This window comes from Actinomadura sp. KC216 (genome assembly GCF_004348535.1).
Taxonomy (GTDB): Bacteria; Actinomycetota; Actinomycetes; order Streptosporangiales; family Streptosporangiaceae; genus Spirillospora.
Window position 1 is genome coordinate 1 of sequence record NZ_SMJX01000022.1, and the last position, 47,678, is coordinate 47,678.

43 protein-coding genes and 1 riboswitch are annotated in these 47,678 nt (G+C 72.9%); of the genes, 11 read left to right on the forward strand and 32 right to left on the reverse strand.

Annotated elements, in window-relative coordinates; translation table 11 throughout:
- Window positions 1-1,021, reverse strand: a 1,021-nt coding sequence (locus E1264_RS06240; RefSeq protein ID WP_207935749.1) for a PucR family transcriptional regulator ligand-binding domain-containing protein, incomplete at its 3' end; no start/stop codon positions are given.
- Between the two features lie 212 nt (window positions 1,022-1,233).
- Between E1264_RS06240 and E1264_RS06245 the strand changes: the two genes are divergently transcribed.
- Genes E1264_RS06245 through E1264_RS06265 form a run of 5 tightly spaced genes read left to right on the forward strand, consistent with a single transcriptional unit; the run spans window position 1,234 to window position 7,261 of the window.
- Window positions 1,234-2,199 (forward strand): DUF2877 domain-containing protein, encoded by a 966-nt coding sequence (locus tag E1264_RS06245; RefSeq protein WP_243710782.1) that lies wholly within the window; start codon window positions 1,234-1,236, stop codon window positions 2,197-2,199.
- Window positions 2,196-3,650 (forward strand): FdrA family protein, encoded by a 1,455-nt coding sequence (locus E1264_RS06250; RefSeq protein WP_132170498.1) that lies wholly within the window; start codon window positions 2,196-2,198, stop codon window positions 3,648-3,650. The genes E1264_RS06245 and E1264_RS06250 overlap by 4 nt, the downstream gene beginning before the upstream one ends.
- On the forward strand, window positions 3,647-5,059 hold the full coding sequence (locus E1264_RS06255) for a DUF1116 domain-containing protein (protein ID WP_132170500.1): 1,413 nt from the start codon (window positions 3,647-3,649) through the stop codon (window positions 5,057-5,059). The genes E1264_RS06250 and E1264_RS06255 overlap by 4 nt, the downstream gene beginning before the upstream one ends.
- Before the next feature lie 29 nt (window positions 5,060-5,088).
- The gene (locus E1264_RS06260; RefSeq protein WP_132170502.1) at window positions 5,089-5,997 is read left to right on the forward strand and encodes an aldose 1-epimerase family protein; all 909 of its coding nucleotides are present in this window, start codon (window positions 5,089-5,091) and stop codon (window positions 5,995-5,997) included.
- A gap of 46 nt (window positions 5,998-6,043) precedes the next feature.
- The gene (locus tag E1264_RS06265; protein ID WP_132170504.1) at window positions 6,044-7,261 is read left to right on the forward strand and encodes an aldolase; all 1,218 of its coding nucleotides are present in this window, start codon (window positions 6,044-6,046) and stop codon (window positions 7,259-7,261) included.
- A 25-nt stretch (window positions 7,262-7,286) separates the two neighbouring features.
- On the opposite strand, the gene E1264_RS06270 is transcribed toward E1264_RS06265, so the two are convergent.
- Genes E1264_RS06270 through E1264_RS06285 form a run of 4 tightly spaced genes read right to left on the reverse strand, consistent with a single transcriptional unit; the run spans window position 7,287 to window position 11,042 of the window.
- Complete coding sequence (locus tag E1264_RS06270; protein WP_132170506.1) at window positions 7,287-7,886, reverse strand: nucleotidyltransferase family protein; 600 nt, start codon at window positions 7,884-7,886, stop codon at window positions 7,287-7,289.
- A gap of 18 nt (window positions 7,887-7,904) precedes the next feature.
- Window positions 7,905-9,029 (reverse strand): XdhC family protein, encoded by a 1,125-nt coding sequence (locus tag E1264_RS06275; RefSeq protein WP_132170508.1) that lies wholly within the window; start codon window positions 9,027-9,029, stop codon window positions 7,905-7,907.
- Window positions 9,022-10,146, reverse strand: a complete 1,125-nt coding sequence (locus E1264_RS06280) for a VWA domain-containing protein (protein WP_347813365.1) — start codon at window positions 10,144-10,146, stop codon at window positions 9,022-9,024. Before E1264_RS06280 ends, E1264_RS06275 begins: the two co-directional genes overlap by 8 nt.
- Before the next feature lie 2 nt (window positions 10,147-10,148).
- Window positions 10,149-11,042: a MoxR family ATPase gene (locus tag E1264_RS06285; protein ID WP_132170510.1), complete on the reverse strand. Its 894-nt coding sequence runs from the start codon at window positions 11,040-11,042 to the stop codon at window positions 10,149-10,151.
- A 134-nt stretch (window positions 11,043-11,176) separates the two neighbouring features.
- Between E1264_RS06285 and E1264_RS06290 the strand changes: the two genes are divergently transcribed.
- The 3 genes from E1264_RS06290 to E1264_RS06300 are packed head-to-tail and all read left to right on the forward strand — an operon-like array spanning window position 11,177 to window position 14,512.
- Window positions 11,177-12,466: a sulfite oxidase gene (locus tag E1264_RS06290; RefSeq protein ID WP_132170512.1), complete on the forward strand. Its 1,290-nt coding sequence runs from the start codon at window positions 11,177-11,179 to the stop codon at window positions 12,464-12,466.
- Between the two features lie 10 nt (window positions 12,467-12,476).
- Window positions 12,477-13,877, forward strand: a complete 1,401-nt coding sequence (locus E1264_RS06295) for a selenium-binding protein SBP56-related protein (protein WP_132170514.1) — start codon at window positions 12,477-12,479, stop codon at window positions 13,875-13,877.
- The gene (locus E1264_RS06300) at window positions 13,874-14,512 is read left to right on the forward strand and encodes a hypothetical protein (RefSeq protein WP_132170516.1); all 639 of its coding nucleotides are present in this window, start codon (window positions 13,874-13,876) and stop codon (window positions 14,510-14,512) included. The genes E1264_RS06295 and E1264_RS06300 overlap by 4 nt, the downstream gene beginning before the upstream one ends.
- A gap of 3 nt (window positions 14,513-14,515) precedes the next feature.
- Here E1264_RS06300 and E1264_RS06305 read toward each other — a convergent pair whose 3' ends face one another.
- The 6 genes from E1264_RS06305 to E1264_RS06330 form a co-directional block, all read right to left on the reverse strand.
- The gene (locus E1264_RS06305; RefSeq protein WP_347813366.1) at window positions 14,516-14,962 is read right to left on the reverse strand and encodes a PH domain-containing protein; all 447 of its coding nucleotides are present in this window, start codon (window positions 14,960-14,962) and stop codon (window positions 14,516-14,518) included.
- Between the two features lies 1 nt (window position 14,963).
- Window positions 14,964-15,839, reverse strand: a complete 876-nt coding sequence (gene hisG / locus E1264_RS06310) for an ATP phosphoribosyltransferase (protein WP_132170518.1) — start codon at window positions 15,837-15,839, stop codon at window positions 14,964-14,966.
- 89 nt (window positions 15,840-15,928) lie between these two features.
- Window positions 15,929-16,435 (reverse strand): 6,7-dimethyl-8-ribityllumazine synthase, encoded by a 507-nt coding sequence (gene ribH, locus E1264_RS06315; protein WP_132170520.1) that lies wholly within the window; start codon window positions 16,433-16,435, stop codon window positions 15,929-15,931.
- On the reverse strand, window positions 16,435-17,661 hold the full coding sequence (locus E1264_RS06320) for a bifunctional 3,4-dihydroxy-2-butanone-4-phosphate synthase/GTP cyclohydrolase II (RefSeq protein WP_132170522.1): 1,227 nt from the start codon (window positions 17,659-17,661) through the stop codon (window positions 16,435-16,437). The genes ribH and E1264_RS06320 overlap by 1 nt, the downstream gene beginning before the upstream one ends.
- Window positions 17,658-18,311: a nicotinamide riboside transporter PnuC gene (pnuC, locus tag E1264_RS06325; RefSeq protein WP_132170524.1), complete on the reverse strand. Its 654-nt coding sequence runs from the start codon at window positions 18,309-18,311 to the stop codon at window positions 17,658-17,660. The genes E1264_RS06320 and pnuC overlap by 4 nt, the downstream gene beginning before the upstream one ends.
- Window positions 18,308-18,901 carry a riboflavin synthase gene (locus E1264_RS06330; protein WP_132170526.1) on the reverse strand — a complete coding sequence of 198 codons (594 nt, stop codon included), beginning with the start codon at window positions 18,899-18,901 and terminating at the stop codon, window positions 18,308-18,310. The genes pnuC and E1264_RS06330 overlap by 4 nt, the downstream gene beginning before the upstream one ends.
- 69 nt (window positions 18,902-18,970) lie before the next feature.
- Window positions 18,971-19,101: riboswitch (FMN riboswitch) on the reverse strand.
- A 162-nt stretch (window positions 19,102-19,263) separates the two neighbouring features.
- Between E1264_RS06330 and E1264_RS06335 the strand changes: the two genes are divergently transcribed.
- Entirely contained in the window at window positions 19,264-20,754 is a 1,491-nt protein-coding gene (locus tag E1264_RS06335; RefSeq protein WP_132170528.1) for a hypothetical protein, read from the forward strand.
- Window positions 20,755-20,761: 7 nt separating this feature from the next.
- On the opposite strand, the gene E1264_RS06340 is transcribed toward E1264_RS06335, so the two are convergent.
- The 8 genes from E1264_RS06340 to E1264_RS06375 all read right to left on the reverse strand — a co-directional run bounded on the left by E1264_RS06340 (window position 20,762) and on the right by E1264_RS06375 (window position 29,912).
- Window positions 20,762-21,400, reverse strand: a complete 639-nt coding sequence (locus E1264_RS06340; RefSeq protein ID WP_132170530.1) for an HAD-IA family hydrolase — start codon at window positions 21,398-21,400, stop codon at window positions 20,762-20,764.
- A complete protein-coding gene (gene rpe, locus E1264_RS06345; protein WP_132170532.1) occupies window positions 21,397-22,074 on the reverse strand; it encodes a ribulose-phosphate 3-epimerase in 678 nt (225 codons plus the stop codon). The genes E1264_RS06340 and rpe overlap by 4 nt, the downstream gene beginning before the upstream one ends.
- Window positions 22,075-22,086: 12 nt before the next feature.
- Window positions 22,087-23,025, reverse strand: a complete 939-nt coding sequence (locus E1264_RS06350; RefSeq protein ID WP_165964035.1) for a phosphatase PAP2 family protein — start codon at window positions 23,023-23,025, stop codon at window positions 22,087-22,089.
- A gap of 11 nt (window positions 23,026-23,036) precedes the next feature.
- Complete coding sequence (locus E1264_RS06355) at window positions 23,037-24,443, reverse strand: transcription antitermination factor NusB (protein WP_132170536.1); 1,407 nt, start codon at window positions 24,441-24,443, stop codon at window positions 23,037-23,039.
- Window positions 24,443-25,369: a methionyl-tRNA formyltransferase gene (gene fmt / locus E1264_RS06360; RefSeq protein ID WP_132170538.1), complete on the reverse strand. Its 927-nt coding sequence runs from the start codon at window positions 25,367-25,369 to the stop codon at window positions 24,443-24,445. Before fmt ends, E1264_RS06355 begins: the two co-directional genes overlap by 1 nt.
- A 1-nt stretch (window position 25,370) precedes the next feature.
- Window positions 25,371-25,916, reverse strand: a complete 546-nt coding sequence (gene def / locus E1264_RS06365) for a peptide deformylase (RefSeq protein ID WP_132170540.1) — start codon at window positions 25,914-25,916, stop codon at window positions 25,371-25,373.
- Between the two features lie 65 nt (window positions 25,917-25,981).
- A complete protein-coding gene (locus E1264_RS06370) occupies window positions 25,982-27,790 on the reverse strand; it encodes a hypothetical protein (RefSeq protein ID WP_132170542.1) in 1,809 nt (602 codons plus the stop codon).
- A 16-nt stretch (window positions 27,791-27,806) separates the two neighbouring features.
- Window positions 27,807-29,912 carry a primosomal protein N' gene (locus E1264_RS06375; protein ID WP_132170544.1) on the reverse strand — a complete coding sequence of 702 codons (2,106 nt, stop codon included), beginning with the start codon at window positions 29,910-29,912 and terminating at the stop codon, window positions 27,807-27,809.
- Between the two features lie 132 nt (window positions 29,913-30,044).
- Here E1264_RS06375 and E1264_RS06380 point away from each other — a divergent pair, with 132 nt between their 5' ends.
- Complete coding sequence (locus E1264_RS06380; protein WP_243710783.1) at window positions 30,045-31,712, forward strand: MFS transporter; 1,668 nt, start codon at window positions 30,045-30,047, stop codon at window positions 31,710-31,712.
- A 74-nt stretch (window positions 31,713-31,786) separates the two neighbouring features.
- Here E1264_RS06380 and metK read toward each other — a convergent pair whose 3' ends face one another.
- From metK to pyrR, 13 genes are all read right to left on the reverse strand, one after another.
- The gene (metK, locus tag E1264_RS06385) at window positions 31,787-32,992 is read right to left on the reverse strand and encodes a methionine adenosyltransferase (RefSeq protein ID WP_132170546.1); all 1,206 of its coding nucleotides are present in this window, start codon (window positions 32,990-32,992) and stop codon (window positions 31,787-31,789) included.
- 259 nt (window positions 32,993-33,251) lie between these two features.
- On the reverse strand, window positions 33,252-34,481 hold the full coding sequence (gene coaBC, locus E1264_RS06390; protein ID WP_132170548.1) for a bifunctional phosphopantothenoylcysteine decarboxylase/phosphopantothenate--cysteine ligase CoaBC: 1,230 nt from the start codon (window positions 34,479-34,481) through the stop codon (window positions 33,252-33,254).
- An 88-nt stretch (window positions 34,482-34,569) separates the two neighbouring features.
- On the reverse strand, window positions 34,570-34,824 hold the full coding sequence (gene rpoZ / locus E1264_RS06395) for a DNA-directed RNA polymerase subunit omega (RefSeq protein ID WP_026405772.1): 255 nt from the start codon (window positions 34,822-34,824) through the stop codon (window positions 34,570-34,572).
- Between the two features lie 25 nt (window positions 34,825-34,849).
- Entirely contained in the window at window positions 34,850-35,437 is a 588-nt protein-coding gene (gene gmk / locus E1264_RS06400; RefSeq protein WP_243710784.1) for a guanylate kinase, read from the reverse strand.
- A gap of 174 nt (window positions 35,438-35,611) precedes the next feature.
- Window positions 35,612-35,938: an integration host factor, actinobacterial type gene (gene mihF, locus E1264_RS06405; protein WP_026405770.1), complete on the reverse strand. Its 327-nt coding sequence runs from the start codon at window positions 35,936-35,938 to the stop codon at window positions 35,612-35,614.
- A gap of 804 nt (window positions 35,939-36,742) precedes the next feature.
- Window positions 36,743-37,429 (reverse strand): orotidine-5'-phosphate decarboxylase, encoded by a 687-nt coding sequence (gene pyrF / locus E1264_RS06410; RefSeq protein ID WP_132170552.1) that lies wholly within the window; start codon window positions 37,427-37,429, stop codon window positions 36,743-36,745.
- Entirely contained in the window at window positions 37,426-38,406 is a 981-nt protein-coding gene (locus E1264_RS06415; RefSeq protein WP_132170554.1) for a dihydroorotate dehydrogenase, read from the reverse strand. The genes pyrF and E1264_RS06415 overlap by 4 nt, the downstream gene beginning before the upstream one ends.
- A complete protein-coding gene (locus E1264_RS06420) occupies window positions 38,403-39,290 on the reverse strand; it encodes a dihydroorotate dehydrogenase electron transfer subunit (protein ID WP_132170556.1) in 888 nt (295 codons plus the stop codon). The genes E1264_RS06415 and E1264_RS06420 overlap by 4 nt, the downstream gene beginning before the upstream one ends.
- A gap of 81 nt (window positions 39,291-39,371) precedes the next feature.
- Window positions 39,372-42,764: a carbamoyl-phosphate synthase large subunit gene (carB, locus tag E1264_RS06425; RefSeq protein WP_243710785.1), complete on the reverse strand. Its 3,393-nt coding sequence runs from the start codon at window positions 42,762-42,764 to the stop codon at window positions 39,372-39,374.
- Window positions 42,764-43,897: a glutamine-hydrolyzing carbamoyl-phosphate synthase small subunit gene (gene carA / locus E1264_RS06430; protein WP_132170558.1), complete on the reverse strand. Its 1,134-nt coding sequence runs from the start codon at window positions 43,895-43,897 to the stop codon at window positions 42,764-42,766. Before carA ends, carB begins: the two co-directional genes overlap by 1 nt.
- The gene (locus tag E1264_RS06435; protein WP_132170560.1) at window positions 43,894-45,177 is read right to left on the reverse strand and encodes a dihydroorotase; all 1,284 of its coding nucleotides are present in this window, start codon (window positions 45,175-45,177) and stop codon (window positions 43,894-43,896) included. The genes carA and E1264_RS06435 overlap by 4 nt, the downstream gene beginning before the upstream one ends.
- Window positions 45,174-46,115 carry an aspartate carbamoyltransferase catalytic subunit gene (locus E1264_RS06440; protein WP_132170562.1) on the reverse strand — a complete coding sequence of 314 codons (942 nt, stop codon included), beginning with the start codon at window positions 46,113-46,115 and terminating at the stop codon, window positions 45,174-45,176. The genes E1264_RS06435 and E1264_RS06440 overlap by 4 nt, the downstream gene beginning before the upstream one ends.
- Window positions 46,112-46,744 (reverse strand): bifunctional pyr operon transcriptional regulator/uracil phosphoribosyltransferase PyrR, encoded by a 633-nt coding sequence (pyrR, locus tag E1264_RS06445; RefSeq protein WP_132170570.1) that lies wholly within the window; start codon window positions 46,742-46,744, stop codon window positions 46,112-46,114. Before pyrR ends, E1264_RS06440 begins: the two co-directional genes overlap by 4 nt.
- Window positions 46,745-47,146: 402 nt before the next feature.
- On the opposite strand from pyrR, the gene E1264_RS06450 reads away from it, so the two are divergent.
- A complete protein-coding gene (locus E1264_RS06450) occupies window positions 47,147-47,641 on the forward strand; it encodes a transcriptional regulator (RefSeq protein WP_021597992.1) in 495 nt (164 codons plus the stop codon).
- Window positions 47,642-47,678 lie beyond the last annotated feature (37 nt).

Below are 47,678 nucleotides of genomic sequence, written 5' to 3' on the forward strand. Positions count from 1 at the left end.
GGCGGCCGTCGAGCTCGGCGACGACCACCATCACGGGACGGTCGAGGTCCCAGCCGAAACCGGCGCAGTGCGCGATGACGCGGTCGTCGTCGCCCGCGCGCCCGGCGAGGATGTCGCGGAGGAAGTCGGCGCGGTACTTGCTCTCGACGGCGGCGACGGCCTGCTGTTTCGTCACCACGAGCGCCGCGACGGTCGCGGCGCGCTCCAGGATGCCGAGGTCGCTGCCGCGCAGCGTGCCGCCGGGGCTGAACGCGATGATCCGGCCGTGGTCGAAGCCGCCCGCCATCACGGGCACGACCAGGTGGTCGCCGGTGCCGTGCGCGCCGATGATGCCGCAGCCGCCGCGCCCGCAGGCCGCGTGCCGGCCCGCGTCGAACGCCCGCATGGCCTGGACGTGCTCGTCCGGGCCGGCGCCGGCGAGGACGCGCTGCTCGCCGTCCACGACGACGACGGCGACGTCCAGCAGCGTCGCGACCTCGTCGACGACCTCCTGGAGGCCGCCGCCGCACAGCACGATCTGCACGAGCGCGCGGTGCACCTCCTCGGTGCGGGCGAGGACGGACGCCTGCCGGTTCAGGATGTCGGTCAGGACCTGGTTCAGGATGTCGTCGAAGCCGACGTCGTTGGGGAGCAGGATCAGGGGGAAGCCGCGGCGGTCGGCCTGCGCGATCATTTCGGCGGGGAGCGAGTCCAGGTAGCGGCCGAGCTTGATGGCGAGGGCCGCGAGTCCGCGCTCGTCCAGGTCGGAGACCAGGTTGTCGAGCGACTGGGGAGTGTTGCGCAGGGGGTAGCCGGTGGTGAGGAGGAGCTCGTTCGGCTTCACCCACGACAGGATGTCGGGGACCTCCATCACGTTGAGACGCTGGACGATGCGTTCGAGACCGGCCCGGCCGGCGATGAGGCGGGCGCCGTTCAGGGTGCTGACGCCGAGGACCTCGCCGACCGACAGGCCGTAGGTCAGTGTTCCGGTGCTCGCGAGCCGCAGGGCCGGTGGGCCCGGGTCCGCTGTGGTGTAGCTCATGCCAGGGGTCACCTCGCTATTTGGTGCGTACATCGCCCGATTTGGCGTGATCGCTACCGGTTCCTGATCAACACTGACAACTAAGACGAACGATGACAAGCATCCTTGGCAGCTTTCTCCATACGTCCGGTGCGGGGCCCGTTCTACCGTCTCGGCAGAGGCCGGGCCGCCCGCAGGCCGGGCGGCGACCCACCCCGGCCTCGGGAGGATCCGTGACCGCTCTCGTCCGCGACCCGATCCCGCTTCCGGCCCGGCCGGGACGCCGGCCGCCCGCCGCCGGCGCCGCGAGCCTGGCGCTGCGGCCGCTGCTCGACCCGCCGCGCCGCGCGGCGCGGGTCCTCGCCGTGTTCCCGGCGGCGCTGTACCTGGAGATGCGCGGCGGCCCGGAGCCGCGGGTGCTCGCGGTCGTCACCTCCGACGCGCACCGGCTGCCGAACTCGGTGGTCGTCGTCGCGGCGCGCCGGGAGCAGCCGTTCCGGCCGATCCGGGAGGGCGGCGAGGCGTGGGTCGGCGACGGGCAGGTGGAGGCGGGCCCGCTGCACGTGCGCGTCCGCCGCTGGTGGGACCCGTCGCCGGTGCTCGGACCGGTGCAGGCGTCCGCGCTCGCCTACGGCGTCCGGATCCTGGAGGACGAGCTCGCCGGCGCCGGGGTGCTGACCGGCGCGGGGACGGCGGGCGGCGGCCTCGGCGACCATCCCGACCCGGCCGCGCTCGCCGAGTGCTGCGCCGCGGGCGACCTCGCGGGCGCGGTGGAGGCGGCGGAGCGGATCGTGGGCCTCGGCCCCGGCCTGACGCCCAGCGGCGACGACATCCTCTGCGGCCTGCTCGTGTCGCTGCGCGGGGTCGGCGACGCGCTCCGCAACGGCCGCACGGCCGTGTGGCTGGCCGACTGGCTCGGCGCGGCGGTCACCGCCGACGCGGGCACCCGGACGACGGCGCTGGCCGCGACGCTGCTGCACTGCGCGGCGGCGGGCGGCGCGGGCGCGGAGGTCGCGGCGGTGCTGCGCTGCGTCGCGGGCCACGAGCCGGCGGACCCCGCGGCGACGGGGCAGGCCGTCCGGCGCCTCCTGGCGGTGGGCCACACATCGGGTGCCGACCTGGCGCACGGAGTCCTCGCAGGCTGCCGCGCGGCCCTCGCGCTTACGGCGGTGCACTCCGCTTCGAGGGTGACTGCATGAGCGACTGGGTCGAGGTGCGCCGGGGAAGCTACCACGATTCGGTCACGCTGATGCGGGTGAGCCGTTCGCTGTCAGAGCGGCCGGACGTGGCCGCGGCGATGGTGGCGATGGGCACCGAACTGAACCGCGAGATGCTCGACCGGATGGGCTTCGCGGTGCCGCCGGACACCGGCCCGGACGACCTGGTGGTGGCCGTCCGGGCGGACGGCGAGGCGCTCGACGGGGCACGCGACGCGCTGGACGCCCTGCTCCGCGAGGCGTCCCGCCCGCCCGCCGGCACAGGAATCATGGGCGCGACGGCGCCGCCCCGGACGACCGCGTCCGCGGCGGCCCGCGCGGACGCGACGGTCGCGCTGCTGTCGGTGCCCGGCCCGCACGTGTTCCCCGAGGCGATGGACGCGCTCGACGCCGGCCTCAACGTCATGATCTTCAGCGACAACGTGCCGCTCGCCCAGGAGATCCTGCTGAAGGAGGCCGCGGCCCGGCGCGGGCTGATCGTGATGGGTCCCGACTGCGGGACGGCGGTGATCGGCGGCGCCGGGCTCGGGTTCGCGAACGCGGTCCGCCCGGGCCCGGTCGGGATCGTCGCGGCGTCCGGGACGGGCGCGCAGCAGCTGATGTGCCTGCTGGACGAGGCGGACGTCGGCGTCAGCCACGTCCTCGGCGTCGGCGGCCGGGACCTGTCCCCGGAGGTCAGCGGCCGGTCCGCGCTGTCGGCGCTGGCGGCGCTGGACGCCGACCCCGGCACCGAGCTGATCGTGGTGGTGTCCAAGCCGCCCGCGCCGCAGGTCGCGGACCTGATCCGGGAGGCGGCCCGGCGGCTGGACACCCCGGTCGTGTTCGCGCTGCCCGCCGCGGGCGAGGACGACCTGACGGCGGCGGCGGAGAAGACGCTGAAGGCGCTGCGCCGGGCGGTCCCCGCCTGGCCCCGCTGGAGGGCGTCGCGGCGTCCGGCACCGGCGGCCGGGAAGGCGCTGCGCGGGCTCTTCGCGGGCGGGACGCTCCGCGACGAGGCCGAGGCGATCGCGCGGGACGCGCTCGGCTGGGATCTGGAGGCCCGGGACCACCGGTTCACCGACTTCGGGGACGACGCCTACACCCGGGGCCGCGCCCACCCGATGATCGACCCCGCGCTGCGGCTGGAGGCCGTCCGGGCGGAGGCGGGCGATCCCGGCTGCGGCGTCCTGCTGCTGGACGTGGTGCTTGGCCACGGCGCGGAGCCCGACCCGGCCGCGTCCCTCGCCCCGGTGCTCGCGGACGTGGTGGTCGACCGTCCCGACCTGGGCGTCGTCGTGTCGCTGTGCGGGACACCCGCCGACCCGCAGGACCGCGACCGGCAGGCGGCGGCGCTGTGCGAGGCGGGCGCCGACGTGTTCGCGTCCAACGCGCAGGCGGCCCGGCACGCCCTGTCCATGGTCGAGGGCGCGCTCGCGGAAGGAAGGCCCGGATGAGCGACCGGCGGCACCGGCTCGGCGGGCTCCTCGCCCGCGACCCGAGGGTGGTCGCGGCGGGCGTGGAGGTCCTCGCGGACTCGCTCGCGGACCAGGCCGTCCCGGTCGACAGGGTCGACTGGCGGCCCCCGCCCGCCGGGACCGAACCGGCGCTCGCGGCGGTGCTCGGCGACCCCGGGCACGCGGACGCCAACGCGCGCGCCGTGCGGCGCATGGTGTCGTCCCGCCCGCATCTGGTGGACGTGCGCCCCGCCCGCGAGGTCCTCGGCCTGGACGAGGCGACGTTCCTGCACGCGGGCCCGCCGCTGGAGTGGGAGCGCGCGTCCGGGCCGATGCGCGGCGCGCTCATCGGCGCGATGCTCCTCGAAGGGCTCGCGGAGACGCCGCTCGGCGCCGAGCACGCCCTCGAACGCGGCGCGGCGACGCTCGAACCGTGCCACCACCACGCCACGGTCGGGCCGATGGCGGGGGTCGTCAGCCCGTCGATGTGGATGCTGGTCGTGGAGGACGCCGAGCACGGCGGCACCGCGTACTGCTCGCTCAACGAGGGCCTCGGGAAGGTCCTGCGGTACGGGGCGTACGGGCCGGAGGTGATCGACCGGCTGACCTGGATGGGCGAGGTCCTCGGGCCCGCGCTGCAGGCGGCCGTCCGCCACCACGGGCCGCTCGACCTGATGTCGGTCATCGCGCAGGCGCTGCAGATGGGCGACGAGCTGCACAACCGGAACCGGGCGGCGACGTCGCTGCTGCTGCGCGAGCTGGCGCCGAGCCTGCTCGCCGCCGAGGACGTCCCGCGCGGCCGGGCCGCCGAGGCGCTGCGGTTCGCGGCGGGCAACGACCATTTCTTCCTCAACGCGGGGATGGCCGCGGCGAAGGCGTGCGCGGACGCGGCGCGGAACGTTCCGGGGTCCAGCCTGGTCGTGGCGATGGCCCGCAACGGCACCGACTTCGGCATCCAGGTGTCGGGGACGGGCGACCGCTGGTTCACCGGGCCCGCGGGCGTCCCCGACGGCCTCTACCTGGGCGGCTACGGCCCGGACGACGCCAACCCCGACATCGGCGACTCGGCGATCACCGAGACGGCCGGGATGGGCGGGTTCGCGCTCGCCGCGGCGCCCGCGATCGTCCGGTTCGTCGGCGGCGAGGTCCCCGACGCGATCGCCGCGACGCAGCGGATGTACGAGATCACCCTCGCCGAGCATCCGGCGCTGCAGATCCCGCTCCTGTCGTTCCGCGGTACCCCCGTCGGCGTGGACGTCACCCGCGTCGTCCGGACCGGGATCCTGCCGGTCATCGACACCGGCATCGCGGGCCGCGAGGCGGGAACGGGCCAGGTCGGCGCCGGGCTCGTCGAACCGCCGCCGAACGTGTTCACCGACGCCCTGCACGCCCTCGCGGAGACCGCGTAGCGGCTGGTCACGGGGGTACGTCCCGGGCCATGAGCGAGCCGATCACCGGGGAGCAGCACGCGTTGAGCGCGGGCCCGTACCGGGCCGTCGTCACCGAGGCGGGCGCGGCCCTGCGCGAGCTGACGCACGAGGGACGGCCGCTGATCCTCTCGCACGGCGCCGACGAGCCCGCGCCCGCCGCGTTCGGGCAGCTGCTGGTCCCCTGGCCGAACCGTGTCGACCGGGGCCGCTACTCCTACGGCGGCGTGGCGCACCAGCTCGACGTGTCCGAGCCGGAGCGGGACTGCGCGATCCACGGGCTCGTCCGGTGGGCGCCGTGGCGGGCCGCCGTCCGGGAACCCGGCCGGGTGCGGCTGACGCACCGCCTCCTCGGCACGGCCGGTTACCCGTTCCGCCTCGACCTGGAGGCCGAGTACACCCTGAACGAGGCCGACGGCCTGCACGTCCGGATCACGGCGCGGAACGCGGGCACGGCGACGGCCCCGTACGGCCACGGCGCGCACCCCTACCTCACCACCGGGGAGCCGATCGACGCCTGCAAGGTCACGCTCGCCGCCGACCGCTACCTCCCGGTGGACGAGCGGATGATCCCGTCCGGGCCGCCCCTCGACGTCACCGGCACCGAATACGACCTGCGCGCGGCCCCGCTGCTCGGCGACCGGCGGATCGACAACGCCTTCACCGGCCTGAGCCGCGACGGCGACGGCCGCGCCTGGGTGGTCCTCGCCGGCACCGCCCGCACGGTGCGGCTCTGGGCGGACGAGGCGCACCCCTGGATGGAGGTCTACACCGCCGACAACACCCCGGACCCCCGCGCCGGGCTGGGCGTCGAACCGATGACGTGCCCGCCGAACGCGTTCGCCTCCGGCGAGGACCTTCTGCACCTGGAACCGGGCGCCGAGTTCACCGGCACCTGGGGAATCCAAGCGGCCGGGTGAGGCGTCCCGGTTCCCTCGGAGGCGCGGGGTGAGGGATCATATCGGAGTGAATCTCAGCGTCTCCTCGTACGACGATCTGTCCGCCCGTATCGCCGCCGTCCGCGACGAGCACGGCGAGCGCCGGCCCGGCGGCGCCGACGGCCGCCAGCCGGTGCACACGGTGTACGTGCCGGCCGACCGGTTCTCCCGCTCGACCCCCGCCGACTTCGGCGCCGAGGCGCTGCGGCTGCTGAACACCCACACGCCGGGCGCCGGGTCGTTCGGCGCGGCGTTCGGGCTCGATCCGGAGATCGCCGGGCTGGTGCGCGAGCGGGTCGCGGCGAAGCTGTCCGCCGAGCCGGTCGAGGACGTGCGGATCGACTTCGAGGACGGCTACGGCGTGCGTTCGGACGCCGAGGAGGACGCCGACATCGAGCAGGTCGTCGACGCCGTCGCCGCCGCGTACCAGGTCAAGGGCCTCCCCCACTACTGGGGCGTGCGGGTCAAGTCCTTCGCCGACGGCGGGCACGAGCGCTCGATGCGGACGCTCGACGGGTTCCTCACCGCGCTGCGCGACCGGCTCGGCCGGCTGCCCGGCGGGTTCACGATCACGTTCCCGAAGGTGGTCGCGGCCGAGCACGTCGCGCTGTTCGCCGAGTGGCTGGACCGGCTGGAGACCGCGCTCGGCCTGCCGTCCGGCATCCTGCGGTTCGAGGTGCAGATCGAGACGCCCGACGCGATCCTCGACGGCGAGGGCCGCACCGGTCTGCGCGCCATCGCCGACGCCGCCGCGGGCCGCCTCACCGCCGCGCACTTCGGCGTCTACGACTACACGGCCGCGCTGGGCCTGCCGCCGCACGAGCAGCGACTCGACCATCCCGCCTGCGACTTCGCCCGGCACGTCATGCAGGTGTCGTTCGCGGGCACCGGCGTGCGGCTGTCGGACGGCTCCACCAACACCATCCCGCGCAACGACGGGCCCGACGAGGTCAACGCGACGTGGGCGACGCACGCGGCGCACGTCAGGCATTCGCTGCGGCACGGCTTCTACCAGGGCTGGGACCTGCATCCCGCGCACCTGCCGAGCCGGTACGCGGCCGTGTACGCGTTCCATCTGAGCGGCGTCGACGACGTCATCGGGCGGGTCCGCGCCTGGCACGAGCAGGCGGGGGGCGAGTCCACCGGCGTGCTGGACGAGCCCGCCACCATCAAGGCGCTCACGTCCCGGCTCCGCCGCGCGGTCGACTGCGGCGCCCTGGACGAGAGCGTCCTCCCCGCGTCCTGAACCCGCCCGCCCACGGGCGCGCGGGTCAGCGGGGCTCGTGCCCGCGGCGCCTGAGCGCGGTCAGGTCATCCGGGGTGTCGATGTCGTCGGGCGCGGCGACGTCGTCGCACGGGACGGGCGTGATCAGGCCGGGGTGGGCGCGCAGGAAGCCGCGCGCGCCCGTGTCGCCGACCGCGGCCTCGGCCGCCGCGCCGAAGTGCGCCGCCCGCAGCAGGACGGGGTTGCGCCGCTCTCCCCCGTAGGTCGCGACGGCGATCTCCGCGCCCGCCTCGTAGGCGTCGATCAGCCGCCCGACCGCGGCCGAGGTGATCAGCGGCTGGTCGACGAGCGCGATCACGGCGGCGGGGCAGGCGGGCGGCAGCGCGGCGAGCCCGGCGCGCAGCGACGAGCCCATGCCCTCCCGCCACTCCGGGTTCGGGACGACGACCGCGCCGATGACCTCGACCGGCTCCGCCCCCACCACGACGATGGCCGGTGAGCAGCCCGCGTCCCGCAGCATCCGGACACCGCGGTCGACGAGGCGTTCGCCGTCGAGTTCGAGCGTCGCCTTGGGCCGTCCGAGCCGGCTCCCCTCCCCCGCCGCGAGGAGCAGGCCCGCGGGAGGTTCCGCACCGTGCAGAGTCATCCCGCGAGGGTAGTCCGGTCAGGGCGCGTCGGCGTGGATCCTGCCGGTGGTGTCGGTGAGCGGGCGTCCCGAGCCGCCCCAGCGGAGCTGGACGAGCTCCGCCGCGATCGACACCGCGGTCTCCTCCGGCGTGCGGGCGCCGAGGTCCAGCCCGATCGGCGAGCGCAGCCGCCCGAGCTCGGCCTCGGACAGGCCCGCCTCCCGGAGCCGGGCGAGCCGGTCGTCGTGGGTGCGGCGCGACCCCATCGCGCCGACGTACCCGGCGCCGGTGCGGAGCGCCACCTCCAGCAGCGGCACGTCGAACTTGGGGTCGTGGGTCAGGACGCAGATCGCCGTCCGCTCGTCGACGGAGCCGCCCACCTCCTGGAGGTACTTGTGCGGCCACTTCACGACGACCTCGTCCGCGTCCGGGAACCGCTTGGGCGTCGCGAACACCGGCCGCGCGTCGCACACGGTCACGTGGTAGCCGAGGAACTTGCCGATCCGGGCCACGGCGGCGGCGAAGTCGATCGCGCCGAACACCAGCAGGCGGGGCGGCGGCGCGAAGGAGTGCACGAAGACGGTCAGCTCGTCCAGCCGCCGCTCCCCCTCGCGGCCGTAGTGGCGCTGGCCGGTGAGGCCCTGCGCGAGCATGCCGCGCGCGTCGTCGTCGACGGCGGCGTCGAGGCGGGCGGCGTGCGGCGCGCCCGGCGCGAGCGACCCGGCGGCGCGGCCGGCCCAGATCACGCGGCGAGCGCCGATCCGCCCCGGCCCGGCGACGACGGTCGCGACGGCGACCGGCTCGCGCGCCCCGATGGACGCGGCGACCTCGCCGAACTCCGGGAACGTCGCCGGGCCGACCGGCTCCACCAGCACGTCGAGGATGCCGCCGCAGGTCAGGCCGACCGCGAACGCGTCGTCGTCGCTCACCCCGTACCGCTGGACGACGGGCTCGCCGCTCTCCATCACCGACTGCGCCAGCTCGTACACGGCGCCCTCGACGCAGCCGCCGGACACGCTGCCCGCCACCTCGCCATCGGCCGACACCGCCATCGCCGCGCCCGGCGGGCGCGGCGCGCTGCGGAAGGTGTTGACGACGGTCGCGAGCCCGAACGTCTCCCCGGACGCGTACCAGCGGGCGATGTCGTCCAGCACGTCACGCATGTGCGCTCCCCTTCCCCTGCCCGCCCGCGATGAGGCGGGCCAGCTCCTCCAGCGCCGCGAGGCTGTGCCCGGACGTGAAGTCGTCCACGTGCGGCAGCGCCGCCGCCATCCCGGCCGTCAGCGGCTCGTACCCGGGACGCGCCTTGTGCGGGTTGGCCCACACCACCCGGTGCGCGAGCCGGCGCAGCCGCGCCATCTGCTCGCCGAGCAGCGCGGCGTCGCCGCGCTCCCAGCCGTCCGAGGCGATCACCACGACCGCGCCGCGGGCCAGGCCGCGCTGCCCGAACCGGTCGAGGAACTCCTTCAGCTCCGCGCCGAGCCGGGTGCCGCCGCTCCAGTCCGGGATCGCCGCGGACGCCGCCGCCATCGCCGCGTCCGGGTCGCGGTGCCGCAGCTCGCGGGTGAGGCGGGTCAGGCGCGTCCCCGCGCTGAACACCTCGACGTCGCGCCCGCCGGAGCGGGCGGCGGCGTGCGCGAAGCGGAGCAGGGCGTCGGCGTAGGGGCTCATCGATCCGCTGACGTCCACGATCAGCACGGCGCGGCGGGGCCGGGTGCGGTGCGTCCGGCACTTCAGCAGGGACGTCTCGCCGCCGCGCCGCAGCGTCTCCCGGACGGTCCGCGCCGGGTCGAGCCGTCCGGTCGGGGCGGGCGCGAACCTGCGCGACCTGCGCCTCTCGGCGCCCGCGTCGAGCACCGCGATGAGGCGGGCGACCTCGGCGCGCTCGGCGGCGGTCAGCCGCGCCACGTCCCGGTCGCGGAGCACCTCGACGGCGCTGGCGGCGGCCTTCAGCCCCTCGCTCTCCTCGCCGCCGCCTGCGCCCGCGTCCGGGACGGGCATCGCCGACCGGCGGACGACCACGGGCGGCGGCGGCCTGCGCCCCGGGCGGGCGGTCGCGCCGGAGAAGTACGCGGCGAAGCACCGGTCGTAGCGGGCGAGGTCGTCGGGGTCGGCGCACAAGGTCAGGCGTCCCGCCCAGTACACGTCGGACGGGTCGAGGACGTCGAGATGGTCGAGCGCGGCCAGCATCGCCTGCACCCGCTCGGGGTCGGCGGCGCCGCCCGCCGCGCGCAGCGTCCGGGCGAACCCGACCATCGTCTCGGTGACGTCCCGCTCCACGCCTATCCCCCGCGGCTGCCGTTGAGCAGGGCCTCCAGGCCGCCGCCGAGCACGCGCTGCTGGTCCTCGCGGTACTTCAGGACGGCGCCGAGCGTCACCGCCGCGGACGCCGGGTCGAGGTCGCGGACGCCGAGCGCGACGAGCGCCTCCGTCCAGTCGAGGGTCTCCGCCACGCCGGGCGGCTTCAGCAGCCCGGTCTCGCGCATCCGCTGCGCGGCCCGCGCGACCTGCCCGGCGAGCCGCTCCGCCGCGCCCGGCAGCCGCCGCCTGATGATGGCGACCTCGCGGTCGAACGACGGGTGCTCCAGCCAGTGGTACAGGCAGCGCCGCTTCAGCGCGTCGTGCACCTCGCGGGTGCGGTTGGAGGTGACCACGACGACCGGCGGGCGCTCCGCCCTGATCGTGCCCAGCTCGGGGACGGTGATCGTGAAGTCGCTGAGGACCTCCAGGAGGAACGCCTCGAACTCGTCGTCGGCACGGTCCAATTCGTCCACGAGCAGAACGCAGGGCGAGGTCTCCAAAGCCTGGAGCAGCGGCCGGGCCAGCAGGAACCGCCGGTCGTACAGCTCGCCCTCCAGGTGCGCCACGTCGCGGGCGCCCGCGGCCTCGGCGGCGCGCAGGTGCAGGAGCTGGCGCGGGAAGTCCCAGTCGTAGAGGGCCTGGGACGCGTCCAGGCCCTCGTAGCACTGGAGCCGGATCAGCGGGGCGCCGAGCGCCCGGGCGAGCGTCTTGGCCAGCTCGGTCTTGCCGACGCCGGCCTCGCCCTCCAGGAACAGCGGGCGCCCCATGCGCAGCGCGAGGAAGCACGCGGTCGCGAGCCCGTCGTCGCACAGGTAGGCGTGCCGGTCGAGCAGGCCCGCGAGCTCCGCGGGCGATCCGGCCAGGTCCAGGGTCATCGCCGCCGTCTCCCCACGGATCTCAGGCTACTCAGCCGAAGCGGCGGCGCACATGCCCGGATGTCCGCGCATTTTTCCTATTTAATCGGTATGGAAAGTTGACTTCACCGTGGGCGTTGAGCAGCATCGAAGCCATGCGACCCGGTGACCGGACCGACCCCGACCTGACCGACGAAGCGACCTACGAACGCCTCCGATCCCCGTCCCGGCGCACCCTGCTGCGCCTCTCGGCCGGCGCGGGACTGAGCGCCGGGTTCGGCGGCGGCGCGTTCCTCGCCGCGCTCTCCGGCCCGCCCGCGTCCGCCGCGTCCGCCGCGTCCCCCGCGTCCGGCGGGATCGTCAAGCCGCTCCCGCCCGAGCTGCTCATCCCGCACGGGACCAACGCCGAGATGCGCTGGGAGGCCATGCGCGACCAGGGCCACCTGACGCCCGCCGACCGGTTCTTCGTCCGCAACCACACCGCCACGCCGCTCGTCGACGCGCGCACGTGGCGCCTGAAGCTGTGGGGCACCGGCCTTCGCGACCGCCCCACCGAGGACCGGCCCATCGAGCTCACCTACGAAGACCTCCTCGGCCTCCCCTCCGAGACCCTCACGGCGTCCGTCGAGTGCACGGGCAACGGGCGCGGGTTCTTCGCGTCCCAGCAGGGGCAGGAGGTCTCGGGCACCCCGTGGCGGCTGGGCGCGGTGGGCGTGGCGCGCTGGCACGGCGTCCGCCTGTCGACGGTGCTGAGGCGCGCAGGTATTACCCGTGAGGCCGTGGACATCATGCCGCGCGGGCTGGACGCTGACTACGTGGACAAGGGCGAGAACCTCGGCCGCGTGCGGCGTCCCCTCCCCGTCGCGAAGGCGATGAAGGACGTCCTGCTCGCCTACGGCATGAACGGCGAGCCCCTGCCTCCCGACCACGGCCATCCGGTCCGGCTGGTCGTGCCGTCGTGGGTCGGCATCGCGTCCATCAAGTGGCTCGGCGACATCCAGGTGGCGGACGAGCCACTGTCCTCGCCGTGGAACACCCGCTACTACCGGTTGTTCGGGCCCGACTACCCGCTGGAAGGATCCGACCCGCTGACCAGGATGAACGTCAAGTCCGCGTTCGAGCTGCCCTGGGAGGCGACGCTGCCCGCGGCGCGGCCGCTCGCGCTGCATGGCCGATCCTGGTCAGGCGGCGGCCGGATCCTGCGGGTCGAGGTCAGCGCGGACGGCGGCGCGACCTGGCGGCCCGCGCGCCTCCGCGACCGCGACCCCGACCCGCGCGGATGGGCGCGCTGGGAGTTCTCCTGGCATCCCCGCCGCCCCGGTCCCTACGAGCTGCTGGCCCGCGCCACCGACGAGGCCGGCGCGACCCAGCCCGCGACCGTCCCCTTCAACAGGCTCGGCTACCTCTTCGGCGCCGTCGTGCGGCACCCGGTCACCGTCATCTGAAAGGACGATCATGGCTTTGTGGACGCCAGACCCGACCTTCTACCCCTCCCCGCGCGACGCCGCGTCGGCGCCCGCGGAGAAGCTCGCCTACGTGGCCGCGTTCGACCGGTCCGCCGAGAAACCGGACGCGATCGCCGTGCTGGACGTCGACCCCGGCTCCGCCTCCTACGGCACCGTCGTCGGCTGGACCGACCTGCCGTTCCACGGCGACGAGCTGCACCACTTCGGGTGGAACGCGTGCAGCAGCGCGCTGTGCCCCGGGTCGCCGCATCCGCACGTGGAACGCCGGTACCTGATCGTCCCCGGGCTGCGCTCCTCGCGCGTGTACGTGATCGACACCAAGGAGGACCCGACCACCCCGAAGATCATCAAGGTCCTTGAGCCGGACGAGCTGGCCAAGCGCGCCGGATACTCGCGCCCGCACACCGTCCACTGCGGGCCCGAGGGCCTCTACCTGACGGCGCTCGGCGGCGCGAACGGCGAGGACGGCCCCGGCGGCATCGCCCTCCTCGACCACACCTCCTTCGACGTGCTCGGACGCTGGGAGGTCGACCGCGGCCCGCAGTACTTCGCCTACGACGCCTGGTGGCACATCGCGCACGACGTGCTCGTCACGTCCGAGTGGGGCACGCCGTCCATGGTGGAGGACGGCGTCGTCGGCGAACTGCTCCTCGGCCGCAAGTACGGGCACTCGCTGAACTTCTTCGACCTGCGCAAGCGCAAGCACGTCCAGACCGTGGACCTCGGCGACGAGCACCAGATGGTCCTGGAACTGCGTCCCGCGCACGACCCGACGAAGCTGTACGGGTTCGCGGGCGTGGTCGTCAGCGTCGAGGACCTGTCGGCGTCCGTGTGGGTCTGGCACCGCGACGGCGACTCCTGGGCGGCCAAGAAGGTCATCACCATTCCCGCCGAGCCCGCCGACGCATCTGCTCTCCCCCCGGTCATCCAGCCGTTCGGCGCGGTGCCGCCCCTCATCACCGACATCGACCTGTCCGTCGACGACCAGTGGCTGTACGTGTCGTGCTGGGGCACCGGCGAGCTGAAGCGCTACAACGTGAGCGACCCGTTCAACCCGGTGGAGGCTGGTTCCGTCCGCATCGGCGGCATCGTCAACCGCGAACCCCACCCCGCCGCACCCGACCAGCCCCTCGCAGGCGGCCCGCAAATGGTGGAGGTAAGCCGCGACGGAAAACGCGTCTACATCACCAATTCCCTCTACGGCTCCTGGGACGACCAGTTCTACCCCGACGGCGTAGGCGCCTGGATGGCCAAACTCGACTCCACCCCCGACGCCTTCACCTTCGACGAGCGCTTCTTCCCGAACGGCGACGCGTTCCGCGGCCTCCGCCCGCACCAGACGCGCCTGCAGGGCGGCGACGCCTCCTCCGATTCCTACTGCTATCCGTGACGGAGGGATCCCTCGCCGCCCTCGTGGCGCTCGGCGCGTTCCATGGCGTCAACCCCGCCATGGGCTGGCTGTTCGCCGTGGCCCGCGGCTTCCAGGAGCGCAGCCGCTCGCTCGTGCTGCAGTCGCTCCCGGCCATCGCCGCGGGCCACGCCGCGTCCGTCGGGGCGGTCGCGGTCCTCGTCGCGCTCACCCGCTCGGTCGTCGCGACGCAGGCGCTGGCGATCGGCGGCGGCGCCGTCCTGGTCGGCTTCGGCCTGTGGCGGCTGCTGTCGAAGCGCCATTTCCGCTGGGTCGGCATGCGGATCTCGCTGCGGCAGCTCGCCGGGTGGTCGTTCCTGATGTCGTCGGCGCACGGCGCGGGCCTGATGCTGCTGCCCGTGCTGACCGCGTCGGGGACGGCCCCGGCGGGCCACGACCACGGCCTGGCGTCGGCGTCCGGCAGCGCGGTCTCGACGGGCGTGTTCGTCACCGCCGTGCACACCCTGTCGATGCTCGCCGTCGCGGGCGCGATCGCCGTCGTCGTCTACGAGATCGTCGGCCTGACCGTCCTGCGCCGAGCCTGGTTCAACCTGGACCGCCTCTGGGCCGCCGCCCTCATAACCGCCGGCACCGTCACCCTCCTCAGCGCGTTCTGAGCGTCAGCGGGGGTCGGGGGCTTCGCCTCGGGTGTGGAGGAGGGACTGGAGTTCGGCGAGCTGGCGGGCGGCGAGGGTCTTCTCGGCGCCGTTGATGCCCATCGCGCCGATGGACGTGCCGTCCGCCAGGTCGAGGGTGGGCCAGGGGTCGCCGACCGTCATGGAGACGTCCACGACCTCGGGCCATTCGAGGCGGCGGGTGCGGAACGCGTTCACGACCGTGAGGCCCGACTCGTCGGCCGCGACGCGGCAGCGGGCCAGCATGTGCAGGATCCACGCCATGAAGGCGCCGAACCCGACGATCAGGACGCGGTCGAACGTCTTGAACTGGGGCGCCACCACCACGGCGAGCGCGATCAGGCCGAGCATGATCACGCCCGCCGTGAGGTAGGCGACGAGCCGGGTCGTGCGGGGACGCCACACGACCGGCAGCGCCGGAGGCTCGGTCAACTCAGTCAACGATCTTCGAGATGGGGATTTCGAGGATGTCGTGCGCGCCGGCCGCCTTCAGCGCCGGGATCAGCGTGTTCACGCCGCGCTTGGCGACCACCGACTCCACCGCGTTCGACTCCCCGCCCGCGAGGGAGGTGACGGTCGGCGACGACATCGACGGCATGATGTCCAGGACGTTCTGCAGGTCGGCCTGCGCGACGTTCAGCTTCAGCAGGACGTTGCCGCGCGCGCGGATCGCGCCCTGCAGGAGCAGGGAGATGTCCTCCATCGCGGCGCGCTTCTCGGCGTCCTCGTAGGCGTCGCGGTTGGCGACCAGCTCGGTGTAGCTGGTCAGGAGCGTGTCGAGGATGCGCAGGCCGTTCTTGCGCAGCGACGAGCCGGTCTCGGTGAGGTCGACGATCGCGTCCACGATGTCGGGGACCTTCGCCTCGGTCGCGCCGTAGGACGGGACGACCGTCGCCTTGACGCCGTGCTTCTCCAGGAACCGCCGCGTCATCGCCGGGAACTCGGTGGAGATCCGGACGCCCTCCGGCAGGTCGGACACCTTCCGCCAGGGCGCGCCGTCCGGCACCGCCATGATCACGCGGACGGGGTTGGACGTCGCCTTGGAGTACTTCAGCTCGCCGAGGCCGACCACGTCGGAGTCGGTCTCGGTGATCCAGTCGCGGCCGGTGATGCCGAGGTCGAACAGGCCCTGTTCGAGGTAGGTCGGGATCTCCTGCGGCCGCAGCACCCGGACGCGCTCGATCCGCGGGTCGTCGATGGACGCGCGGTAGTCGCGGTCCGACGACCGCTGGACGGTGAGGTCGGCGGCGTCGAACAGCTGCATGGTCGCCTTCTCCAGCGACCCCTTGGGCAGGACGAGTGACAGCACGGAATGAGCCTTTCAATGGGACGAGAATGGGAAACCCGGGACGATCAAGAGCCGAGACGAGTCGTTCAGGAGCGGAAGCCCCAAGACCCCTACATATGCTCCAGGCCGTGCCCGGCGTGACCGTGATGCCGCAGACCTCGCAGGGTCAGTGCCGTGTCGAGTGCGGCCACAGTCGCCTCCCATCCCTTGTCCTCGGGGCTGCCGGGCAGCCCGCTGCGTTCCATCGCCTGTTCAATGGTGTCACATGTGAGGACCCCGTTGCCCACCGGAGTCGACTCGTCGAGCGCGACGCGGGTCACACCGGCGGTCACCGACTCGCAGACGTAGTCGAAATGGGCCGTCGCGCCCCGGATGACCGCGCCGAGGCACACGACCGCGTCGTGGTCGCGGGCGAGCTGCTGCGCGATCACGGGCAGCTCCAGGGCCCCGGCGACGCGGGCGACGACGGGCTGGTCGACGCCGCACGCCTTCGCCGCCGCGAGCGCCCGCTCCAGGAGCCGGTCGGTGATCGGCTCGTGCCAGCGGGTGCAGACGATGCCGAGCGTGACGCCGGCGGCGTCGACGGCGGCGTCCTCGGGGCGTCCCGCTCCGCTCATCAGAGTCCCTCGATCTGGTGTCCGAGACGGTCCCGCTTGACCGTCAGGTAGCGCCGGTTGTGCTCGGTGACGACGACGGGCATGGACTCGCGCCCGCGCACGTCCACGCCGAACCCGTCCAGGCCCTTGAGCTTGTCCGGGTTGTTGGTGAGCACCCGGACCGAGCGTACGCCGAGGTCGCGCAGCATGTGGGCGGCGTTGGAGTACTCGCGCGCGTCGGCGGGGAGCCCCAGCTCCAGGTTGGCGTCGACGGTGTCGGACCCGTTGTCCTGCAGCGCGTACGCCTGCAGCTTGGCGAGCAGGCCGATGCCGCGCCCCTCGTGCCCGCGCAGGTACAGCACGACGCCGCGCCCCTCTTCGGCGATGCGCTCCATGGCGGCGTCGAGCTGGGTGCCGCAGTCGCAGCGGTCGGAGTGCAGGACGTCGCCGGTGAGGCATTCCGAATGGGCCCTGATCAGGACGTCCTCGCCGTCGCCAAGGTCGCCGAGCACCAGCGCGACGTGCTCGCCGCCGTCGATGGCGCTGGAGAACCCGACCGCGCGCCACGTCCCGTACCGGTTGGGCAGGCGCGTCTCGACGACGCGGGTGACCATCGCCTCGTGCCGCTTGCGGTATTCGGCGAGCTGTTCGATGGAGATGAGCTTGAGCCCGTGCTCCTTGGCGAAGACCTGGAGTTCCGGCAGGCGCGCCATGGTGCCGTCCTCGTTCACCACCTCTGCGAGGACGCCCGCCGGGGACAGCCCGGCCAGCCTGGCGAGGTCGACGGCGGCCTCGGTGTGGCCGCGCCTGCGGAGCACCCCGCCCTCGCGGTAGCGCAGCGGGAAGATGTGCCCCGGACGGACGAGGTCGCGCGGCTCCGACGCCGAGTCGCACAGCGTCTTGATCGTCCGGGCCCGGTCGGCGGCGGAGATGCCGGTGGTGATGCCGAGCCGGGCGTCCACGCTGATCGTGTACGCGGTCCGCATGCGCTCGGTGTTCTGCGCCGTCATCAGCGGGATCTGCAGCCGGTCGAGGTCGGCGCCCTCCATCGGGACGCAGATGACGCCGCTCGTGTGGCGGATCGTGAACGTCAGCAGCTCGGGCGTGGCCTTGGCCGCCGCGAAGATGATGTCGCCCTCGTTCTCGCGGTCCTCGTCGTCGACGACCACGACGGGACGTCCCGCCGCGATGTCGGCCACCGCCGACTCGATGGAGTCGAAGATCCCGTCCCCGTCATTACCGCTCATGATGCGGTCACCGCCCTCTCCCTGGGGCCCTGCGCCCCCTGCACGCCCCGGGACTCCCGGAGCCAGTTCCTGAACCCGACCAGCACCATCACGAAGAAGATCCCGTAGACGGCGCCGGAGACGTACAGCCCGGACTTGAACGCCAGCGGGACCCCGACCAGGTCGACCAGCACCCAGACCACCCAGAAGTCGACGAGCGCGCGGCTCTGCGCGAACGTCGCGACCGCGCTGCCGACGAAGATGTAGGCGTTCGCCCACGGCGACCAGGCGATCTTCAGCCACTCCAGGTGGATGAACAGCTGCGCGACCACCGCCGTGCCCACCAGCAGGGCGCCTGCCAGGACGGCGCGTTCCTTGAGCGTCGCCTGCCGGACGACGAGCCCGTGGGCCTCTCGCCGTCCGCGCGTCCACATGGCCCACCCGTAGAGCGCGAGCCCGCAGAAGAGCACCTGCTTGAGAGCGTTCCCCGGGACGTGCGCGTGCAGCGACGCGGCGAGCAGCAGTGCGGCGCCGGTGAGTTGCACGGGCCACGTCCAGAGGGTCTTGCGCATGGCGAGCCACACCACGGCGAGCGAGAGGACGTTGCCGGCGAGGTCGGTCCAGAGGATGTGCTCGCCGAACACGTCGAACCCGGCGCCGAGCCAGTTCATCGCCGGTCGCCCAACATGCGTTCGACGTATTTGGCGACGACGTCCACTTCGAGGTTCACCGGGTCGCCGGGCTTCTTGTGGCCGAGCGTGGTGAGCGCGAGCGTGGTCGGGATGAGCGCGACGCTGAACCGGTCTGGTCCGGCTTCCACGACAGTGAGGCTGATGCCGTCGACGGTGATCGAGCCCTTGTCGACGACATAGCGGGCCAGGCCGGGCGGCAGGGACACGGTGACGACGTCCCACCGCTCCCCCGGCTCCCGGGAGATGATCTCGCCGACGCCGTCCACGTGGCCCTGGACGAGATGCCCGCCGAGCCGGTCGGAGAGCCGGACGGGCCGTTCCAGGTTGACCTTGGAGCCGGGCGCGAGCGCCCCGAGGCTCGACCTGTCGAGGGTCTCCTTGATGACGTCGGCGGTGAAGGCCTCGTCCTTGACGTCCACGACGGTGAGACAGACGCCGTTGACGGCGATCGACGCGCCGTGCACGGCGTCCTGCGTGACGAGCGGGCCGCGGACCGTGAGCGCGACCGAGCCGTCCGAGGGCTCGACCGCCACGATCTCGCCGAGTTCCTCGACGATGCCTGTGAACATCTCCCGGGCCTCCTAGTTCAGGCTCCGGGGACGTCGATACATCGGCGCACGCCCCTGGACAGGGGCGTGCCGCGCGCTGCCTCCCATCCGGACTTTCACCGTCGGTCCTGGAGTTCCACCAGGTCAACCGGCCGATGGCTTCGGCCGGGTCGCGGACTGTCACCGCCGGTTCGGAATTTCACCGACCCCGGAGCACGCGTTCATGCTTGCCAACCAGTGTGCCACGCCGCGCATTCCCGCCCGATGTGACCATCGCCACGGCCGCGGCGGCGGGCCGCGCGGGGCGGGACGGCAGGGGTTGCCGGGAAGCGGCGGCCGGATGAAACTCGATGACGGAACTGCCGCGGATCCGGGGGTGGCCCATGGGCAAAGTGACCTTGTCGCCGAAGATTCTGGACGTTCTCGACTTCGGCACTCCGTCGGCCGAGCGGGACATCTCCCGGGGACTGGAGAAGTATTTCGTCGAGTCCGACGCCTACCAGCGGGTCCAGTCGGGGGCGAAGACGATCCTGATGGGGAATCGCGGGGCCGGGAAGAGCGCGATCTTCCAGGTGCTGGCCAAGCGGGAGCGGGCGGCGGGCAGCCATGTCATCGAGCTGAGCCCGGAGGACTACTCCTACGAGCTGCTCAGCTCCACGATGGAGGCCGAGGACGCCGGGTCGTGGGCGAAGCAGGGGGCCTATGCGGCGGCGTGGAAGTACCTCATCTACGTGCTCGTGATGAAGGCGCTGGCGCGGAAGGGAATGCGGCTGACCAAGGGCGGCGGCAGGGAGATTCACCATTACATCCGCGACAATCACGGCGCTCATCAGCTCGGGCCGCTGTCGCTGCTGGTCTCGTATCTGAAACGGCTTGAGGCCATCAAGCTCGGGCCGATCGAGGCCGGGCTGCGGACGCGGGAGCTGGACCGGCTCTACAAGCTCGAGGAGATCCACAATCTGCTGCCCGCGCTGGAGAAGGTGCTGGACGGCCAGCGGGTCATCGTGCTCGTCGACGAACTCGACCGCGGGTGGGACTCCTCCGAGGACGCCAAGGCGTTCGTCTCGGGACTCTTCCAGGCGTGCGTGTCGATCAACGGGCTGCACAAGAACCTGCGGGTGTACGTGTCGCTGCGGCAGGAGCTCTACGACGACATCCCCGCCCTGTACGACGACGCGCAGAAGCACCGGGACCTGCTGGAGAAGATCTACTGGTCGGAGGAGTCGCTGCTGGAGCTCATCGCCAAGCGGATCCGGTACTCGGCGCACGAGAAGGGCTTCGACGTGGAGGCGCTGGAGCGGGCCGGGGACCGGGCGTGCTGGTCGGCGGTGTTCGCCTCACCACCGGGCCAGGCACGGGACGCCGCGTTCCGCTACATGGTCGACCGGACCCTGTACCGGCCAAGGGAGATCATCCAGTTCTGTTCGGAGGCGCTGGCGCACGCCAGAAGCCGGACCTCCAAGCTGCCGGTGCCGTACTCGGCGATCGAGCGGTGCGAGTACGGCTACTCGGCCGAGCGGATCAGGGACATCGCCGCCGAGTACCGCTCCCAGTACCCGGGGCTGCTGAGCGTCTTCGAGGTCTTCCGCAGCCGCCCGCACACGTTCGACCGCGAGGAGCTGGAACTGCTCTGCCTCGAACTGGCCGTCGGTGAGATCCCCACACGCGGGACGGAGTCGTGGCTACCGCACTGCTACCCGAACGACCTCATCGAGGTCCTGTGGCGGTCGGGGCTGCTCACCGCCCAGGCCGACGAGGACGGCACGTTCCTGGGGAGCCACCAGGTGCAGCACCTGAACGTGGCGGCCGTCAAGCGTTTCCGGATCCACGAGATGTTCCGCTCGTCCCTGGGGATCGCCGCCGCGAAAGGGTGAGCGGTCGTCAGCCGTCCGCCAGCCGCAGGCCGGCCGGTGTCGGTGTGACGCGGGTGAGGTCCTGGATGATCCGGTGTGCTCCGGTGAGGACCGCCGGGTCGTGGCTGGTGGTCACGGCCAGGACGGTCGCACCGGCGGCGCGGCCCGCCGCTATGCCCGCGGGGGCGTCCTCGATGACGATGCAGGCGGACGGGTCCACGTCGAGGCTCCGAGCGGCCTTGAGGTAGCCGGACGGGTCCGGTTTGCCAGCCGGGACGTCTTCGGCGGTCACGACCACCTGTGGGGTCGGCACGCCGGCCACTTCTGTGCGGAGTTTCAGCTGGGGCCTGTCCATCGAGGTGACGAACGCGTAGGGCAGGCCGTTCATGTTCGCCAGGAGGTCGACGGCGCCCGGCAGGGCGGTGATGCCGTCGCTGCGGACGGACTCCAGCGCGTCCAGGCGTGCCGCGGCGTCGAGGACCTGATCGGGCGGGAGGAAGTCGGCGACACGGTCGGCGGTGCGGCGGCCGTGGGCGTCGGAGAGGAACTCGTCCGGGTCGATGCCGTACTCGGCGGCCCATTCCCGGGCGGCACGCTCTACGAGGGGCGTGGAGTCGACGAGGGTGCCGTCCACGTCGAACAGGACGGCCGCGCAGGGCAGGATCACCAGTTCGCCTTCGCCGTCGCCACCTCGGCCTGGCCGCGGAGCCTGCGGACGGCGTCGGCGGGGTCGTCCGCGCCGTAGACGGCGCTGCCCGCGACGAAGACGTCCGCTCCCGCCTCCGCGCAGCGTTCGATGGTCTCCGCGCTGACGCCGCCGTCCACCTGGAGCCAGACGGGGAGGTCGCGGCCCTTGATGAGCTCGCGGGCGCGGCGGACCTTCGGCAGGACGACGTCCAGGAACTTCTGGCCGCCGAACCCGGGCTCGACGGTCATCAGGAGGAGCATGTCGATCTCGCCGAGGAGGTCTTCAAAGCCGTCCACAGGGGTGGCCGGGTTCACGCCGAGGCCCGCGCGCGCGCCTGCGGCGCGGATGGCGCGCAGGGTGCGGATCGGCGCCTTGGCGGCCTCGGCGTGGATGGTGACGCTCTTCGCTCCGGCCTCGGCGTACTCCGGCGCCCAGCGGTCGGGGTCCTCGATCATCAGGTGGCAGTCGAGCGGCAGCGCGCTGTGCTTGAGCAGTGCCTGGACGACGGGCAGTCCCAGGGTGAGGTTCGGGACGAAATGGTTGTCCATGACGTCGACGTGGACCCAGTCGGCGGAGTCGGCGATGCGCTCGACGTCCTCGGCCAAGCGGGCGAAGTCGGCGGACAGGATGCTGGGTGCGATCTGAGGAGCCATGATGCCGCGAGTCTATTGGCGCAGTTCCGTCCGGTCGTCACCCGGCCGGGTGATGGCGGGGGCGGGGCGTCCCGCCAGGCGGAGGCGGACGAACGCCTCCGGCGCGCCCGCGGTGACCCAGAGGCCGAGCATCACCTGGACGGCGAACGCCTGGGCCAGGTGCGATCCGTCGAGGAGGGAGACGGCGACGCCGCCTGCGATGCCCACGGGGAGGCGTGCGAGGCGCTGCCAGAGCTTCCCGCCCGCATCGAACCAGCCGCGTGCCGCGAGCAGGGACAGGCCGGCCAGGGCTCCGCAGAATCCGCCTGTGGCCCTCGCCGATTCGACGAGGGTGACGGGTTCGGTCTGTCCTCCTGCCGCCTGGACGGCGCGGGCCCATGCGTCCGGCCAACGCCAGTTTTCGATCGGCTGTAGGGCGCCCCAGGCGGCTGCCAGCAGCAGCAGGGAGACGACGAGGGCGAAGGTCACCTGGACGGCAAGATGGCGGCGGGTCCACCAGGGGACGACGACGGGTTCCAGCCCGAGCGCCGCCACCAGGAGCGCCAGGCCGATGGCCCAGCCCGCCAGGACCTGGCCGATCGAGTGAACGCCGAGATAGACGCGGGACACACCGATCAGGGCGATGACGGCGGCAGCGGCGGCCCACAGTACCCATCGCCTGGTCTGGGCGGCGAAGAACCCCCAGGCGACCGGTGCGTTCTGCGCGTGGCCGGACGGCATGCCGAACGAGGTGTGGGACGCCTTGCCGTCGACGGTGGGGTCCGTCCAGTACGGGCGGGGGTCGTGGAAGACCAGCTTGAGGAGCGTGTTGAGGAACGCGCTGAACAGCAGGATGACCGTGGCCCGCGCCACCAGGCGCGGTGCCGCGCACCAGAACAGGACCACGAGCAGGGGGACGTAGAACGCCGCGCTCCCCAGGAACGACACGACATGCCAGAAGCCGGTCAGCACGGGTCCCCCGGTCAGGTGCGGCGTAGAAGGGCCAGGAACATCGCGTCCGTGTTGTGGCGATGGGGCCAGAACTGCGCGTACGGGCCGTCCCCCAGGCCGGTGAGGGACGGGGCGACGGACGCTAGGGCGGACGGGGCGTCGAGGCGTTCCGCGTTGGTGTGTTCGCGGAGGACGTCGTCCACGACCACCCGGGTCTCGGCCAGGTGCGGGGAGCACGTGACGTAGGCGACCACGCCGCCGGGCCGGACGGACTCCAGGGCCGTGGCCAGCAGTCTCCGCTGCAGGGGGCCGAGTTCCGCGACCGATCCGGGACCGCGGCGCCAGCGTGCTTCCGGGCGGCGGCGGAGCGCGCCCAGGCCGGTGCACGGCGCGTCCACCATGACGCGGTCGAACGACGCGGGCCGCCACGCGGGTGCGGTGCCGTCGGCGGCGATCACGCCGGTACGGGCGTCGACCGCGTCCCGGACGAGCCCGGCGCGGCGGGGCTGGACGTCGGAGGCCAGGAGCCGCGCGTCCCGCTGGGCGGCGAGGGCGGCGAGGAGGCCCGCCTTGCCCCCGGGGCCGGCGCACAGGTCGGCCCAGAGCGCGTCCTGTCCGTCCAAGGGAGCCTCGACCAGAGCCAGGGCGACCATCTGGCTGGCCTCGTCCTGGACGGCAGCGCGCCCATCGCGGACGGCGGCGATGGCTGCCGGGTCGCCCTCTGGCAGTAGGGCGCCGTAGGGCGAGTACGGAGCGGGTTCCGCGCCCGCGTCGTAGAGCTCTTGCACGGTGGCGCGGCCGGGACGGGCGACCAGGGCGACGCGGGGACGGGCGTTGTCGGCGGCGAGCAGTTCGTCGATCTCGCCGTTGCCGACGGCGTCCCGCAACGCGGACACGATCCACTTGGGGTGGCTGTGCCTGACCGAGAGGCGCGTGGTGGCGTCGGCGTCGGCGGGCGCCACGATCTCCAGCCAGGCGTCCATGTCGCGGGTGGCGACCTTGCGGAGGACCGCGTTGGCGAACTTGGCCTGCCCGGGGCCGGAGACCGAGCGAGCCAGCTCGACGGCGGTTCCCACGGCGGCGTGCGGCGGGATGCGCGTCGCGAGGATCTGGTGGGCGCCGAGGCGCAGGACGTCCAGGAGCGGCGCGTCGATGCGGCGCAGTTCGCGGTCGCTGCACAGCGCGAGCACCGCGTCGTAGGTGCCGCGCCCGCGGAGCGTGCCGTAGGTGAGCTCGGTGGCGAGGGCGGCGTCGCGGCCGGTGAGGCCGCGGTCGCGCAGGCGGCCGGGCAGCAGGAGGTTGGCGTAGGCGTCGCGGGTCTCGACGGCGCGGATCACGTCGAACGCGGTGCGGCGGACGAGGTCCTGCGGGCGGCCGGTCTTGCGCGGCCCGCCCGGCCTGCGGTTCTGGGCGTGTCGGCGGTTGCGGGCGGGCGGCATCAGTGCAGCGCGTCCTTGCCGATGAGGTTGAGACCGCGGGCCCAGTCGGCCGCGCCCATGGCCCGCTTGCCCTGCGGTTGCACTTCGCCCAGGGCGACCGGATGCGTGGCCGTCCCCACGAGCACCTCGTTCTTGCCGACACGCAGTTCGCCGGGCGAAAGCTTGTCCGCTTCTGGGACCGGACGGACCGGCCCGAGCTTGACGCGCGTGTCGCGGAAGTTCGTCCACGCGCCGGGGGCGGGCGTGCACGCGCGCACGAGGCGGTCGATGTGCAGCGCCGGGGACTTCCAGTCGACGTGGGCGTCCTCGGGACTCAGCTTGGCCGCGTGGGACACGCCCTCCGTCGCCTGCGGCCGCGGCTCCAGGACGCCCGCCTCGATGCCGTTCATCGTGTCCAGCAGCAGGCCCGCGCCCGCGACGGCCAGGCGGCCCAGCAGGTCACCGGTGGTGTCGGTCGGCAGGATCGGCTCGGTCAGGACGCCGTAGACCGGGCCCGTGTCCAGCCCCTCCTCGATCTCGAACGTGGCCGCGCCGGTCACGTCGTCGCCGTGCAGGATCGCGCGCTGGACAGGGGCGGCGCCGCGCCAGGCGGGCAGCAGCGAGAAATGCAGGTTCACCCAGCCGTGCCTGGGGATGTCGAGGGCCTCCCTGGGCAGCAGCGCCCCGTAGGCGACGACGGGGCAGCAGTCGGGCCCGATCTCGCGGAGCCGGTCGAGGAACTCGGGATCGCGGGCCTTCACGGGCTTGAGCACCTCCACGCCCGCCTCGGCGGCCAGCGACGCCACCGGGCTGGCGCTCAGATGGCGCCCACGGCCCGAACGCCCGTCCGGCCGGGTGACGACTGCCGCCACCTCGTGCGAGGACTTCAGGAGCGCTCTGAGGGCCGGGAGCGCGGTCTCGGGCGTCCCGGCGAAGACCAGCCGCATCTCAGATCGCCTTCCCGAGGGTGCGGTGCGGCGACTCCTTGACGACCGGGACCGGGTCGCCGAACCACTCGGCCTCCCGGATCGCCTTCATCGCGGCCTTGCGCTGCTCGGGGTCCATCCGGTCGATGAACAGCACGCCGTCGAGGTGGTCGGTCTCGTGCTGGACGCAGCGGGCCAGCAGATGCGTGCCCTCCAGCGTGATCGGCTCGCCGTGCATGTTGAAGCCCTTGGCCACGGCCCGGACGGCGCGCGGCGTGGGGAAGGCCAGGCCGGGCATGGACAGGCAGCCCTCGTCGTCGGTCTCCTGCTCGTCGGACAGGTCCAGGGTCGGGTTGACCACGTGCCCCAGCCGGTCGTCGACGTAGTAGGTGAACACCCGCAGGCCCACGCCGAGCTGCGGCGCGGCCAGGCCCGCGCCGGGAGCGTCGATCATCGTGTCGGTGAGGTCCTTGACGAGCTGGCGCAGCTCCTTGTCGAAGTCCTTCACCGGCTCCGCGGGCGTGCGCAGCACGGGGTCGCCGAAGAGGCGGATGGGCTTGACGGCCAACGGGGACTCCGTTTCGTGCGTGGCGGGGTTGCTCCGTCCAGTCTACGGAGCACCATGGTGACGTTTCACACGCCGCGGCGGGCGCCCTGGTGCGTGGATCGCGCCTTGTAGGCGGCGGTCCGGGCGGCCTTGGCGGTCGTCTTGTCGGGGTGGTGCGCGCCCAGGGCCTCCAGAACGTCGGCCACGGCCGGATGGTCGGTACGCCACAGGTCGTCGACCATGGCCGTCATCTCCGCTCCCGGCGGCGCGTCGATGAGGGCCGCCTCCACCGCCTCCTCGGGTTCGGCGGTCTCCAGCATCCCGGCGACGGTGTCGACGAACACCCACAGGTACTCCTCGCGGGCCAGCTCACGTCCGGCCGGGTCTCCCGCGGCGTTGAGCCAGAGCGCGGCGTAGGGCGAGACCAGCGGATGCTCCTGCGCGGCGCGGACCACGCCCGCCGCCTCGGGGCCGATGCGGTGCAGGACGGCGGCGGCGAGGTTGCGCGCGCCGGGGCCGCCCGTCCGCATGACGGCCAGGAGGTCGGCGGCGGCGTCCTTGGGGTCGTGGCGGGCGAGCCAGCCGTCGATCTCCTCGTCGGCGGCGTCGGGCCGGTACCAGGTGAGCCCTTCGATGAGCTCGGACGCGCGCGCCCCCGCCAGGTCGCCGACGACGGGCGCGCTGAACCCGTCCGCCAGCAGCAGTTCCCGGACGGCCCACACGCCCAGCGGTGTCAGCGCGGATCCCTTGCCCGACGTCTCGACGACGCCCCACTCCTCGAACGCGGCCAGTTCGAGGAAGAACGCGTCCGCCACGAGGGCGGGCATGGCCTCTGCGTCGGTGAGGTCGTAGGCCTCTGCCACGTGGTCGAGCAGGGCGTTGATGAGGATTTCCGGCTCGGTGGGCTCCTCCTGCTCGTACAGGTGGATGAGGACGCCCGTCATCTCGTTCTGGACGAGCTCCATCGCGTCCAGGCCGTCCGCGTAGTCGTGCCCTGGGACGACCATCGCCTCGAACAGCGGAAGCCATGCGGCCAGGAGCGTCGAGTCATCGCTGGAGTCGAGTCCGTCCAGGGCGGGACCTGGCCTGGCGGTGCCGGCCTCGGCGGTGATGACCTTCGCCTCTACGGCGGCCCACCAGAGGCGTTCCAGTTCGCCCGCGTCCTCCATCTGCCCGTGGCTGCGCGGAGCCTCCAGGCCGAGTGCGCCGGCCGCGGCCTGGAAGTCGGGGTCGGTGAGGGTGTCGTGCTCGGTGAGGGCGCGTTCGCCGGTCCAGCGGGCCAGGGCGAGGACGTTCTCGGTCAGGCGGGAGCGGCGCACGGCGTCGGCCACGTCCGCCTCGGAGGCGAGCCGCACGGGCGGGACGACCAGGTCCTCCACCTGCTGCAGGTAGCCCTCGGTGCGCGCGTACCGCTCCTCCTCCGGCAGCGCCTCGAAGTCGCGGATCCACGCCTCGACGGCCTCCTGGTCGTCCAGGGCGACCCCGTCGGCCCGCATCAGCCCGCCGATGACCTCCGCCGCCGCCTGCCGCTCCTCGGTGTCCAGCTCGGCGACGAGGTCGGCGAACGCGGGGCCGGTCCGGTCGATCTCGGCGTCCAGGTCGGCGGCGGCGGGCGCGGGCACGGCGCCGGTGTCGCGCAGGTAGGCCACGATGCGGCGGAGCGCGTCCAGGACGGTGGGGACGTCGTCGCCGCCCGCCACCACGGACTCCGGGAACACGCTCAGGAGCAGCTCGCGCAGCGACTCGGGGGTCAGCGCCGCGGGGCCCGCCAGGCCCATCTCGTCCTGCAGCAGTTCGAGCAGGATGCGCGCGCCCTGCTCGTCCAGCGCCTCGCCGCGCTCGTCCGCCCACCGCCGCAGGTCGCCCGCGGTGGTCTCCACCCAGTTCTCGGCCACCCGAGAACCCTATTGGTCAGATCAGCTCCAGTGGGTCGATCTGGACCCGGACGGTCTCCGCCGTCTTGCGCGCGCTGCGCACGCCCTGAGCCTCCTTCAGCGCGCGCGCCAGCGCATGCCCGGCGGCCCTGGGCACACGCACCAGCGCGCGCTCTTTCTCCTGCACGTCGGCCCCGGCGCCGGGCGCGGAAGGCACGGGCACAGGACCGAGCACTTCGGCCCCATCGGGCAGCCGGGCATCGGCCAGAAGGTCCCGTATGGCGGCGGGGGTCCCGGTCAGCGACGCCATCCGCGCGGCAGGCGGGAAGCCCACCTCCCTGCGCTCCGCCAGTTCCCGCTCCGCGTAGGTGACCGGGTCCCACCGGACGAGCGCCTGCACGGCCGGCAGCGCCCCCTCCGCCGCGACGACGACGGGCGCCTGCGGTCGGACGAGCGACGCCGCGTTCATCCAGCGCCGCAGCGTCTCCTCCCCGGCGCGCAGGTCGGGCCGTCCGAGCAGCACCCAGCCGTCCAGCAGCAGCGCGGCGCTGTATCCGCCGTCCGCCGGCGGCTCGGCCCCCGGCGTGGACACGACCAGCGCGCGCTCCGGGCCGAGCCGTTCGAGGATGGAGTCGCGCCCAGAGGTGCGGACCGGCACGCCCGGGAACGCCCTGCCCAGTTCCTCCGCCGTCCGCTTGGCACCGACCACCACGGCGCGCAGATGGACGAACGCGCATTCAGGGCACCGCCAGTCGCCCGCGATGCGTCCGCACCAGCGGCAGTAGGGCGCGGCATGGGACGACGGCAGCGACAGAGGGCCCTGGCAGGCCACACACTGCGCGGGTGTACGGCACCGTCCGCACGCGATGGCCGGGACGTATCCGCGCCTGGGAACCTGCACCAGGACGGGCCCCTCCTCCAGCGCCCGACGGGCGGCCTCGAACGCCAGATTCGGCAGGCGCGCGCTGCGCGCGGCGGCGTCACGCGCTAGCTGCGCGTCCTCCCCCACGTACCGGACGCGGGGCATCGCAGCCCGGACACGTTCCCGGTCGGACGCGAGCGAGTGCGCCCAGCCGGACTCGATGAGCTGAGTGGCGTCGGTGGTCCTGGTGAACCCCCCTATGAGCGCCCCTGCGTTCGCTCTGTGCGCGCGCAGGGCCAGGACGTCGCGCGCATGCGGGTACGGGGCGTGCGGCTCGGCGTGGACGTCGTCGCCGTCGTCCCACAGCACGACCAGCCCCAGGTCGGCGACGGGAGCGAACATGGCCGCGCGCGTCCCGACGACCGCCCGCGCGGTACCGCGCAGCACGGCCAGCCACCTTCGGTAGCGCTCCGCCGGGCCCAGCTCCGCCGTCAGCGCGACGTGGACGCCCTCCCCCAGTTCGGCCTTGAGCGCGGAGTCCACGCGAGCCACGTCGCGTCCGTCGGCCACGACCACCAGCGCGCCGCGTCCTGCGCGAAGGGTCACCGCGACGGCCTGCGCTATGGCCGCCGTCCAGCCGGGGCCGGGCAGCGCCGTCCAGACCGCTCGCGGGGCCCTGCCCTCGGTCAGCGCGCCGAGGAACGATGGACCGGCCGGGTAGTCGCTCCACGCACCCGCGCCTTCCGTGCCGGACGGTTCACCCACGGCGTCACCCGGTGCGTTCACAGGCTCCGCCTCCACCCGCGCATGGCGCGGTGGGACCGCCAGCCGCAGCACATCCGCGAACGTCCCGGCGTAGCGGTCGGCCACCTCCCGGATCAGCGCGGCGACCTCCGGCGTGAGGACCGGCTCGGACGAGGTGACCCGCTCCAGGAAGAGCAGCTTGCCCTCGTGGTCGCTCTCGGCGACCCGCTCCAGAACGAACCCGTCGACGAGCTGGCCCGCGAACCGCACCCGCACCCGGCACCCGGGGACCGTCTCGGCGTCCAGTTCCGCGGGCACCAGGTAGTCGAACGGGCGATCCAGGTGCGGCAGCGACATGTCGACCGCGATCCGCGCGACGGGCAGCTCCTCCGCCGGACGGCGCGCCCCCTTCTTCCGCGCCTTGCCCGGCTTGCCCGGTTTGGCCGCCTTCTCCGGCGGCGGCCGCTTCTCCGGGGACGGCCGCGGCAGCTCGTCCAGCCCCGGGATCAGGTCCGTTCCGCCGCCGTCCTTGGTCACGCCACCGTCCTACCAGATCAACCCGACACCCGATCGCGCACGCTAGGGTTGACCCGTTCGTACGGGGTGCGCGTCCGTTGGCCCATTGCCCGATCCCTTCCGCGCCCTCACCGCCGACGATCCGTGCAGGCGATGACCACAGCGCATACTCAAGAGCGGGCGGACGCCCATGCCCCGCGTGGGTCGTCGCGCCGTTCCCTAGGCACCTCGTCCCCCGCCTCCTGGAAGAAATGGGCGCGCCACCCGGTGGTCGCCGCCACGGTCGCGGCCGCCGTTCTCCACCTGGTGTGGGCGCTGCTACTGGCCAACGAGGGCGGCGACCTCGCCGCCCAGGCCGCCTGGACGGACTTCGCCTGGAAGCACCCGACCGCGGCCTACAGCTTCGCCTGGTACGGCGGCATGCACCCCGCGTCCTACAGCGTCATGTCGCCGTACCTGATGGCGCTGTTCGGCATACGCACGGTCGCCGTCGTGTCCGGCACGCTCTCCGCCGCCCTCACGGCGCACCTGCTGCGGCGCTTCAAGGCGCCCGTGGCCCTGCCCGCGTCGCTCTGGGCCGCGTTCGCCCTCTCGTGCAACTCCGCGTCCGGGCGGGTCACGTTCGGTCTCGGCCTCACGTTCGCGCTCATGGCGACGATCGCGGCGTTCACGCCCCGCGGCACGCCCGCCCTGCGCGCGGCCGGGGTGGTGGGCCTCGGCCTGCTGGCCACGCTCGCGAGCCCCGTCGCGGGCCTGTTCCTCATGGTGCTCGCCGCGGCGCTGTTCCTCACCGGGCGCCGCCGCGCCGGGATCTGCCTCGCCGCCGGCCCGCCCCTCGTGGTCGGGACCACCAGCCTGCTGTTCCCGTTCAGCGGCGAGCAGCCGATCTCGCTCGGCGCCATCGTGCTGCCCGCCGTGACCAGCGTCATCGCCATCGTGGCCTGCGCGCCGCGCGGCTGGAGGCTCGTCCGCGTCGGCGCCGGCGTGTACCTGGCCGGGATCGTGCTGACCTGGCTGATCCCGTCACCGGTCGGCAGCAACGTCGAACGGCTCTCGCTCCTGTTCGGCGGGATGTTCCTGCTGTCCGCCGTGGCGCGCGCGCACGGCCGCGTCCGCATCGCGGTCCTGTCCGTCGCGTTCATCGTCACCGCGTCCTGGCAGGTCGTGAAGCCCGTCGAGGACCTGATCCACACCGAGCCCGCGGCGACCGCCGCCGGGAACGCCAGCGGCCTCATCGCCGAGCTGAAGGCCGTCGGCGCGGACGACGTGCGCATCGAGGTCGTCCCGCTGCGGTCCCACTGGGAGTCGTCCGGGCTGAGCCGCCATTTCGTCCTCGCGCGGGGCTGGAACCGGCAGGTCGACGCGGAACGCCACGAGCTGTTCTACGAGGACGGCGCGCTGACGGCCGACTCCTACCGCGACTGGCTGCACGAGTGGGCGGTGCAGTACGTCGTCCTGCCGCTGCAGGAGACGGACTGGTCGGCCCAGAAGGAGGCCGCGCTCGTCGAAGCCGGCCAGCCGTACCTGACGGAGATATGGCGCGACGAGCACTGGCGCCTGTTCCGCGTCCTGCGCTCGACGCCCCTGGTCGACCGGCCCGCGTCGGTCAGCAGGCTGGACGCCGGGCAGCTCGTCATCGACATGCCGTCCCGCGGCTCTGTCCTGGTGCGCGTCTCCTGGTCGCCGTGGCTCAGGGTGTCGGGCGGGGACGCGTGCCTCGCGCGCGCGGGCGACTTCGTCCGGATGAACGCGGAGAAGCCCGGCCGCTACACCATCGCGGCCCGCTACAACCTCAGCCGCGGCGAACCCTGCGACCCCTGACCGCCGAACCCCGTCCGCGAACGAAAAGGCCCTGGGAACACACGGTTCCCAGGGCCTTCCGTATACGTGGAAGGTTACAGACCGGCGGCAGAGGCGAGGTCCTTGGCGCGGTCGGTCGACTCCCAGGTGAAGTCGGGCTCCTCCCGGCCGAAGTGCCCGTAGGCGGCCGTCTGCTGGTAGATCGGGCGGAGCAGGTCGAGGTCGCGGACGATCGCGGCCGGACGCAGGTCGAACACGTCCGCGATCGCCTTCTCGATCGCCTCGGGCGCGACCTTCTCGGTGCCGAACGTCTCCACGAACACGCCGACCGGGTGCGCCTTGCCGATCGCGTAGGCGACCTGGACCTCGGCGCGGTCGGCGAGCTCCGCCGCGACGATGTTCTTGGCGACCCACCGCATCGCGTACGCGGCGGACCGGTCGACCTTGGACGGGTCCTTGCCGGAGAACGCGCCGCCGCCGTGCCGGGCCATCCCGCCGTAGGTGTCCACGATGATCTTGCGGCCGGTGAGGCCGGCGTCGCCCATCGGGCCGCCGATCTCGAAGCGGCCGGTCGGGTTGACCAGCAGCCGGTACCCCTCGGTGTCGAGGTCGAAGCCGGCCAGCACCGGGTCGACGACGTGCTCCTTGACGTCCGGGGTCAGCAGCTCCTTCAGGTCGATGTCCGGGGCGTGCTGGCTGGACACGACGACGGTGTCGAGGCGGACGCCGCGGTCGCCGTCGTACTCGATCGTGACCTGCGTCTTGCCGTCGGGCCGCAGGTAGGGGACGTCGCCGTTCTTGCGGACCGCCGACAGCCGCTCCGCGAGCCGGTGCGCCAGCGTGATCGGCAGCGGCATCAGCTCGGGCGTCTCGTTGGTGGCGTAGCCGAACATCAGGCCCTGGTCGCCGGCGCCCTGCCGGTCCAGGTCGTCGCCCCGCCTGTCGCGGTCGTCGCCGTCGCGGGTCTCGTAGGCGTCGTCGACGCCCTGCGCGATGTCGGGCGACTGCGCGCCGATGGACACCGACACGCCGCAGGAGTGCCCGTCGAAGCCCTTCTTGGACGAGTCGTACCCGATCTCCAGGATCTTCTCCCGGATCACGCCCGGGATGTCCACATAGGTCTCGGTGGTGACCTCACCGGCCACATGCACCTGACCGGTCGTGATCATCGTCTCGACGGCGACCCGGCTCTTCGGATCGTCCTTCAGCATCGAGTCGAGGATCGCGTCGCTGATCTGGTCCGCGATCTTGTCCGGATGTCCTTCGGTGACGGACTCGGAGGTGAACAGGCGGCGTGACACGTACGCGCACTCCTTGCAGCGGCTGCTGACTGATGTCGCAGAACGGATATGTGTTCGGATTCGGTGGGGAAGGCCCCCTACCCCACAGGTTCTAGGGCCGAAGTCTAGCGGGATCGTCGCATGGCGGATTTGGAAACGTGCTCGTTAACGGCCGGACGCCCCTGGTGAAGCGGGCTGGACGCCTGGTCGGGCGCCCCGAACGGACGCCCTGAACGGATGCCCCGGACGGATGCCCCGGACGGCGCCCGGACGGGCGCGGTCAATCGGGCGACAGGGGTTCGAGGCGCGCCGCGACGAGATCCCACACGACCTCGGCGAGCGCCTCCTTGGCGCCCCGGGGCACCTCGGTCGCGGAGCCGTCCGCGCCGAGGACGACGGCCTCGTTGTCGGGCCGCCCGAAGGTCATCTCCTCGCCGACCTGGTTGACGACGAGCAGATCGCTGCGCTTGCGGGCGAGCTTGGCGCGCCCGTTGGCGAGCACGTCGTCGGTCTCGGCCGCGAAACCGACGATCACCTGGCCGGGCCGGCGGGTCTCGCCGAGCTCGGCCAGGATGTCGGGGTTCTTGGCGAGGCGGATCGGCTCGGGCTCCGCGCCCTCCGCCTTCTTGATCTTCGAGCCCCGGTAGCCGGCGGGCCGGAAGTCGGCGACGGCGGCGGCCATGACGACCGCGTCGGCGTCGGCGGCGGCGGACAGCACGGCCTTGCGCATGTCCTCGGCCGACCCGACGGCGACGATGTCGGCGCCCGCCGGGTCGGGCAGGGCGACGTTGGCGGCCACGAGCGTCACGCGCGCGCCGCGGGCCACGGCCGTCCTGGCGAGCGCGTAGCCCTGCAGCCCGGACGACCGGTTCCCGATGAAGCGGACGGGGTCGATCGCCTCCCGGGTGCCGCCGGCGGAGACGACGACGTGCCGCCCGGCGAGGTCGCGGCCCGCGGCGCCGCGGGCCAGGACGTGCCGGGCGACGTCGAACAGCTCGGCCGGGTCGGGCAGCCGGCCGGGGCCGGTGTCCTTGCCGGTGAGCCGCCCGGACGCCGGCTCGATCACCACGGCGCCGCGGGCCCGCAGCGTCGCGACGTTGGCGCGGGTCGCCGGGTGCTCCCACATCTCGGTGTGCATCGCGGGCGCGAACACGACCGGGCACCGCGCGGTGAGCAGGGTGGTGGTGAGCAGGTCGTCCGCCAGCCCCTGCGCGGCGCGGGCGAGCAGGTCGGCGGTGGCGGGCGCGACGAACACCAGGTCGGCGGCCTGCCCGAGCCGGACGTGCGGCACGCCGGCGACGCCGTCCCACACGCTGGTCGAGACCGGGTGGCCGGACAGCGCCGCCCAGGTCGGCTCGCCGACGAAGCGGAGCGCGTCCTCGGTCGGGACGACGGTGACGTCGTGGCCCGACTCGGTGAGCCGCCGGAGCAGCTCGCACACCTTGTAGGCGGCGATGCCGGCGCTCACGCCGAGGACGACGCGCGGTGCGGCGCTGTTCGGGGAGGTCATGCGTTCACTGTCGCATCAGGCGCCGGACGGGGGCGCGCCGGGGGCCGTGTACATCGGCCCGGCGGCCCGGCGGGCCGGTCGCGGGCGCTCAGCCCTCGATGGGCTCGGCGTTCAGGAGTCCTTCGCGCGTCTCCCGCAGGGCGATCGACAGCGGCTTCTCCTGGACCTGCGTCTCGACGAGCGGGCCGACGTACTCCAGCAGGCCCTCGCCCAGCTGGGCGTAGTAGGCGTTGATCTGCCGTGCGCGCTTGGCCGCGATGCTCACGAGGCCGTACTTGGTGTCGACGACTTCGAGGAGCTCGTCGATCGACGGGTTGGTGATGCCCTCACTGCTGGCTGCCACTCGGTGGCCTTCCGATAGGTCGCGACTATTCAACAGCCATCAAGGTTAGCAGCTCCTGGCACACGTCCCGGACGGACGTGTTGACGAGCGTGACGTCGAACTCCTTCTCGGCGGCGAGCTCGACGCGGGCGGCGTCGAGGCGCCGCTGGATCACCTCCGGGGGCTCGGTGCCGCGCCCGGTGAGGCGGCGGACGAGCTCCTCCCAGCTGGGCGGGGCGAGGAACACCAGGCGGGCCTCGGGCATGGACCGGCGGACCTGGCGGGCGCCCTGCAGGTCGATCTCCAGGAGCACCGGCTCGCCGCGGGCGAGCCGCTCCTCGACGGGCCGACGCGGGGTTCCGTAGCGGTTCCCAGCGAACTCGGCCCATTCGAGGAGCTCCCCTTCGGCGACGAGCCGGTCGAAACCGGCGTCGTCGACGAAGAAGTACTGCACACCGTGGGTCTCACCCGGCCGGGGGGACCGGGTTGTCACCGAGACCGACAGCCACACCCGGGGGTGCGATCGCCGGATCTCGGCGACGACCGTGCTCTTGCCGACGCCCGACGGCCCGGAGAGGACCGTCAGCCGCCGCGCGAGCGGGTCATGCGATTCGTGCGGTTCGGAGCTACCCAACGCTTCGCCGGCCGTTCTCATCCGGCCTGCCCGCGGAGGCGTGGCCTACGCGGGCCTGCCATGGACGGGAGGGGGCCGACGGGGGCGCTGGGATCGGACGAGATGGAGCCGGACCCGGGTCGCCCCGGCCCGGCCGCGGCGGTCTGCCCGCCGCGCCCGCCCGTGAGTCGTGCGTCAGCGGTTCGCACTTCCGCCGAACTCACGCTCCAGGGACGCGCGCTGGTTCGCACCGAGACCCCGCACACGGCGGGACTCGGCGATTCCCAGACGCTCCATGATCTGCTTCGCACGGACCTTGCCCACACCGGGCAGTGATTCAAGGAGGGCCGACACCTTCATCTTTCCGATGACGTCGTCGGACTGACCCTCTTTGAGAACCTCGGCGAGCGAGGTTCCCCCGTGCTTGAGCCGATTCTTAACCTCGGCCCGCTCCTTGCGAGCCTTGGCAGCCTTCTCCAAGGCTGCGGCGCGCTGTTCGGGGGTTAGGGGCGGAAGAGCCACGCCGGGTCACCTCAGGTTTCCACTCGACGGAGTCGGACGGGTTGGGAAACTAGCGAGTTCACCGCCCATTAGGCAACGTGAAGTGCCGTTTAGCCCGCCATAAATTCGCGAAAATCACTCATCGGAGTGTCCTGAATACAGAGTGTACACAACTCGGGCCCCTCGGCGGCGCATCCCCCCGCCTTGCTGGGACTTTCGCATGATCGTGAAAATCCCCCCTTTCTGACCCCATATGCGGCACTCGATCCCGTTTCTCCGGGGCCTTCCGGGCCCCGCCGGGGGCGTCTCCCCGCGCGTCGCCGGCCCGCCCGATACCCCGCCGCGCCCGGGCGCCGGGGGCTCCTGTGAGGTCCCCCACAAAAGATCCCGACCGAGTGACGCTCGTCACGCCGGGCCGCTCCGCACGTCGCGGCGGCCCCGCAACTGCCATCCTCGACAACGCCCCGCCCGCCAAGATCGTCCTCTTCTCCCGGAGGCGCACCGCCGCAGCAGCTCCCCCGCCCGCCGCCAGGGCAGCACCCGGACGCGGAACCACGCCCCGTCACACCGGAGACGTTCCCCGGGCATGAATCGTCGCTCCGCGTGAACGAAGTTGATCGTTCGGTACGTTCGGCAATGCCGAATCGTTCAGCTCCGTTCATTGTTTATTGCGGAGTTCTCCTCCATCGAACCTTCGCCTTCGCGCCGGGACGCGAACGCGGCGGTATTGGTGGCCGGGGGCTTGTGGGGGTGCCCGATGTTGTTGCGAACCCGGTGACGCCATTTGTGGTCATTGTGGTCATACGCGACCGGGCGGCTTACGGCTCATACACGCCTTAGCGCGGCGGCCATCGCGGCGGCCGCGGCGCCGGGGTCGGGGGCGCCGGTGATGGGCCGGCCGATGACCAGCAGGTCGGCGCCGGCGGCGAGGGCGTCCTCGGGGGTGGCGACGCGGGCCTGGTCCTGGTTGTCGGCCCCTGTGGGGCGGACCCCGGGCGTGATGAGCGTGATCCCGGGCCCGACCTCGGCGCGGACGGCGGCGGCCTCCTGCGGCGAGCAGACGAGGGCCTGAGCGCCCGCCTCGACGGCCAGGGCGGCCAGGCGGCGGACCGCGTCCGGGGCGGGGCCCGCGAGGCCGAGAGCGGTCAGATCGGCCTCGGAGAGCGACGTCAGCACCGTCACGGCGGCGATCTTCGTGGCCGGGACGGCCTCGACCGCGGCGCGGATCATGGCGGGCCCGCCGGCCGCGTGCACGGTCAGGTAGGACGGCTTGAGGCGGGCGACCGCGCGGGCGGCGCCGCGGACGGTGGCGGGGATGTCGTGCAGCTTGAGGTCCAGGAACACCTGGACGCCGCTGGCGCCCCGGACGCTGGCGACGACGTCCGGCCCGTACCGCAGGTAGAGCTCCAGGCCCACCTTGACGGTGGAGACGTGCGGGGTGACCAGGGTGGCCCAGCGCGCCGCCGTCTCCAGGTCGGGCGCGTCCAGCGCGACGGCGATGGGGGCGGTCACAGCGTCTCCTTCTCGGGCTCTTCCGGGCGCACCTGCGGCGGGACGTACCCGGCGGGCTTGTGCGCGAGGCCGACCGCGTCGGCGAGGCGGCCGATGCGGCGGGCCGCCAGGGCCTCCTCCAGCTCGCGCAGGACGCGCGGGCCGGCCGTGGGGTCGTGGAACACGGCGGTGCCGACGGCGACGGCGGAGGCGCCCGCGAGGATGAACTCCAGCGCGTCCAGGCCGGTGGCGACGCCGCCGACGCCGATGATCGGCGTGCCGGGCAGCGCGGCGTGCACCTGGTAGACGCAGCGGACCGCGACGGGCCGGACGGCGGGCCCCGACAGGCCGCCCGACACGCCGGTGAGGGCGGGCCGGAGCGTGCCGGGGTCGATCGCCATGGCCTCCATGGTGTTGATCAGGGTGAGGCCGTCGGCGCCCGCGTCGACGCAGGCCAGCGCGATGGTGACGATGTCGGTCACGTCGGGGGCGAGCTTGGCGAACACGGGCGTGCCGGGCCGGGCGTGGTCGCGGACGGCGCGGACGACGGACGCCGCGGCGGACGGGTGCCAGGCGAACATGCGGCCGCGGTCCTCGACGTTCGGGCAGGCGATGTTGACCTCGATCGCGGCGACGCCCGGGACGTTGCGGAGGCGGCGCGCGAGGTCGCCGTACTCGTCGACGCTGTTGCCCGCGACGGACACGATCGTCCGGACGTCCTGCTCGATGAGCCACGGAAGCTCGTGTTCGAGGAAAGTCTCCACACCGGGCCCGGGAAGGCCCATTGCGGTCAACAAACCGGAGGGGGTTTCGGTCACGCGTGGAGTGGGGCGTCCCGCGCGCGCCTGGGGCATCACGGAGGTGGTGACGAACGCCCCCAGGCGGGAGAGATCGAAGAACTGGGCGAGTTCGCGTCCCGTCCCGCCGCACCCGGAGGCCGTCATGATCGGGTTGGGGAGTTCCAGGGGCCCGAGTGCGGTCCTGACCCGCTCGCTCACTGGGAGCCCCCCTCGGAGACGCTCAGGACCCGCGGCGCGCCCAGCGCGTCGAACGGGATCGTGCCGAGGTCGCCCCAGCGGACGAGATCGCCGCGCAGCACGGGCCCGTCCGCGCAGGCGCGGATCATCCGGGTCACGCCGTCCTCGCCGTGGACGGGGAGCATGCACGTCATGCACACGCCTATGCCGCAGGCCCCCGTCCGCTGGAGGAACTCCTCGACCGACACCTGGGACGGGAGCCCGAAGTCGGTGGCGACCTGGGTCACCGAGCGGAGCAGGGCGGTGGGGCCGCAGCCGTAGACGACGTCCGTGCCCGTCTCCTCGATGACGCGGGGCAGGACGTCGCGGACGGTGCCCTTCTCCCCCATCGAGCCGTCGTCGGTGGCGACGGTCGCGGAGTCGCCGATGCGCTGCGCCATCCGGGACCCGAACACCTGCTTGGCGGACGGCCCGCCCAGCACGAAATGCACCTGGCAGCCGCGGCGCAGCAGCGAGTCGGCGAGCGCGAACACGGCCGCGCCGCCGGGGCCGCCGCCGACGAGCAGGCAGCTGACGGGATCGCGGGGCAGGCGGAACGGGCGGCCGAGCGGCCCGACGAGGTCGATCTGGTCGCGGGAGCGGCGCCCGGCGAGCCAGGCGGTGCCGGGCTCGGTGTCGGCGAACACCAGCTCGACGGTGCCGCCGTAGTCGGACTTGACCTCGTACACCCCGAAGCAGCGGCGGATCAGCCGGGACGTGTGCTCGCCGCCGACGGCGAGGGCCACGAACTGGCCGGGCCTGAACCGCTCGGCGATGGCCGGGGCCACCAGCGTCATCGCGTGGTAGTCCTGCACCTGGCGGACCGTCAGGACCGTCGCCGACGTCTGCACCGGCGTGTCGGACACCCGTCTCCCTCTCCTCGTCGCGTGCGGGGGGCGCGGGCGGCGGGCCCTCCCCAGGGCCGCCGCCCGGCCCGCCCGGCTCTGTCACCCGGGTCCCGGGTCTCCGTCCGCAACCGGCACGCCCGGCAGCTCGTCCTCCGCGCGCGCGCCGGTGCGCCCGTGGGCGCCGCTGAGCATCTCGGCGTGCTCCTGGAGGGAGCGGACGCCGACCTGCCCCCCGGCGACGGCCTCGATGCCCTGCACCGCCGCGGCCAGGCCCTGGACGGTCGTCACGCACGGTACGCCCCGCAGCACGGCCGCGGTACGGATCTCGTAGCCGTCGAGCCGGGGCCCGGACTGGCCGGGGCTGCCGAAGGGAGTGTTGACGATGAGATCGACCTCGCCGTCCAGGACGCGCCGCACGATCGTGGGCTCGCCGGACGGTCCCGGACCCGCGCTGTGCTTGCGCACGATCTTGGCACGCACGCCGTTGCGGCGCAGGATCTCCGCGGTCCCTTCCGTGGCAAGAATCTCAAAGCCCAGGTCAGCGAGCCGCTTGACGGGGAACACCATGTGCCGTTTGTCGCGGTTGGCGACGGACACGAAGACGCGCCCCTTGGTCGGGAGCGAGCCGCCGTAGGCGGCCTGCTGCGACTTGGCGAACGCGGTGCCGAACACCTCGTCGATGCCCATGACCTCGCCGGTGGAGCGCATCTCGGGGCCGAGGACGATGTCGACGCCCTGGCCGCTCTCGTTGCGGAACCGGTCGAACGGCAGGACGGCCTCCTTCACCGCGATGGGCGCGTCCAGCGGCAGGCTCCCGCCGTCGCCCGTCTCGGGCAGCATCCCCTCGGCGCGCAACTGCGCGATGGTGGCACCCATCATGACGCGCGCGGCGGCCTTGGCGAGCGGCACGGCCGTGGCCTTGGAGACGAACGGCACGGTGCGCGACGCCCGCGGGTTGGCCTCCAGGACGTACAGGACGCCCGCCGACAGCGCGTACTGGACGTTCATCAGCCCCCGCACCCCGACGCCGCGTGCGAGCGCCTCCGTCGCCTCCCGGATGCGGCGGATGTCGTCGTGCCCCAGCGTGATGGGCGGCAGGGCGCACGCCGAGTCGCCGGAGTGGATCCCGGCCTCCTCGATGTGCTCCATGACACCGCCGAGGTACAGGTCCTCGCCGTCGAACAGGGCGTCCACGTCGATCTCGATGGCCTCGTCCAGGAACCGGTCGACGAGGACGGGGTGCTCCGGGCTGGCCTCGGTGGCGCGGGCCATGTACGACTCCAGCGTGACGTCGTCGTACACGATCTCCATGCCGCGCCCGCCAAGCACGTAGGAGGGCCGCACGAGAACCGGGTATCCGATCTCGGCGGCTATCTCGCGGGCCTCCTGGTAGGACGTGGCCGTCCCGTGCTTGGGCGCGAGCAGACCGGCCCTGTGCAGGACGCGTCCGAACGCGCCGCGCTCCTCCGCGAGGTGGATGCTCTCCGGCGACGTGCCCACGATCGGGACACCGGCGTCCTTGAGCTTCTGCGCGAGCCCCAGGGGCGTCTGGCCGCCGAGCTGGACGATGACGCCCGCGACCTCACCGGACTGCTGTTCCGCATGGACGACCTCTAGGACGTCCTCCAGCGTCAGCGGCTCGAAGTAGAGCCGGTCGGAGGTGTCGTAGTCGGTGGAGACCGTCTCGGGGTTGCAGTTGACCATCACGGTCTCGTAGCCCGCCTGGGCCAGCGTGAACGAGGCGTGGACGCACGAGTAGTCGAACTCGACGCCCTGGCCGATGCGGTTGGGGCCGCTGCCGAGGATGAGCACCTTGGGCTTGGTGCCCGGCGGTACTTCCGTCTCCACGTCGTAGGACGAGTACAGATACGGGGTCTGCGCCTCGAACTCGGCGGCGCACGTGTCGACCGTCAGGTAGACGGGGCGGACGCCGAGCGCCCGCCGCACCTCCCTGACGACCTCCTCCGACAGGCCGCGCAGCTCGCCGATCTGCGCGTCGGAGAACCCGTGCCGCTTGGCGCGCAGCAGCTTCTCCTCGGTGAGCGCGTCGTCGGCGGTGCGGATCTCCTCGGCGACCTCGTTGATGGCGGCGATCTGGTCCAGGAACCAGGGGTCGATGCCGGTCGCCTTGTAGACCTCCTCGATGGTGGCCCCGGCCCAGAGCGCGCGCTGGACGGCCTTGAGCCGTCCGTCGTGCGGGCGCTTGGCCGCCTCCACCAGCTCGGCCGCGTCCGGCTCGCCCGTCCAGCTGAACGACGAGCCCTTCTGTTCGAGCGACCGCAGGGCCTTCTGCAACGCCTCGGTGAAGCAGCGTCCGATGGCCATGGCCTCGCCCACGGACTTCATGTGCGTGGTGAGCGTGCCGTCCGCGCCGGGGAACTTCTCGAACGCGAACCGCGGCACCTTCACCACGACGTAGTCGAGCGTGGGCTCGAACGACGCGGGCGTCTCGCGGGTGATGTCGTTCGGGATCTCGTCCAGCGTGTAGCCGATCGCCAGCTTCGCCGCGATCTTCGCGATCGGGAAGCCGGTGGCCTTGGACGCCAGCGCCGACGACCGCGACACCCGCGGGTTCATCTCGATGACGATCATCCGGCCGGTGCCGGGGTGCACGGCGAACTGGATGTTGCAGCCGCCGGTGTCGACGCCCACCTCGCGGATCACGGCGATCGCGACGTCGCGCATGTTCTGGTACTCGCGGTCGGTCAGCGTCAGCGCCGGGGCGACGGTGATCGAGTCGCCGGTGTGCACGCCCATCGGGTCGAGGTTCTCGATCGAGCACACGATCACCACGTTGTCGTGGCGGTCGCGCATGACCTCCAGCTCGTACTCCTTCCAGCCGAGGATCGACTCCTCCAGGAGCACCTCGGTGGTCGGGGACGCGTCGAGCCCGGCGCCGGCGATGCGGCGCAGGTCGTCCTCGTCGTGCGCGAACCCGGAGCCGGCGCCGCCCATGGTGAACGACGGCCGCACGACGACCGGGTAGCCGAGGGTGGCGGCGGCGGCGAGGCAGTCGTCCATCGAGTGGCAGATGACCGACCGGGCGGACTCGGCGTTCAGGCCGTGCTCGCGCGCGACCTTGGCGACGACCTCCTTGAACTTCTCCCGGTTCTCCCCGGCCTGGATCGCGTCCACGTCGGCGCCGATGAGCTCGACCCCGTACTCGGCCAGGACCCCGGCCTCGTAGAGCGCGATGGAGGTGTTCAGGGCCGTCTGGCCGCCGAGCGTGGGCAGCAGCGCGTCCGGCCGCTCCTTCGCGATGATCTTCTCGACGACCTCGGGGGTGATCGGCTCGACATAGGTGGCGTCGGCGAACTCGGGATCGGTCATGATCGTCGCCGGGTTGCTGTTGACGAGCGTCACCCGCAGCCCCTCGGCCTTGAGGACGCGGCACGCCTGCGTGCCAGAGTAGTCGAACTCGCACGCCTGCCCGATGACGATCGGCCCCGAGCCGATGACCAGGACGGACTTCAGGTCTTCACGGCGCGGCATCAGAGCACACCCTCCTTCTTCGACCCGTCCATCAGCGCGCAGAAGCGGTCGAAGAGGCCGGACGCGTCGTGCGGGCCCGCCGCGGCTTCCGGGTGGTACTGGACGCTGAACGCCGGGCGCTCCAGCAGCCTCAGCCCCTCCACGCACCCGTCGTTCAGGTTGACGTGGGTCACCTCGCCGGGACCGTAGGGGGTGTCGAACGGGCCGTCGGTGGGGGCGTCCACGGCGAAGCCGTGGTTGTGGGCCGACACGTCGACCTTTCCTGTGGTCCGGTCTTGGACGGGCTGGTTGATGCCCCTGTGGCCGAACCTCAGCTTGTAGGTCCCGAGGCCGAGCGCCCGGCCGAATATCTGGTTGCCGAAGCAGATGCCGAAGAACGGTGTGCCCGCGTCGAGGACGCCCTTGAGCGCGTCCACGGCGTAGTCGGCCGCGGCGGGGTCGCCTGGGCCGTTGGAGAAGAACACGCCGTCCGGGTTGAGGGCGAGGATGTCCTCGGTCGTGCTGGTGGCGGGCAGGACGTGCACCTCGCAGCCCCGCTCGGACATCCGGTACGGCGTCATCGACTTGATGCCCAGGTCGACCGCGGCGACGGTGTAGCGCTTCTCACCCTTCGCCTGGACGACGTACGGCTCCTTGGTAGAAACGTCGCGTGCGAGGTCGGCGCCCTCCATCGAAGGGCTCTGCCGCACACGCTCCAGCAGTACGTTCTCGCCGGGCGCCACCGCGTCCGGTCCGCTGAAGATGGCGGCGCGCATGGCGCCCCTGTCGCGCAGGTGCCGCGTCAGCGCGCGCGTGCCTGGAATGGCGATCCCCACCACTCCCTGGTCGCGCAGCGCCGAACCCAGCGAACCGGTGGCCCGCCAGTTGGACGCCACACGCGCGGGCTCACGCACCACGTAGCCGGCCACCTGGATGCGACGCGACTCCGGGTCTTCGCCGTTCACGCCGGTGTTGCCGATGTGAGGGGACGTCATCGCCACGATCTGGCGCGCGTAGGAGGGGTCGGTGAGGGTCTCCTGGTACCCGGTCATCCCGGTGTTGAAGACCATCTCCCCGAACGTCTCCCCCTCGGCCCCGTACGCGACCCCATGGAAGACCCTGCCGTCTTCCAGAACGAGCAGAGCAGGGCTCACTGGAGCTTCCCTTCCAGGACGGTCGGCTTACCGCGCAGGAACGTCGCGACGACCCGTCCGGGCAGCTCCAGCCCGGCGAACGGGGTGTTGCGGCTCTTGGACGTCATGGCCGACGGGTCCACGGCGCGGCGCGGCGACGGGTCGTACAGCGTGATGTTGGCGGGCGAGCCCGCCTCCAGCGGGCGGCCCTGCCCGCTCAGCCTGCCGATGCGCGCGGGACGGAAGGACATGCGGTCGGCGACCCCGGCCCAGTCGAGCAGCCCGGTCTCGACCATGGCCTCCTGGACGACGGGCAGCGCGGTCTCCAGGCCGATCATGCCCATCGCCGCGACGGCCCACTCGGTCTCCTTGTCCTCGACCGGGTGCGGGGCGTGGTCGGTGGCGACGCAGTCGATCGTCCCGTCGGCGAGGGCGCCGCGGAGCGCGGCGACGTCCTCGGCGGTGCGCAGCGGCGGGTTGACCTTGAAGATCGGGTCGTAGGTCCCGGCCTTGGCGTCGTTCAGCAGCAGGTGGTGCGGCGTGACCTCGGCGGTCACCGGGCAGCCCCTGCTCTTCGCCCACCGGATGATCTCCACGGACCCGGCCGTGGAGACGTGGCAGACGTGCAGCCGCGACCCGACGTGCTGGGCGAGCAGCACGTCCCGCGCGATGATCGCCTCCTCGGCGACGGCGGGCCAGCCGCGCAGGCCGAGCGCGGCCGACATCTCGCCCTCGTTCATCTGCGAACCCTCGGTGAGCCGCGGCTCCTGCGCGTGCTGGGCGACGACGCCGTCGAACGCCTTCACGTACTCCAGCGCCCTGCGCATGATGACCGCGTCCGACACGCAGTGCCCGTCGTCGGAGAAGACCCGGACCCGCGCGGCGGAATCGGCCATCGCGCCCAGCTCCGCGAGTTGCTCACCGGCGATGCTGCGCGTGACCGCGCCCACCGGCTGGACGTCGCAGTACCCGGCCTCGCGGCCCAGGCGCCACACCTGTTCAACCACTCCGGCGGTGTCCGCCACTGGGTCGGTGTTGGCCATCGCGTGGACGGCGGTGTATCCGCCCACGGCGGCGGCCTTGGTCCCGGACTCGACGGTCTCGGCGTCCTCACGGCCCGGCTCGCGCAGATGGGTGTGCAGGTCGACGAGACCGGGCAGCGCGATGAGCCCGTCCGCGTCGATGGTCTGCGCTTCGGCTGCGTCCAAGCCGGGGCCCACCTCGGCTATGGCGCCGTCCCGGATCAGGATGTCGGTGGCGTCCCCACCGAGAATCCGCACGCCCTTGATGAGGAGACTCACTGCGGCACCTCCTGGCCGATGGCCGGCTCGGAGCCCCCGAGCAGCAGGTAGAGGACGGCCATCCGGGCGCTGACGCCGTTGGCGACCTGTTCGACGATGGTGGAGCGGACCGAGTCGGCGACCTCCGCGGCGATCTCGACGCCGCGGTTCATCGGGCCCGGGTGCATGACGATGGCGTGGTCGGGCAGCGCCGCCATGCGCTCGGCGTCGAGCCCGTACCGGCGGCTGTACTCGCGGACGGTCGGGAAGTAGGCGGCGTTCATCCGCTCCTGCTGGACGCGGAGCATCATGATGACGTCGCTCTTGGGCAGCACGCCGTCCAGGTCGTAGGACACCGAGCACGGCCACGTGCCGATGGCGACCGGCAGCAGCGTCGGCGGCGCGACCACGGTCACGTCGGCGCCGAGCGTGTCGAGCAGCAGGACGTTGGATCGTGCCACCCGGCTGTGCAGGACGTCCCCGACGATCGTCACCCTGCGGCCCTCCAGGTCACCGAGCCGCTTACGCATGGTGAACGCGTCGAGGAGCGCCTGGGTCGGGTGCTCGTGCGTGCCGTCGCCCGCGTTGACGACGCTGCCCTGCACCCAGCCCGCCAGCCGGTGCGGCGCGCCCGACGCGCCGTGCCGGATGACGACGCCGTCCGCGCCCATCGCCTCCAGCGTGAGGGCGGTGTCCTTCAGGCTCTCGCCCTTCGACACGCTCGACCCCTTGGCGGAGAAGTTGATCACGTCGGCCGACAGCCGCTTCGCGGCGGCCTCGAACGAGATGCGGGTGCGGGTGGAGTCCTCGAAGAAGAGGTTGACGACCGTCCGGCCGCGCAGCGTCGGCAGCTTCTTGACGGCCCGGCCCGCGATCTGCGCGAGCTCCTCGGCCGTGTCGAGGACGAGCAGCGCGTCGTCGCGGCTCAGGTCGGCCGCCGAGATCAGATGGCGGTTCATTCGGCGCCCCCCGTCGGAACGGGCCCGGTCGGATCGAGCAAGGTCGGGCCGAGCAGCACGGCGTCGCGCCCGTCGTTCTCGTCCAGCAGGACCTTCACGGTCTCCCGCATCGAGGTGGGCAGGTTCTTGCCCACGTAGTCCGGGCGGATCGGCAGCTGCCGGTGCCCGCGGTCGACGAGCACGGCGAGCTGGACGGCGCGCGGCCGCCCGAGGTCGTTGAGCGCGTCGAGCGCGGCGCGGACCGTCCGGCCGGAGAACAGCACGTCGTCGACCAGGACGACGACCTTGTCGTCGATGCCCTCCGGGGGGAGCTCGGTGCGCCCGAGGGCGCGGGCGGGCCGCAGCCGCAGGTCGTCGCGGTACATGGTCACGTCGAGCGAGCCCCAGGGCACCGGGCGGCCCTCGACCTCGCGCAGCGCCCCGGCGAGCCGCTGGGCCAGGCCCACGCCGCGGGTCTGGATGCCGAGCAGGAGGACGTCGTGGCCGCCCTTGGTCCGCTCGAGGATCTCGTGTGCGATACGGGTCAGCGCGCGCCTGATGTCGGGACCCTCCAGAACGGCCTTGGGCCGGGGGTCACCGTCCGCCACGCGCTCCTCCACCGGCCGTTCCGGCCTGGAGGCAGCATTCATCACGGAAACTCCTTTCCCGCCTCACGGGACGGGCCTTAAAGGACGTCTTGCGTCCCCCACCGTAGCAGCCGCGCCGCACCGCCCCGGCGCCTGGGCCGGTCCGCGTATTCGCAGGTGAGAGGCATCACATTCGCGGCGGCGCCGGCGCGTGGAACGGCCTCGGGAGGCGCCGTTCGCGCCGTGCGGGCCGGGCTTGCGGACGATCCTCGCCAGCACCATCGAGTCCTGCGGATTCGACCGCTTTTTTCCAATCGGCTTGACCTAGGGGCTTCTCCGTTTTACCGTCACTGTCCGTAACCATCCCCGGGGGCGGACTCCTGAGGCCCAATGGCTTCGCGAATCGGTCCCCCTCCGGCGCGAGCCGGAGTCCGACGACGATGAAAGTGAGCCTGGGGGGCCATCATGCCGTCTGAATACGCAAAGGCTCTGGGCGCGCGCCTGCGCGCCATCCGCACCCAGCAGGGCCTGTCCCTGCACGGCGTGGAAGAGAAGTCCCGTGGCCGCTGGAAGGCCGTCGTCGTGGGTTCGTACGAGCGGGGCGACCGCGCCGTCACCGTTCAGAAGCTGGCCGAGCTCGCCGATTTCTACGGCGTGCCGGTTTCCGAGTTGCTGCCCGGCGGAGCCGCGCCGAGCCCGCTCGGGCCTACACCCAAGCTCGTGATCGATCTAGAGCGGTTGCAGCAGCTTCCGAAAGACAAGGCCGGTCCTCTCGCCCGCTACGCCGCGACGATTCAAAGCCAGCGTGGCGACTACAACGGAAAGGTCCTGTCCATCCGCCAGGAAGACCTGCGTTCACTCGCGGTCATCTATGACAAGTCCCCGACGGAGCTCACCGAAGAGCTCATCGGCTGGGGCGTCCTCGACCCGGAGGCGCGCCGCGCCGTCGAGTCGTTCTGATACATCCGCACCACCGCGACGGGGCCCGGCGCCATGC

Coding starts and splice junctions, on each gene's coding strand:
- E1264_RS06250 (WP_132170498.1), top strand. CDS start 2,196: ATGAGCGACTGGGTCGAGGTGCGCCGGGGAAGCTACCACGATTCGGTC.
- E1264_RS06255 (WP_132170500.1), top strand. CDS start 3,647: ATGAGCGACCGGCGGCACCGGCTCGGCGGGCTCCTCGCCCGCGACCCG.
- E1264_RS06260 (WP_132170502.1), top strand. CDS start 5,089: ATGAGCGAGCCGATCACCGGGGAGCAGCACGCGTTGAGCGCGGGCCCG.
- E1264_RS06270 (WP_132170506.1), bottom strand. CDS start 7,886: ATGACTCTGCACGGTGCGGAACCTCCCGCGGGCCTGCTCCTCGCGGCG.
- E1264_RS06275 (WP_132170508.1), bottom strand. CDS start 9,029: ATGCGTGACGTGCTGGACGACATCGCCCGCTGGTACGCGTCCGGGGAG.
- E1264_RS06285 (WP_132170510.1), bottom strand. CDS start 11,042: ATGACCCTGGACCTGGCCGGATCGCCCGCGGAGCTCGCGGGCCTGCTC.
- E1264_RS06290 (WP_132170512.1), top strand. CDS start 11,177: ATGCGACCCGGTGACCGGACCGACCCCGACCTGACCGACGAAGCGACC.
- E1264_RS06295 (WP_132170514.1), top strand. CDS start 12,477: ATGGCTTTGTGGACGCCAGACCCGACCTTCTACCCCTCCCCGCGCGAC.
- ribH (WP_132170520.1), bottom strand. CDS start 16,435: ATGAGCGGAGCGGGACGCCCCGAGGACGCCGCCGTCGACGCCGCCGGC.
- E1264_RS06320 (WP_132170522.1), bottom strand. CDS start 17,661: ATGAGCGGTAATGACGGGGACGGGATCTTCGACTCCATCGAGTCGGCG.
- pnuC (WP_132170524.1), bottom strand. CDS start 18,311: ATGAACTGGCTCGGCGCCGGGTTCGACGTGTTCGGCGAGCACATCCTC.
- E1264_RS06330 (WP_132170526.1), bottom strand. CDS start 18,901: ATGTTCACAGGCATCGTCGAGGAACTCGGCGAGATCGTGGCGGTCGAG.
- E1264_RS06335 (WP_132170528.1), top strand. CDS start 19,264: ATGGGCAAAGTGACCTTGTCGCCGAAGATTCTGGACGTTCTCGACTTC.
- rpe (WP_132170532.1), bottom strand. CDS start 22,074: ATGGCTCCTCAGATCGCACCCAGCATCCTGTCCGCCGACTTCGCCCGC.
- E1264_RS06355 (WP_132170536.1), bottom strand. CDS start 24,443: ATGCCGCCCGCCCGCAACCGCCGACACGCCCAGAACCGCAGGCCGGGC.
- fmt (WP_132170538.1), bottom strand. CDS start 25,369: ATGCGGCTGGTCTTCGCCGGGACGCCCGAGACCGCGCTCCCGGCCCTC.
- E1264_RS06380 (WP_243710783.1), top strand. CDS start 30,045: ATGACCACAGCGCATACTCAAGAGCGGGCGGACGCCCATGCCCCGCGT.
- coaBC (WP_132170548.1), bottom strand. CDS start 34,481: ATGACCTCCCCGAACAGCGCCGCACCGCGCGTCGTCCTCGGCGTGAGC.
- carB (WP_243710785.1), bottom strand. CDS start 42,764: ATGCCGCGCCGTGAAGACCTGAAGTCCGTCCTGGTCATCGGCTCGGGG.
- E1264_RS06440 (WP_132170562.1), bottom strand. CDS start 46,115: ATGAACCGCCATCTGATCTCGGCGGCCGACCTGAGCCGCGACGACGCG.
- pyrR (WP_132170570.1), bottom strand. CDS start 46,744: ATGAATGCTGCCTCCAGGCCGGAACGGCCGGTGGAGGAGCGCGTGGCG.
- E1264_RS06450 (WP_021597992.1), top strand. CDS start 47,147: ATGCCGTCTGAATACGCAAAGGCTCTGGGCGCGCGCCTGCGCGCCATC.